Annotated in this window: 48 protein-coding genes and 3 pseudogenes (1 of these 51 cut by a window edge); 36 read left to right on the top strand and 15 right to left on the bottom strand. The window is 70.7% G+C overall.

The features are described 5' to 3' along the window. Positions 1-115, bottom strand: partial view of a sugar transferase gene (locus ACIBBB_RS29895; RefSeq protein ID WP_398987432.1) — the start only. The gene continues 620 nt to the left of window position 1, outside the view; the window shows 115 of its 735 coding nt (coding positions 1-115); the start codon lies at positions 113-115; its stop codon lies off the left edge, out of view. Between the two features lie 254 nt (positions 116-369). Between ACIBBB_RS29895 and dnaK the strand changes: the two genes are divergently transcribed. The 4 genes from dnaK (at position 370) to ACIBBB_RS29875 (ending at position 4665) form a co-directional block, all read left to right on the top strand. Beyond that, positions 370-2235, top strand: a complete 1866-nt coding sequence (gene dnaK, locus ACIBBB_RS29890; RefSeq protein ID WP_398987430.1) for a molecular chaperone DnaK — start codon at positions 370-372, stop codon at positions 2233-2235. Then, the gene (grpE, locus tag ACIBBB_RS29885; protein ID WP_398987427.1) at positions 2232-2912 is read left to right on the top strand and encodes a nucleotide exchange factor GrpE; all 681 of its coding nucleotides are present in this window, start codon (positions 2232-2234) and stop codon (positions 2910-2912) included. The genes dnaK and grpE overlap by 4 nt, the downstream gene beginning before the upstream one ends. A 62-nt stretch (positions 2913-2974) precedes the next feature. After that, positions 2975-4183: a molecular chaperone DnaJ gene (gene dnaJ / locus ACIBBB_RS29880; protein ID WP_398987425.1), complete on the top strand. Its 1209-nt coding sequence runs from the start codon at positions 2975-2977 to the stop codon at positions 4181-4183. A gap of 5 nt (positions 4184-4188) precedes the next feature. Further along, the gene (locus ACIBBB_RS29875) at positions 4189-4665 is read left to right on the top strand and encodes a heat shock protein transcriptional repressor HspR (RefSeq protein ID WP_398987422.1); all 477 of its coding nucleotides are present in this window, start codon (positions 4189-4191) and stop codon (positions 4663-4665) included. Between the two features lie 82 nt (positions 4666-4747). Here the strand turns inward: ACIBBB_RS29875 and ACIBBB_RS29870 are convergent, their stop codons facing one another. Further along, positions 4748-5764 (bottom strand): LuxR C-terminal-related transcriptional regulator, encoded by a 1017-nt coding sequence (locus ACIBBB_RS29870; protein ID WP_398987474.1) that lies wholly within the window; start codon positions 5762-5764, stop codon positions 4748-4750. A 199-nt stretch (positions 5765-5963) separates the two neighbouring features. Beyond that, the gene (locus ACIBBB_RS29865) at positions 5964-6947 is read right to left on the bottom strand and encodes a helix-turn-helix transcriptional regulator (protein ID WP_398987420.1); all 984 of its coding nucleotides are present in this window, start codon (positions 6945-6947) and stop codon (positions 5964-5966) included. Between the two features lie 292 nt (positions 6948-7239). On the opposite strand from ACIBBB_RS29865, the gene ACIBBB_RS29860 reads away from it, so the two are divergent. After that, a complete protein-coding gene (locus ACIBBB_RS29860; protein WP_023539836.1) occupies positions 7240-7560 on the top strand; it encodes a hypothetical protein in 321 nt (106 codons plus the stop codon). A gap of 155 nt (positions 7561-7715) precedes the next feature. Here the strand turns inward: ACIBBB_RS29860 and ACIBBB_RS29855 are convergent, their stop codons facing one another. Then, positions 7716-8120: a pyridoxamine 5'-phosphate oxidase family protein gene (locus ACIBBB_RS29855; RefSeq protein ID WP_398987418.1), complete on the bottom strand. Its 405-nt coding sequence runs from the start codon at positions 8118-8120 to the stop codon at positions 7716-7718. A 169-nt stretch (positions 8121-8289) separates the two neighbouring features. Between ACIBBB_RS29855 and clpB the strand changes: the two are divergent. Then, a pseudogene (gene clpB, locus ACIBBB_RS29850) lies at positions 8290-10872 on the top strand (ATP-dependent chaperone ClpB); the annotation flags it as partial. A 268-nt stretch (positions 10873-11140) separates the two neighbouring features. Further along, the gene (locus ACIBBB_RS29845; RefSeq protein WP_398987416.1) at positions 11141-11725 is read left to right on the top strand and encodes a YbjN domain-containing protein; all 585 of its coding nucleotides are present in this window, start codon (positions 11141-11143) and stop codon (positions 11723-11725) included. Positions 11726-11787: 62 nt separating this feature from the next. Here the strand turns inward: ACIBBB_RS29845 and ACIBBB_RS29840 are convergent, their stop codons facing one another. The 3 genes from ACIBBB_RS29840 to ACIBBB_RS29830 all read right to left on the bottom strand — a co-directional run bounded on the left by ACIBBB_RS29840 (position 11788) and on the right by ACIBBB_RS29830 (position 14977). Further along, complete coding sequence (locus ACIBBB_RS29840) at positions 11788-12951, bottom strand: mannosyltransferase family protein (RefSeq protein ID WP_398987472.1); 1164 nt, start codon at positions 12949-12951, stop codon at positions 11788-11790. Between the two features lie 669 nt (positions 12952-13620). Next, the gene (locus tag ACIBBB_RS29835; protein WP_398987413.1) at positions 13621-14505 is read right to left on the bottom strand and encodes a hypothetical protein; all 885 of its coding nucleotides are present in this window, start codon (positions 14503-14505) and stop codon (positions 13621-13623) included. Between the two features lie 28 nt (positions 14506-14533). After that, the gene (locus tag ACIBBB_RS29830) at positions 14534-14977 is read right to left on the bottom strand and encodes a hypothetical protein (RefSeq protein WP_398987411.1); all 444 of its coding nucleotides are present in this window, start codon (positions 14975-14977) and stop codon (positions 14534-14536) included. A 102-nt stretch (positions 14978-15079) separates the two neighbouring features. Between ACIBBB_RS29830 and ACIBBB_RS29825 the strand changes: the two genes are divergently transcribed. Further along, complete coding sequence (locus tag ACIBBB_RS29825) at positions 15080-18943, top strand: CHAT domain-containing protein (RefSeq protein ID WP_398987409.1); 3864 nt, start codon at positions 15080-15082, stop codon at positions 18941-18943. Positions 18944-18956: 13 nt separating this feature from the next. On the opposite strand, the gene ACIBBB_RS29820 is transcribed toward ACIBBB_RS29825, so the two are convergent. Beyond that, complete coding sequence (locus ACIBBB_RS29820; protein ID WP_398987406.1) at positions 18957-20228, bottom strand: pyridoxal phosphate-dependent aminotransferase; 1272 nt, start codon at positions 20226-20228, stop codon at positions 18957-18959. A 164-nt stretch (positions 20229-20392) separates the two neighbouring features. Between ACIBBB_RS29820 and ACIBBB_RS29815 the strand changes: the two genes are divergently transcribed. The 19 genes and pseudogenes from ACIBBB_RS29815 to ACIBBB_RS29725 all read left to right on the top strand — a co-directional run bounded on the left by ACIBBB_RS29815 (position 20393) and on the right by ACIBBB_RS29725 (position 40374). Then, positions 20393-20674: a hypothetical protein gene (locus ACIBBB_RS29815; protein WP_398987403.1), complete on the top strand. Its 282-nt coding sequence runs from the start codon at positions 20393-20395 to the stop codon at positions 20672-20674. Between the two features lie 544 nt (positions 20675-21218). After that, on the top strand, positions 21219-21737 hold the full coding sequence (locus ACIBBB_RS29810; protein WP_398987400.1) for a DUF2617 family protein: 519 nt from the start codon (positions 21219-21221) through the stop codon (positions 21735-21737). A gap of 118 nt (positions 21738-21855) precedes the next feature. Then, complete coding sequence (locus tag ACIBBB_RS29805; RefSeq protein WP_398987398.1) at positions 21856-23511, top strand: polyamine aminopropyltransferase; 1656 nt, start codon at positions 21856-21858, stop codon at positions 23509-23511. Positions 23512-23588: 77 nt separating this feature from the next. Further along, entirely contained in the window at positions 23589-24752 is a 1164-nt protein-coding gene (locus tag ACIBBB_RS29800; RefSeq protein WP_398987396.1) for an SRPBCC domain-containing protein, read from the top strand. Between the two features lie 35 nt (positions 24753-24787). After that, the gene (locus tag ACIBBB_RS29795; protein WP_398987394.1) at positions 24788-25606 is read left to right on the top strand and encodes an aldose 1-epimerase; all 819 of its coding nucleotides are present in this window, start codon (positions 24788-24790) and stop codon (positions 25604-25606) included. 84 nt (positions 25607-25690) lie between these two features. Then, positions 25691-26236 (top strand): orotate phosphoribosyltransferase, encoded by a 546-nt coding sequence (pyrE, locus tag ACIBBB_RS29790; protein WP_398987392.1) that lies wholly within the window; start codon positions 25691-25693, stop codon positions 26234-26236. 104 nt (positions 26237-26340) lie between these two features. Further along, the gene (gene fbaA / locus ACIBBB_RS29785) at positions 26341-27372 is read left to right on the top strand and encodes a class II fructose-bisphosphate aldolase (protein WP_398987390.1); all 1032 of its coding nucleotides are present in this window, start codon (positions 26341-26343) and stop codon (positions 27370-27372) included. A gap of 99 nt (positions 27373-27471) precedes the next feature. Then, positions 27472-28635, top strand: a complete 1164-nt coding sequence (locus ACIBBB_RS29780) for a MalY/PatB family protein (protein WP_398987388.1) — start codon at positions 27472-27474, stop codon at positions 28633-28635. Positions 28636-28659: 24 nt separating this feature from the next. Beyond that, entirely contained in the window at positions 28660-30168 is a 1509-nt protein-coding gene (locus tag ACIBBB_RS29775; protein ID WP_398987386.1) for an MFS transporter, read from the top strand. Positions 30169-30288: 120 nt separating this feature from the next. Further along, positions 30289-30702 (top strand): DUF3151 domain-containing protein, encoded by a 414-nt coding sequence (locus tag ACIBBB_RS29770; protein WP_398987385.1) that lies wholly within the window; start codon positions 30289-30291, stop codon positions 30700-30702. A gap of 261 nt (positions 30703-30963) precedes the next feature. Then, positions 30964-31794: a DUF3152 domain-containing protein gene (locus tag ACIBBB_RS29765; protein WP_398987384.1), complete on the top strand. Its 831-nt coding sequence runs from the start codon at positions 30964-30966 to the stop codon at positions 31792-31794. Positions 31795-31886: 92 nt separating this feature from the next. Next, positions 31887-32732 carry a tryptophan 2,3-dioxygenase family protein gene (locus ACIBBB_RS29760; protein ID WP_398987382.1) on the top strand — a complete coding sequence of 282 codons (846 nt, stop codon included), beginning with the start codon at positions 31887-31889 and terminating at the stop codon, positions 32730-32732. After that, the gene (gene kynU / locus ACIBBB_RS29755; protein WP_398987380.1) at positions 32725-33942 is read left to right on the top strand and encodes a kynureninase; all 1218 of its coding nucleotides are present in this window, start codon (positions 32725-32727) and stop codon (positions 33940-33942) included. The genes ACIBBB_RS29760 and kynU overlap by 8 nt, the downstream gene beginning before the upstream one ends. A gap of 174 nt (positions 33943-34116) precedes the next feature. Further along, the gene (locus tag ACIBBB_RS29750; RefSeq protein WP_398987378.1) at positions 34117-35376 is read left to right on the top strand and encodes a serine hydrolase domain-containing protein; all 1260 of its coding nucleotides are present in this window, start codon (positions 34117-34119) and stop codon (positions 35374-35376) included. A gap of 161 nt (positions 35377-35537) precedes the next feature. Continuing rightward, positions 35538-36455: an alpha/beta hydrolase gene (locus tag ACIBBB_RS29745; protein ID WP_398987376.1), complete on the top strand. Its 918-nt coding sequence runs from the start codon at positions 35538-35540 to the stop codon at positions 36453-36455. Between the two features lie 113 nt (positions 36456-36568). Beyond that, positions 36569-36688: pseudogene (locus ACIBBB_RS29740) on the top strand (hydroxylase); the annotation flags it as partial. 239 nt (positions 36689-36927) lie between these two features. After that, positions 36928-38286: a sensor histidine kinase gene (locus ACIBBB_RS29735; protein WP_398987374.1), complete on the top strand. Its 1359-nt coding sequence runs from the start codon at positions 36928-36930 to the stop codon at positions 38284-38286. Then, the gene (locus ACIBBB_RS29730) at positions 38283-38942 is read left to right on the top strand and encodes a response regulator (RefSeq protein WP_398987372.1); all 660 of its coding nucleotides are present in this window, start codon (positions 38283-38285) and stop codon (positions 38940-38942) included. The genes ACIBBB_RS29735 and ACIBBB_RS29730 overlap by 4 nt, the downstream gene beginning before the upstream one ends. A gap of 70 nt (positions 38943-39012) precedes the next feature. Then, entirely contained in the window at positions 39013-40374 is a 1362-nt protein-coding gene (locus tag ACIBBB_RS29725; protein ID WP_398987370.1) for a cytochrome P450, read from the top strand. A 117-nt stretch (positions 40375-40491) separates the two neighbouring features. Here ACIBBB_RS29725 and ACIBBB_RS29720 read toward each other — a convergent pair whose 3' ends face one another. Beyond that, positions 40492-42150 (bottom strand): ABC transporter permease, encoded by a 1659-nt coding sequence (locus ACIBBB_RS29720; protein WP_398987368.1) that lies wholly within the window; start codon positions 42148-42150, stop codon positions 40492-40494. After that, entirely contained in the window at positions 42147-43139 is a 993-nt protein-coding gene (locus tag ACIBBB_RS29715) for an ATP-binding cassette domain-containing protein (RefSeq protein WP_398987366.1), read from the bottom strand. The genes ACIBBB_RS29720 and ACIBBB_RS29715 overlap by 4 nt, the downstream gene beginning before the upstream one ends. 131 nt (positions 43140-43270) lie before the next feature. Between ACIBBB_RS29715 and ACIBBB_RS29710 the strand changes: the two genes are divergently transcribed. Continuing rightward, positions 43271-43816 (top strand): GbsR/MarR family transcriptional regulator, encoded by a 546-nt coding sequence (locus ACIBBB_RS29710; RefSeq protein ID WP_398987364.1) that lies wholly within the window; start codon positions 43271-43273, stop codon positions 43814-43816. Between the two features lie 25 nt (positions 43817-43841). On the opposite strand, the gene ACIBBB_RS29705 is transcribed toward ACIBBB_RS29710, so the two are convergent. Further along, positions 43842-44678, bottom strand: coding sequence for a diacylglycerol kinase (locus tag ACIBBB_RS29705; protein ID WP_398987361.1), 837 nt, complete (start codon positions 44676-44678; stop codon positions 43842-43844). 207 nt (positions 44679-44885) lie between these two features. Between ACIBBB_RS29705 and ACIBBB_RS29700 the strand changes: the two genes are divergently transcribed. The 3 genes from ACIBBB_RS29700 to ACIBBB_RS29690 all read left to right on the top strand — a co-directional run bounded on the left by ACIBBB_RS29700 (position 44886) and on the right by ACIBBB_RS29690 (position 48812). After that, positions 44886-46169: an adenylosuccinate synthase gene (locus ACIBBB_RS29700; protein WP_398987359.1), complete on the top strand. Its 1284-nt coding sequence runs from the start codon at positions 44886-44888 to the stop codon at positions 46167-46169. A gap of 172 nt (positions 46170-46341) precedes the next feature. Then, positions 46342-48441 (top strand): PrsW family intramembrane metalloprotease, encoded by a 2100-nt coding sequence (locus ACIBBB_RS29695; protein WP_398987357.1) that lies wholly within the window; start codon positions 46342-46344, stop codon positions 48439-48441. 8 nt (positions 48442-48449) lie between these two features. After that, positions 48450-48812, top strand: a complete 363-nt coding sequence (locus ACIBBB_RS29690) for a hypothetical protein (RefSeq protein ID WP_398987355.1) — start codon at positions 48450-48452, stop codon at positions 48810-48812. A gap of 31 nt (positions 48813-48843) precedes the next feature. Here the strand turns inward: ACIBBB_RS29690 and ACIBBB_RS29685 are convergent, their stop codons facing one another. Continuing rightward, positions 48844-48969 carry a hypothetical protein gene (locus ACIBBB_RS29685; RefSeq protein ID WP_398987352.1) on the bottom strand — a complete coding sequence of 42 codons (126 nt, stop codon included), beginning with the start codon at positions 48967-48969 and terminating at the stop codon, positions 48844-48846. 165 nt (positions 48970-49134) lie between these two features. Here ACIBBB_RS29685 and ACIBBB_RS29680 point away from each other — a divergent pair, with 165 nt between their 5' ends. Then, positions 49135-50931, top strand: a complete 1797-nt coding sequence (locus ACIBBB_RS29680; RefSeq protein ID WP_398987350.1) for a tetratricopeptide repeat protein — start codon at positions 49135-49137, stop codon at positions 50929-50931. Between the two features lies 1 nt (position 50932). Here the strand turns inward: ACIBBB_RS29680 and ACIBBB_RS29675 are convergent, their stop codons facing one another. Then, positions 50933-52471, bottom strand: coding sequence for a PstS family phosphate ABC transporter substrate-binding protein (locus tag ACIBBB_RS29675; protein WP_398987348.1), 1539 nt, complete (start codon positions 52469-52471; stop codon positions 50933-50935). 497 nt (positions 52472-52968) lie between these two features. On the opposite strand from ACIBBB_RS29675, the gene ACIBBB_RS29670 reads away from it, so the two are divergent. Together ACIBBB_RS29670 and ACIBBB_RS29665 are read left to right on the top strand one after the other, a co-directional pair. Then, positions 52969-53688: a hypothetical protein gene (locus ACIBBB_RS29670; RefSeq protein ID WP_398987345.1), complete on the top strand. Its 720-nt coding sequence runs from the start codon at positions 52969-52971 to the stop codon at positions 53686-53688. Positions 53689-53715: 27 nt separating this feature from the next. Continuing rightward, complete coding sequence (locus ACIBBB_RS29665; RefSeq protein ID WP_398987343.1) at positions 53716-54414, top strand: hypothetical protein; 699 nt, start codon at positions 53716-53718, stop codon at positions 54412-54414. Positions 54415-54457: 43 nt separating this feature from the next. Here ACIBBB_RS29665 and ACIBBB_RS29660 read toward each other — a convergent pair whose 3' ends face one another. Beyond that, on the bottom strand, positions 54458-54694 hold the full coding sequence (locus ACIBBB_RS29660; protein ID WP_398987341.1) for a DUF397 domain-containing protein: 237 nt from the start codon (positions 54692-54694) through the stop codon (positions 54458-54460). Further along, on the bottom strand, positions 54691-55527 hold the full coding sequence (locus ACIBBB_RS29655; RefSeq protein ID WP_398987470.1) for a helix-turn-helix domain-containing protein: 837 nt from the start codon (positions 55525-55527) through the stop codon (positions 54691-54693). The genes ACIBBB_RS29660 and ACIBBB_RS29655 overlap by 4 nt, the downstream gene beginning before the upstream one ends. Positions 55528-55682: 155 nt before the next feature. Here ACIBBB_RS29655 and ACIBBB_RS29650 point away from each other — a divergent pair, with 155 nt between their 5' ends. Beyond that, positions 55683-56129: a hypothetical protein gene (locus ACIBBB_RS29650; protein WP_398987339.1), complete on the top strand. Its 447-nt coding sequence runs from the start codon at positions 55683-55685 to the stop codon at positions 56127-56129. 146 nt (positions 56130-56275) lie between these two features. Further along, a pseudogene (locus ACIBBB_RS29645) lies at positions 56276-57671 on the top strand (hypothetical protein); the annotation flags it as partial.

Raw genomic sequence — 57671 nt, 5'->3', positions numbered from 1 at the left:
GGCCCAAGGGGCCCGTGACGTGCTCCAGGGCTGGGCCCTGGGCCGGGCCCGGGGCTTGGTCCGGGACCCGGTCCCCGGCGTGGGCCGCCGGGCCGGGATCCGGGCGCGGAACCATCAGATACCCCCGACCGTTGTGTGTGATTGTGCTCCGCGACATGGCATTTGCGAAGCGGGTGCCGGTCGATCGTGACTCAGTGGGGAAGAGAAGTTCCGAAGGCGCGCGGACCTGCGGGAACCGCGTGGTCCCGGGCGGCGCCCGGAAATGTGGCCGCACGATAGTTGAGTCCCCTCGACTCAGCTCTGTTGACGCCCAAGGATCAGTCGTGCATCCTTGAGCCTGTTCCACTCAAGTCAGCTGGAGGAATCGAAATGGCACGTGCGGTCGGCATCGACCTGGGCACGACTAACTCCGTCGTCAGCGTTCTCGAAGGCGGCGAGCCCACCGTCATCACCAACGCCGAAGGCGCCAGGACCACGCCGTCCGTCGTCGCCTTCGCCAAGAACGGCGAGGTGCTCGTCGGAGAGGTCGCCAAGCGCCAGGCAGTCACGAACGTCGACAGGACCATCCGGTCGGTCAAGCGCCACATGGGCACCGACTGGAAGATCAACCTCGACGGCAAGGACTTCAACCCGCAGCAGATCTCCGCGTTCGTCCTTCAGAAGCTGAAGCGCGACGCCGAGTCCTACCTGGGTGAGAAGGTCGCCGACGCGGTCATCACCGTCCCGGCCTACTTCAACGACTCCGAGCGCCAGGCCACGAAGGAGGCCGGCGAGATCGCGGGCCTCAACGTCCTGCGTATCGTCAACGAGCCCACGGCCGCCGCGCTGGCGTACGGGCTCGACAAGGACGACCAGACGATCCTCGTCTTCGACCTCGGCGGCGGCACCTTCGACGTGTCGCTCCTGGAGATCGGTGACGGCGTCGTCGAGGTGAAGGCCACCAACGGTGACAACCACCTCGGTGGTGACGACTGGGACCAGCGTGTCGTCGACTACCTGGTGAAGCAGTTCGCCAACGGTCACGGCGTGGACCTGGCCAAGGACAAGATGGCTCTCCAGCGTCTCCGCGAGGCCGCGGAGAAGGCGAAGATCGAGCTGTCGTCCTCCACCGAGACCACGATCAACCTGCCGTACATCACGGCGTCCGCCGAGGGCCCGCTGCACCTGGACGAGAAGCTCACGCGCTCCCAGTTCCAGCAGCTGACGGCCGATCTGCTGGAGCGCTGCAAGACCCCGTTCCACAACGTCATCAAGGACGCCGGTATCGCGCTGTCCGAGATCGACCACGTGGTCCTGGTCGGCGGCTCCACGCGTATGCCCGCCGTCGCCGAGATCGTCAAGGAGCTCACCGGCGGCCGTGACGCCAACAAGGGCGTCAACCCCGACGAGGTCGTGGCCATCGGTGCCGCGCTCCAGGCCGGTGTCCTCAAGGGCGAGGTCAAGGACGTCCTGCTGCTCGACGTCACCCCGCTGTCCCTGGGTATCGAGACCAAGGGCGGCATCATGACCAAGCTCATCGAGCGCAACACGACGATCCCGACGAAGCGCTCCGAGATCTTCACGACGGCCGAGGACAACCAGCCGTCGGTGCAGATCCAGGTCTACCAGGGCGAGCGCGAGATCGCGGCGTACAACAAGAAGCTCGGAATGTTCGAGCTGACCGGTCTGCCGCCCGCCCCGCGCGGTGTGCCGCAGATCGAGGTCGCCTTCGACATCGACGCCAACGGCATCATGCACGTGGCCGCGAAGGACCTCGGCACCGGCAAGGAGCAGAAGATGACCGTCACCGGTGGCTCCTCGCTGCCGAAGGACGAGGTCAACCGGATGCGCGAAGAGGCCGAGCAGTACGCGGACGAGGACCACCGCCGTCGCGAGGCCGCCGAGACCCGCAACCAGGCCGAACAGCTCGTGTACCAGACCGAGAAGTTCCTCAAGGACAACGAGGACAAGGTCCCCGGTGACGTGAAGGAAGAGGTCGAGACCTCCATCGGCGAGCTGAAGGAGAAGCTCAAGGGTGAGGACACGGCCGAGATCCGTACGGCCACCGAGAAGGTCGCGGCCGTCTCGCAGAAGCTCGGCCAGGCCATGTACGCGAACGCGCAGGCCGAGGGCGCCGGCAACGACGCCCAGGGCACGGAGCAGGCCGGTCCCGCCGGCGGCTCCGACGGCGCGGACGATGTCGTGGACGCCGAGATCGTCGACGACGAGAAGCCCAAGAAGGACGGTGCCGCGTGACGGAGGAGACTCCGGGCTTCGAGGAGGAGCCCGACGTCCCTTCCGGCGCCACCCCCGAAGACGCCGCGCCGAAGGCCGCCGAGCCGGACTCCGCCAAGGAGCCGGGCCCGGCGGCCCCCCCGGCCGGGGACGTACAGCACGACACCACACAGATCGCCCTGATCGCACAGCTGGACCAGGTCCGTACGGCGCTCGGTGAGCGCACGGCAGACCTCCAGCGGCTTCAGGCCGAGTACCAGAACTACCGCCGCCGGGTCGAGCGGGACCGGGTCACGGTCAAGGAGATCGCCGTCGCGAGCCTTCTGACCGAGCTGCTGCCCGTCCTCGACGACATCGGGCGCGCCCGGGAACACGCCGAGCTGGTGGGCGGGTTCAAGTCGGTGGCGGAATCGTTGGAGACGGTGGCCGCGAAGATGGGCCTCCAGCAGTTCGGCAAGGAGGGCGAGCCCTTCGACCCGACGATCCACGAAGCCCTGATGCACAGCTACGCGCCGGATGTCACCGAGGACACGTGCGTCGCGATCCTGCAGCCTGGGTACCGGTTCGGCGAGCGGACGATCAGGCCCGCCCGCGTCGCCGTGGCGGAGCCCCAGCCGGGGGTCCAGCCCGGGGAGAAGGCATCGAGCGCCGACGAGCCGGACACGGACGAGGAGAGCGGTGGCCCGGACGAGGGCTGACGTGCGGACAAGCGGTGCGGACGGGCAGTACGCATGACGGGCAGTGAGGAGGGACGTCGGGAATGAGTACCAAGGACTTCGTGGAGAAGGACTACTACAAGGTTCTCGGCGTCCCCAAGGACGCCACCGAGGCCGAGATCAAGAAGGCGTACCGCAAACTCGCCCGCGAGTTCCACCCGGACGCCAACAAGGGTGACGTCAAGGCCGAGGAGCGCTTCAAGGAGATCTCCGAGGCCAACGACGTGCTCGGCGACCCCAAGCGGCGCAAGGAGTACGACGAGGCGCGCTCGCTCTTCGGCAACGGCGGCGGCTTCCGGGCCGGCCCCGGGGCCGGTGGCGGCGGTTCCTTCAACTTCGACCTGGGCGACCTCTTCGGAGGCGGCCCCCAGGGCGGTGGCGGAGGGCCCCAGGGCCAGGGCGGCGCCGGCGGCTTCGGCGGCGGGCTCGGGGACGTGTTCGGCGGCCTCTTCAACCGAGGCGGTCCCGGCACGGGGACGCGTACGCAGCCGCGCCGCGGCCAGGACATCGAGTCCGAGGTGACGCTCAGCTTCACCGAGGCGGTCGACGGGGCCACGGTCCCGCTGCGGATGTCGAGCCAGGCGCCCTGCAAGGCGTGTTCGGGCACCGGCGACAAGAACGGCTCGCCGAGGGTCTGCCCGACCTGCGTCGGCACCGGACAGGTCTCGCGCGGCACGGGCGGCGGCTTCTCGCTGACCGATCCGTGCGTGGACTGCAAGGGCCGTGGGCTGATCGCCCAGGACCCCTGCGAGGTCTGCAAGGGCAGCGGCCGTGCCAAGTCCTCGCGGACCATGCAGGTCCGCATCCCGGCGGGCGTCAGCGACAGCCAGCGGATCCGGCTGCGCGGCAAGGGCGCGCCCGGTGAGCGCGGCGGCCCGGCGGGCGACCTGTACGTGGTGGTCCACGTCGGCTCGCACCCGGTCTTCGGCCGCAAGGGCGACAACCTCACCGTCACCGTGCCGGTCACCTTCGTGGAGGCGACACTCGGCGGCGAGGTCAAGGTCCCGACGCTGGGCGGACCACCGGTCACCCTGAAACTGCCCGCGGGCACGCCCAACGGCCGTACGATGCGCGCCCGGGGGAAGGGCGCCGTACGCAAGGACGGCACCCGTGGCGACCTCCTGGTCACCGTCGAGGTGGTCGTCCCCAAGGATCTCGGCGCCGAGGCCCGTGACGCGCTGGAGAGTTACCGGAAGGCGACCGCGGGGGAGAACCCGCGGGACGAGCTGTTCCAGGCAGCGAAGGGAGCGTGACTCCAATGGACGGGGTCGGGCGGCGTCGACCGCACTCATCGTTCAACCCGGCCTTCGAACTGACCGAAGAGTCGCCGGTGTACGTCATCTCGGTGGCGGCCCAGCTGTCGGGTCTGCATCCGCAGACCCTGCGCCAGTACGACCGGTTGGGCCTCGTCTCGCCGGACCGTACGGCGGGCCGCGGCAGGCGCTACTCGGCGCGCGACATCGAACTGCTCCGCCATGTCCAGCAGTTGTCGCAGGACGAGGGCATCAACCTGGCCGGCATCAAGCGCATCATCGAGCTGGAGAACCAGGTCGCGGCGCTACAGGCACGCGTCGCCGAACTGGGCGCGGCGGTGGACGGCGCGGCGGCGGCGATGCGCCAACGCGAGGCCCAGGTCCACGCGTCGTACCGCCGGGACCTGGTGCCGTACCAGGACGTGCAGCAGACGAGCGCGCTGGTGGTGTGGCGGCCGAAGCCGAAGCTGTCGTCGGACTAGAACACAGGACCTGTGGACGAAGGCCCGTTGTCTCCCGGATGTCTCGGGAGGACAACGGGCCTTCCTCGTTGCTCGGCAAGGGCTACTGGGGGAGGCCCCGCACGCCCTCCGGAGGGCTGGGGGTCTCGGGGTCGATCAGGCCCGACTGGACGAGCAGGGCGCCGAGATGGGTGCGGCTGGAGGCGTTGAGGGCCTGCATCAGTTTGGCTATGTGCGAGCGGCAGGTGCGGACGCTGATGCCCATCCGGCGGGCCACGGCCTCGTCGGTGGTTCCTTCGACGAGGAGGCGGGCGATGCTGCGCTGGACCGGGGTCACCGGTGCGTCCGGTGAGATGGTGGGCGGGCGTTCCGTCATGGGGGTGGCCTGGCCCCACAGGACCTCGTAGACCTGCACGAGGTAGGTGATCAGGGCCGGGTGCCGGATCTCCAGGGCCGTGTGGCGGTTGGCGCTGGCGGGGATGAAGGCCACCGCGCGGTCGACGATGATCAGGCGCTCGACGGTCTGCTCGACCGTGCGTACCTCCAGCCGGTCGGCGGGGACCTGCTCCAGGTACTCCTTGATGTGCGGGCTGTAGCGCGCCGGGTGCTGGTACAAGTGCCTCAGGTGGGCGCCGCGTTCGATGGCGGCCAGAGAGCGGGCCAGCCCCGCCATCATGAGTTTGCGCTCCCTGCTGAACCCCGGCTGGACCGTCAGGATCTCCTTCGTCGCCGCGCGGGCGGCCTCGCCGACCTTCGCGTCGATCAGCGCGTGCCCGTCGAGCATGGTGATGGAGAGGCTGGGATCTTCGGCGACGACGGCGCTCAGTGGCGCGAGCGAGTTGACCAGGGAGGTGGTCAGCTGGACGCGTTCGTGGATCTCACGTGTGATGGGCTGGAGGAGACGCGCCAGAGCGGCGGACGGCAGCACCGGGCTCATCCACACGGGGTCCAGAGGGTCGGGATACAGGAGCGCCATGTCGAGGAGGCAGGGCGCAGGCGCCAGTGCGGCGCGAGTGATCCGCCCTCTGCGCAGAGCCTCGGTGTAAAGACCGATCGCCGTCTCGCACAGCTCCCGGTCGCCGTGTGGATGGCGCGTCCGATTCTCTCCGGTTTCGCCTATTTCGGCACCCTCCACTTTCTGCAATGCAGCAAGATGACGGTGGTGCGATTCTAGTCGGTGGAGGAGGGTTGCTGACGGGTAGGAGCGGTCAACTCCCGGACCGTACAGCGGCCGTGACCGCGTCTCCCCCCGGCGTGAGCACGGACGTCATCCCCGTCCGTCCCGCTTGTTCGCCGAAGGCGCGGTGTCTTCGGAAAGCTCAGTGATCGTGGTCCAGAATGCCCGACTGGGCGATGAGGTAGCCGAGTTGGGCCCTGCTGCCGCTGCCGAGCGTGGTGCTCAGTTTGGCGATGTGCGCACGGCAGGTGCGGACGTTCATGCCGAGCCGGCGTGCGATGGCCTCGTCCACGTGGCCGTCGATGAGGAGTTTGGCGATGGAGCGCTGGATGCTGGTGATGCCGTCGATCTCCGGCGCGTACGACAACTGTTCGTCCCAGGGGGTGCCGTGGAGCCAGAACTGCTCGAAGACTCCGACGAGATACTGCACGAGACCCTCGTGGCGGAGTTCCAGGGCGATCCTGCGGTCGCTGCGGGCGGGTACGAAGGCCACTTTGCGGTCGACGATGATGAGGCGCTCGATGATCTCCTCCAGCGTTCGCACCTCCACCCCGTGCGGCGCGACCCGTTCCACGTAGGCGAGCGTGGCGGGGTGATGCCGGGCCGTGTGCTGATACAGGGTCCGCATCTTCACGCCGCTGTCTATCAGTGGGCGGACCCTGCGCAGTGCCTCCTCCTGGGAGCCCGGTTTCCGTCCGCTGCCGGGCTGGACCGTGAGCAGTTCCTCGGTGCACTCCGCCGTTACCCGGTCCAGGGTGGAGTTGATGAGGCTCAGCCCTTCGAGCACGGTGATCGCGTGCGTGGCTGACGGGTCCATGGCGGTGAGCGTCATGAACGGCTCGAAGGTCTCCGCGAGCGACATGGCGAGCTGCCGCCGCTCCTGGATCTCCCGCTCCAGGGGATGCGTGAGCTGATTGAGCGCGATCGACGGGGATACCGGACGGAGCCACTGGGCATCGTCCGGGTCCGGGCGCAGCAGTGCGAGGGCGAGCAGGCAGGGTGCGGCCTCCACCTCCGACCGGGACAGCCGGCCGGAGCGCAGAGCTGCCGCGTAGAGATTTTTGCCGGCTTCGCATAGTTCGCCAGGCCCATGCCTATGTCCGTCAATTCCCTGACTTGACTGCATTTGACACCCCCTCAGGGTCCTGAATTACAGGAACATGATGCCCGTGCTCGCTGGTGGAAGCGTTCGGCGTGGGCCATCGTCTTAGTCGCGGGGGGAGGATAGTGATCAGAATGGGGTGGAGATCGTCCATGAAGAGGATGGCTCGCGCGTTTTGCGTACTTGCTTTTGCGGTGGCCGTGACGGGTTCGCTCGTCGCGGGTGGCACCCCCGCGGCGGACAACGTGTCTGTATCCGCCGTGCAGGCTCTGCCGAGTGATCCCTCCTGGGACAGCGCACCGGTGGACTTGGGCGCATGACTGTCCCGCCGGACGACAGGGTCTTTCGGCGAGAGATGGCTTCGGCCTACCGATCGGGATGGCACTTCATCGATCTCGTCACGGCGATCCCTCACCGTGGTGACTCGTTGATGGTCACCCTGTTCGGCGAGCCCGTGGTCGTCGTCCGCGAGGAGGACGAGGACGTCCGTGCCTACCGGTGTCTGAGGAAGCCTCGGGGGGCGCCGCAGCCCGTGCGCTGCGCGATTCGGTACGACATGATTTTCGTAAATCTTGATCAGCGTGACCACCAGCTGGTCGAACCACAGACCATTTCCGCCACCCCCCGCAGTGCCTGAGCGATTCCCCCGTCGTAGTAGATCGCTCGGGCGCTTCCCCCACACAGCGGCGCCATCGTGGACCTGAAACGCGATGGCGCCGCTGTGCTGCCCGCGTACAGGCCGCCGGCCGCTGTGCCGCGCGCCGCCGGGTGGCGGCGTCCGCGGTGGGCGGGTCATCCTCTGCCGAGCGCGCGGTCGACGGTGATCTCGATGACGATCCGGTCCGGGTTGGGTCCCGGCGTGCGCTCGTAGCGGGCCGCGTAACGGCCTACCGCGTCCGCGACCCGGTCGGCCTCCGTCCGTATCGTCGCGACGCCCTCAAGCGTCGCCCAGCGCCGTCCTTGGACCTGACAGACCGCCACCCGCGCCCCGTTCGGGCCCGCCGCCAGGATGTTGGCGACCTTCGTGGAGTTCTTGCCGGTGATGACACGTGCCAGCCGGGTCTCCGGCTCGTACGTCACGCCCACCGGCACCACATGCGGTGTGCCGTCCGGCCGCAGCGTGGTCAGTGTGGACAGGTGGCGCTCGCGCCAGAAGGCGAGATAGTCGTCGTCGGGATCGCGTACGTCTTGGGCCATGCCGGAAGAATAGGCGCGTAATGGCCTCGGGGACGCGGGTCGGCGGTAGTTGGTCGGTGGAGCCGGATGCGCCTCGTGCGGGCTTGAGTGGAATAGACTCAACTTTGCGTACGTTGGGTGGGTCAGGTTCTTTGGGGACGGACCCTGCGCCGAGGAGGAGAGACCGCACGTGGACGCCGAGCTGACGAACAAGAGCAAGGACGCCATCAACGCCGCCACCGACCGCGCGGTGTCGGCGGGCCATGCCGACCTGACCCCCGCGCACCTGCTGCTCGCGCTGCTCGCGGGCGAGGACAACGAGAACGTCACCGATCTGCTCGTCGCGGTCGACGCCGACCAGGCTGAGGTACGGTCCGGGGCGGAGCGGCTGCTGGCCGAACGGCCCAGCGTGCGAGGCTCCACCGTCGCCCCGCCCGGCCCCGACCGCGCGCTGCTCGCCGTCATCGCCGACGGCGCCAAGCGGGCGAAGAAGCTGGGTGACGAGTACATCTCGACCGAGCATCTGCTCATCGGGATCGCGGCCGAGGGCGGCAAGGCCGGAGACCTGCTGGAGCGGCAGGGTGCCGGCGCGAAGAAGTTGCAGGCCGCGTTCGAGAAGGCAAGGGGAGGACGCCGGGTGACCACACCCGACCCGGAGGGCCAGTACAAGGCCCTGGAGAAGTTCGGCACCGACTTCACGGCCGCCGCGCGCGAGGGCAAGCTCGACCCGGTCATCGGCCGGGACCAGGAGATCCGCCGTGTGGTGCAGGTGCTGTCGCGCCGTACGAAGAACAACCCCGTACTGATCGGCGAGCCAGGCGTCGGCAAGACTGCCGTCGTGGAAGGGCTCGCGCAGCGCATCGTCAAGGGCGACGTGCCGGAGTCCCTGAAGAACAAGAAGCTGGTCTCCCTGGACCTGGGCGCGATGGTCGCGGGCGCCAAGTACCGCGGCGAGTTCGAGGAGCGGCTGAAGACCGTCCTGTCCGAGATCAAGGAGAGCGACGGGCAGATCATCACCTTTATCGACGAGCTGCACACCGTCGTGGGCGCGGGCGCCGGCGGCGACTCCGCCATGGACGCGGGCAACATGCTCAAGCCCATGCTGGCGCGCGGCGAGCTGCGCATGGTCGGCGCGACGACCCTGGACGAGTACCGCGAGCGCATCGAGAAGGACGCCGCGCTGGAGCGGCGCTTCCAGCAGGTGCTGATCGCCGAACCGAACGTCGAGGACACGATCGCGATCCTGCGCGGCCTCAAGGGCCGGTACGAGGCGCACCACAAGGTGCAGATCGCGGACGCGGCGCTGGTCGCCGCCGCCGCGCTCTCCGACCGCTACATCACCTCGCGCTTCCTGCCCGACAAGGCCATCGACCTCGTCGACGAGGCCGCGTCCCGCCTCCGTATGGAGATCGACTCCTCACCCGTCGAGATCGACGAACTCCAGAGGTCGGTCGACCGCCTCCGTATGGAGGAGCTCGCGCTGAAGAACGAGTCGGACGCCGCGTCCAAGCAGCGTCTGGAGAAGCTGCGCCGCGACCTCGCCGACCGCGAGGAGGAGTTGCGCGGGCTCGACGCGCGGTGGCAGAAGGAGAAGCAGGGGCTGAACCGGGTCGGTGAGCTGAAGGAGAAGCTGGACGAGCTGCGCGGACAGGCCGAGCGCGCGCGGCGCGACCAGGACCTCGACACCGCGTCCAAGCTGCTGTACGGCGAGATCCCGGCCGTGGAGCAGGAGTTGGCGGCGGCGGCCGAGGCGGAGCAGGAAGCCGCGAAGGACACCATGGTCAAGGAGGAGGTCGGCGAGGACGAGATCGCCGAAGTCGTCGGGGCGTGGACAGGGATCCCGGCCGGGCGGCTGCTGGAGGGCGAGACGCGCAAGCTCCTCCGTATGGAGGCGGAGCTCGGCCGCCGGCTGATCGGTCAGACCGAGGCCGTCGAGGCGGTGTCGGACGCGGTACGGCGCACCCGCGCGGGCATCGCGGACCCGGACCGGCCCACCGGCTCGTTCCTCTTCCTCGGGCCGACCGGGGTCGGCAAGACCGAACTGGCGAAGGCCCTGGCGGACTTCCTCTTCGACGACGAGCGGGCCATGGTCCGTATCGACATGAGCGAGTACGGCGAGAAGCACTCGGTCGCGCGGCTCGTCGGGGCGCCCCCCGGCTACGTCGGCTACGAGGAGGGCGGCCAGCTCACCGAGGCCGTCCGCCGCAGGCCGTACAGCGTGGTCCTGCTGGACGAGGTCGAGAAGGCGCACCCGGAGGTCTTCGACGTCCTGCTCCAGGTCCTCGACGACGGCCGTCTCACGGACGGCCAGGGGCGGACGGTGGACTTCCGCAACACCATCCTGGTCCTCACCTCGAACCTCGGCAGTCAGTATCTGGTCGACCCGATCCCCTCGGCGGAGACGAAGAAGCAGCAGGTCCTGGAGGCCGTACGGGTCTCGTTCAAGCCGGAGTTCCTGAACCGGCTGGACGATCTCGTGGTCTTCTCGGCGCTCTCCAAGGACGAGCTGGCCCGGATCGCCGACCTTCAGATCGGGCTGCTCGCGAAGCGGCTGGCGGACCGCCGCCTCGCCCTCGACATCACCCCGCAGGCCCTGGCCTGGCTGGCGGACAAGGGCAACGACCCGGCGTACGGCGCGCGGCCGCTGCGCCGGCTGATCCAGACGGCGATCGGCGACCGGCTGGCGAAGGAGATCCTCGCGGGCGAGGTCGTGGACGGCGACACGGTACGGGTGGACCGCGCGGGTGACGGGCTGATCGTGGGGCCGGCGTCGCGTGGGCGGGAGCCGGAGGCCGAGGAGGGGGCGGGCCCGGATGCGGGGGCCGGCGCGGGGGCGCCTTCTTTGGAGAAGACGCCTTAGGGACGCGCGGGTCGGCGCGGGTCCGCGCGGTTCCGGCCGGGCCCGGGGGCCCGTCACCGCAACGGTGGCGGGCCACGCCCGCCTCCCGCCCGATTGTCGACGGGGTGCGGGGTTGCCGCAGGGGGATCGCGGCTAGGGTCGTTGTCAGACAACGGCATGCCTTCCTCAGGAGAATCCAGCGATGACTATCGACCCGTCCTCGATTCCGAACTTCGGGGCTCAGCCCCAACCGCAGGCTGCGGGACCGGCGGGCCCTGTCGTCCCCGACCAGGATCTGGTCAAGCAGCTCCTCGACCAGATGGAGCTGAAGTACGTCGTCGACGACGAGGGTGACCTCGCGGCGCCGTGGGAGGATTTCCGTACGTACTTCATGTTCCGCGGCGAGGACGACCAGCAGGTCTTCTCGGTACGGACGTTCTACGACCGGCCGCACGCCCTTGAGGACAAGCCCAAGATCCTCGACGCGATCGACGACTGGAACCGCCGCACGCTGTGGCCCAAGGTCTACAGCCACGTGCACGAGGAGGAGGACGGCCCCACGACCGTCCGGCTCATCGGCGAGGCCCAGATGCTGATCGGTACCGGCGTCAGCCTGGAGCACTTCGTGTCGTCGACCGTCAGCTGGGTGCGGGCGTCGATCGAGTTCGACAAGTGGCTGGTGGAGACCTTCGGGCTGACGCCGACCGAGGGCAAGCCCGCGGAGGAGACGTCCGCCGGGTCCGCCGATGGCGCTCCCACCGAGCAGAAGCCTGCCGACGAGGCCTGACGGGCCCGCTCCGACGGGCAGCTCTGACGGGGCTCTGACGGGCCGCGCGTGCGGCCTCGGCGCTACAGCGGCACCGGAGCCAGCGTCAGCAGATACGTCCCGTAGCAGCACGACAGCCCGGCGAGGGCCGCGATCACCACGATCGCCGCTCTCGGCCGGGCTTTCACGAGCGCGCACGCGAGCGGGAGCAGCAGGGGGAACGCGGGCAGCAGGAAGCGCGGCTTGGACTCGAAGAAGCCTCCGCCGCCGGCCGTGATCAGCAGCAGTACGCCCGTGTACACGAGTACCGGCAGCGGTGGGCGGCTCTCCCGGTCCACGACGAGCAGCGCGAAGAGCAGTACGGCCGCGCCGACGATGAGCGCGGTCGCGGTGGTGGCCAGTTCGGCGGGGCGCAGGACGATGTCCCGTACGTTTCGCAGGGCGTCGACGCCGAAGTCGAAACGGGACCGCCAGCCGCGCTGTACGGCGAAGTAGCCGGAGAGCGGATCGCCGGTGCGTACGCCCACCCAGAGCAGATAGCCGCCCCAGCCGAGCGGCGCGACGGCGGCCCCGGCCCAGAGCCGCCAGGGCGCGTGCGCGCGGCGCTTCCACAGCTCGTACGCCGCCGCGACGCACACCGCCGCCGCGATGGCGACCCCGTTGGGCCGCGCCAGGCCCGCGAGCGCGGCCAGCGAACCCGCCCACACCCAGCGGCCGGTGAGCACCGCGTACAGGGAGAAGGCGGCGAAGGCGGTGAGCAGCGGTTCCGTGTACGCGATGGAGAACACGACCGAGTGCGGGAGCAGACCCCACAGGAGCACGAGGACGGTCGCGGTGGCCCGGCCGTGCAGGCGCTCGCCGAGCAGATGGATGCCGAAGGCGGCGACCGCGGCGGCGGCCCAGGAGATCAGCAGGGCGGCGGTGCCGCCGCCGATCGGGAGCACGGCGGTGACGGCCCGTACGAGACCGGGGTAGAGCGGGAAGAACGCCAGGTCGCTGTGGACGGCGCCGTCGGTGAAGTGGAGCGTGTGGCCGTAGCCCTGGGCGGCGATCCGCGTGTACCAGGTGGAGTCCCAGCTCTGGGTGAGGAGTTGGCGCGGGGACCGGCCGATGTGCTCGGCCCAGAGGCACAGGACGAGCAGCCCGGTGAGCCGCGCGGCGGCGAACAGCCCGAGGGCGGGGGCCGCGCGGCGCAGGGCGGAGATGAGGCGGGGGGCGCGCGGGGTGGCGACGGGGGTGAAGGTGATGGCCGCTGGGGCTTCGGGTTTCGCGGCGGGTTCGGCGGGTCCGGCGGGTCCGGCGGGTTCGGCGGGTTCGGCGGGTCCGGCGGGTTCGGCGGGTTCGGCGGTGTCGTATGCGTCGACTGTGTCGAGCGTGTCGGCGGACAGGGGGCACCTCCGGGCGCGGGACGGGTCGGACCGACCTTCCGTCGCGGGGGTGGAGCGCGCGACCGGGGTCCGGCCGACCGGGTACGAAGGGGCGCCGTACGGGGGGTACGTGGGGAGGGGCGGCGTGTCGTCGTGACAGGGATGACCGCGAGGGCGCGGGTGTGGTGGGGCCCCGCGGTCGCGTGCGCCGGGGCGCCTGTCGCCCGACGGGCCGACCCGCGGACTCGGCGCCCGCGCCGACCGCCGCAAGCACTGCCCGCCGCCCAGGGCGTGTTGTGCGAGTCCCGTCCGGCTCACGACGCCCGGCACGCACGCTCGCCGCGTTGCCGGGGTCGCCCAAGTACCTGCCTGGGGTCTGTCGTTTGGATCAGGCCGGGCTCGCGGGGTCCGGTGCCGCCGCGTTGTCGTCGGTCGGCATGGCTCCGCCATGCCTCCCCTCCTCCGCCTTGCGATCCACGGCGCCCACCGGGACATCAGCCGCTGCCGCGGCGGGCGCCCCCTGATCCAGCCTGATCCAAACGACAGACCCTAGTCCGCCTTGCGGAAGATCTCCGACATGGTGTCCCCCGTGTCCGGCGAGAGCAGCCCCGTCGCGTCCGGGGGTTCCAGGCCCACCAGCACCGCCAGGTCCCGGGCGTGGACGTCCACCGCCGCTTCCACCAGGGAGGCAAGTGACTCCACCGCCTCCCGGGCGCGGGCGCGGGCCACCAGCGCGCAGCCCAGGGCGATCAGGGCCGCCGGCCACCACCACGCCGCGACGGCGAGGTAGCCGACCGACCAGGCTCCGAGGCGCGCCGCCGTGGCGAGGGCGAGGCGGGCGGACTCGATCTGGCGTTGGGCCGGTTCGGCGAGGATCAGCCAGAGGCGGGGCCAGACGGCGGCGAGGTCGATGCTGTACGCGGCGTAGACCCGCGCGGCTGCCGCCGCGAGCCGGTCGCCGTACCAGGTGGGGCGGCTCGGCGGGACCAGGGCGATACGGTCGCGGGCCCGGGTGAGGCGTTCGATCTCGGCCGCCGGGGTGGCCGGGTCGCGGATCGCGTCGGTCCGTTCGTCGTCGAGGCGCTGCCACGCCGTGTGGCGCTCTCGCTGGAGGCGCCGTCCGAGAGGGAAGCGGCTCTCGCGCAGCCAGAAGCTCTCGACGGCGGTCCCGAGGAACTGGGCGGCCAGCGACAGCGCCGAGGAGACCAACAGGATCGCCGCCACCGCGACCGCCGCCGTGCCCGTACGGTCCAGGACCGGCCGCGCGGTCAGGTCGTCCAGGGCTTCGCGCAGCCGGTCGATGTCGTGCCAGTGGGTATGCCCGAGCGTCGTGCCGGCGGCGACGACTCCCAGGTAGAGCGCGCCGGGCAGCACGAGGAGGTTGAGCCAGCGCTCGGTGAGTTTGGTGCCGAGGGTGACCAGGAGCGGGTTCACCGGCGCGCGCGCCTCGGCGCACTCGCGCTCATGCCGTCGGGTCCCGGCGCAGGCGCTCCTTGCGCATCCGTCCGCCGTTGAGCGCGCACGGCGGCGCCGGCCGCAGGTCCTTGGCCGGTTCGCGACGCGTGCAGAGCACCGTACCGGGACAGAGCGCGACCTTGATCATCGGGTGGACGCCGGGGATCGCCTGACCGGGGTACTGCTGACCCGCCCCTACCCGCAGATGCCCGCCCAGCCCGCGCGCGTCGCCTCCCCGGAGCAGCGCCTCGTCCAACTCCCCGAAAGCCGCGTCGAGTTGGTCGGGGTCCGCGGTGGAGTCGGGGTCGAGCAGGTCTCTGGCCCGCTCGGTGGCCCGCGCGACATCGCTGTCCGTGCGCCACAAGCCGTTCCGCTCCGCCAGCAGCGCGCACAGAGCCGCGATGGAATCGGCGCGTCGACGCTCCTCGTACGCCATGTCTGATGCGGTCATGGCCTCAAGTGTGCCTTGGAGAGGCACGCTTGGCTCGCGGACCAACACAATGAGTCAGTGGCACGGGTGAGTCGTCGGATGTGAGCGGGGACAGGCGTGAGGGTGCGGGGTACGAGCCGGGACGACCTGCTGATCGCGGTGACCGGACGGCTGGAGCGCGCCGTCCAACGGGGCGACGGAGCAATGCTGTTCGGCCCGGAGGCGGACGCCGAGCTGGTGGCGTTGCTGCGCGGATGCGACCTCGGTACGGACATGGACGCCCGGCAGGCGGCCGGTTGGCTCTACTGGGCCCGCTGCGGTGAACTGGGCGAGGGCAAGGGCGCGGAGGAGGGCAGTTGCGCGGGGATGCTGCTGCTTCCGGTCTGGGTGTGTGACCGGCAGGCCGTACCACCGGAGTTGGCGGCGCTCTGGGCCTCGCTGCCCCAGGCGTCCTGGCCGGACCCCGCCGCCGCCGACGGGCCGGAGGTGTGGAGCGGGGTGTGTCTGGCCGCCACGGCCGCCGGTGAGGGCCGTCAGCTGCCGGGGCAACCCCCGGAGATGGCGAAGGCGTTCGAGATGCCGGGCAGTTCCCCCGACATCGTGCGCGCGCAGGCGATCGCCGCGGGCCGGCTCTCGGTGCTCGCCACCGCGTACGACGACCCGGAGCTCGCCGTACGGGTCTCCCGGCTGGCCGACGCGCTGGCCGCCGCCGCGCGAGCCTGGGACGACGACGCTCTGCGGGAGGAGTCGGCACGGCTGGCCGACGAGGTGCTGCGCCTTGAGCGTCGCGCCGTGCGGCTCACCCCGGCCGGCGCCCCGGACCGTCTGACACGGCTCAGCGATCACGGACTGTCGCTGGTCCAGCGGTACGAGCGGACGTCCGACCCGGAGGATCTGGAGGAGGCGATCGGGATCGCCCGCGACGTGCTGGCCCAGACGGGCGACAACCACCCCGACCTCGCCCGCCACCGAGGCATCCTGGCGGGGGCGCTGAGTCTGCGGCTCGACCGGTCGGGCGGCGCCGTCGAGGAGTTCGACGAGGTCGTCGGACTGAGCAGGGAAGCCGTCTCCGGCCACCCGCACGGACCCGGCTCGGCCCTGGCCGAGGTGGCCCTCATGCTCGTCAAGCGGTACGAGCGGACGGCCGAGCTCGCCGACCTGGAGGAGGCCGTCGCCCTGCTGACCCGCTCGCGCCGGGAGGCCTGGACGGATCCGGGCCAACGGGCTCGCGCGGAGAGGCAGTTGGGGCTCGCACTGAGACTGCGCCACGCGCGCCTCGGGGACGTACGCGACCTGGAGGAGGCGAGGCGGCTCCTCGGCGACGAGGGGCCGCGGGGCGCGGACGGAGTGGCCGGTCGTACGGTCCAGCAGCTGGTCAACTCCGCCCTGGAGCTGCGCGGCCGGTACGAACGGGGCCTCGGCGCCCCGGAAGATCTCGTGACCGCCGCGGCGCGGATGCGCGAGGCGCTCGCGATGCTGCCCCCCGGTCACGCGTCCCGGCCCGGCGCGCTGACCAATCTGGGCATGGTCCTGATCTCGCTTCATCAGCGGTCGTCCGACATCGCGGTGCTGACGGAGGCGGTCGACGCGCAGCGCGAGGCCGTGCGCGAGACCCCTGCCGGGCATCATCTGCTCGGCGGGCGGCTGATCAATCTCAGCGCCGCACTGATGCTCCGTCATAACAGGTTGCAGGACTCCACCGATCTGGCGGAAGCGCTGGACTGCCGGCGGCGGGCCGCCTCGCTGCCCGGCGCGTCCGCGTTGAAGCGGGCGGCGATTCTCTCCGCGACGGGAGCCGCGCTGATGCGTACGGCCGACCGGACGCGCGACGCGGTCACCTCCGACCAGGCGGTGGAGCACATCAGAGCGGCGCTGGAGCTGACCGAAGCGACCGATCCGCTTCTGTCGCCTCGGCAGTTGTCACTGTCGCTCATCCTGCTCTCGCGCTTCGGCATCACGCGCCACCGCCGGGATCTGCGCGAAGCGCGCACGGTCATCGAATCGGCGCTCGCCGCACTGCCCGAAGGATCGCCGCAGCGGCCGAACTTCCTGGTGGCGGCCGGCGTTGTCCAGCGGGCCCTCCCGCGCACGGGGTGGTCCCCGGGCGCGCACGAACGGGCGGTCCGGCTGCTGCGGGAGGCCGTCGACGCGACGCCTCCGGAGCATCCGAATCTCACGACACGACTCTCGGCACTGGGCGAACTGCTGGCCGAACGGTACGCACGTACGCGCGCGGTGGACGACCTCAGGCAGGTTGCCGCGGCTTTCCGCGAGGCGGCGCTCGAACCGCAGTGTCCGCCCTCGGAACGGCTGAACGCGGCCCGGCGGTGGGCGCGCGCCGGGCTGGAACTCGGCAGACCCGATCTCGCGCTCAAGGGGTACGTCGTCGCCGTCGACCTGATGCCGGTCCTCTCGGCGCGCCATCTCCTGCGTGACGACCAGGAGTTCAGGCTCGGCGGGACGGTGGGTCTGGGCGCGGAGGCGGCGGCCTGCGCGGTCCGGTGCGGAGAACCGGGGCTCGCCGTAAGGCTGTTGGAGCAGGCACGCGGGGTGCTGCTGGCCCAGGCCTTCGACGCGAACAGCGACTTCACGGAACTGGCGCTCAGAGCACCGCAGTTGGCGGACGAGTTGGTCCGGCTGCGGCAGGGACTCGATGCTTCGACGGACGAGTTGGTGCCGGAGTCGCCGGAGGATTCCCCGTACGGACCGTCCGATCCTGTGGGCCCGGCCAGCGACCAACGGCAGCGGCTGACCACGCGGTGGGACGCGCTGACCGCCCGGATCCGCGCCGAATATCCGGAGTTGCGGCTCTTCCGGTCCGTACGCGACTGGGACGACGCCGAGTTGGCCGCGACAGCCGCACAAGGGCCCGTCGTGCTGGTGCATGTGCCGCCCGCCGACAGTGCCGGCGGCACCGAGGCCCCGGCCGGTGGGGCCCTCCTCGTGACCGGGAAGACCGTCGAGGCCCTGCCGCTGCCGCTGCTCACCGCGCCGGAGGTGACCACTCGCACCGAGCGTTTCCATGACGCGCTCGCCCGGATGAACGCGCCGGGGAGCGGCCACGAGGAGGCGCTGCGGGCCCAGGGCGAGGTGCGGTCCACGCTGGACTGGCTCTGGTCGGCCGTCACCGGCCCCGTCCTCGACCGGCTGCGCCTCGGCGTCCCCCCGGAGGGGGAGGCACTGCCGCGGATCTGGTGGTCGCCGGGCGGGCTGCTCGGCACGCTGCCCCTGCACGCCGCGGCGCCGGACGGCACGGGGCCGGGCGCCCTCGACCGGGTGGTGTCCTCGTACGCCCCCACGCTCCGTACGCTCCACCACGCCCGCACGCGCGCTCCGGCGCGCCCCCGAGTCACCTCCCGCGCCGACATCGCGGACGACTCCTTCCTGATCGTCGCCGTCCCGGAGGCGGACGGGCTTCCCGCGCTCCCCGGTGCGCGCGAGGAGGCCCACTGGCTCGCGCGACGGCTGCCGTACGCCACGGTGCTCGCCGACGGCGCCGCGACCCGCGCGGCGGTCGACGCCCGGCTGCGCGACCACGCGCACGTGCACTTCGCCTGCCACGCCGTCAGCGATCCGCTGCGCCCGTCGAACGGCAGGCTGGTGCTGCACGGGCCGCCCGACGCGTCGCCGACCGTCCGCGACCTCGCCCGGCTGCGCCTTCCCGGTGCCCGCCTGGCCTATCTGTCCGCCTGCGACACCATGCGTATCAGCGCCGAACTCGCCGACGAGTCCGTGCACATCGCGAGCGCCTTCCAGATGGCGGGCTTCTCCCATGTCGTCGGCTCGCTCTGGCCGGTGGACGACATGATCGGGGCCAGGGTCGCCCGCCGGGTCTACGAGCAGCTGGACACCCGGCCCGGCGGGGCGGGCGGCGCGCTCTCCGTCGACGGCACGGCGCGCGCCCTGCACCGCGCGGTGTGCGAGCTGCGCGCCGAGTACCCCCGTACCCCGAGTCTGTGGGCCTGCCAGGTCCACGCGGGACCGTGAGGCCCTTCGCGGCTCACCCCGCGAGCGTCTTCAGCCGGGCCGCCGCGTCCGCCAGTACCTCCGCGCGCTTGCAGAACGCGAACCGTACGAAGGGCGCGCCCTGCTCCCGGTGGTCGTAGAACACCGCGTTCGGTACGGCCACCACACCGCACCGCTCCGGCAGCGCACGGCAGAACGCGAAGCCGTCGCTCTCGCCGAGCGGCCGGATGTCGGTGGTGACGAAGTACGTGCCCGCCGGCCGGTAGACCTCGAACCCGGCCGCCACGAGTCCCGCCGACAGTAGGTCGCGCTTGGCCCGCAGATCGTCGCGCAGGTCGTCGAAGTAGCTGTCCGGCAGCCGCAGCGCCTCGGCGACGGCGTACTGGAAGGGGCCCGCCGAGACGTACGTCAGGAACTGCTTCGCCGACTTGACCGCGGTCACCAGCTCCGGCGTGGCCGTCACCCAGCCGACCTTCCAGCCGGTGAACGAGAACGTCTTGCCCGCGCTGCCGATGGTGACCGTGCGCTCGCGCATCCCCGGGAAGGACGCGACGGGCAGATGTTCGCCGTCGAAGACCAGGTGCTCGTACACCTCGTCGGTGACGACCAGCAGATCCCGCTCGACGGCGAGCGCGGCCACGGCCGCCAGCTCCTCGCGCGTGAGGACGGTGCCGGTCGGGTTGTGCGGGGTGTTGAGGAGGATCAGCCGCGTGCGCGGGGTGACGGCGTCGCGCAGCTCGTCCAGGTCCAGGTGGTACGCCCCGTCGCGGGGCCGCAGCGTGACGGGGACGCGCGTGCCGCCCGCCAGGGCGATGGAGGCGGCGTACGAGTCGTAGTACGGCTCCAGTGCGATCACCTCGTCGCCGGGCTCCACGAGGGCGAGCAGCGACGCGGCGATCGCCTCGGTGGCGCCCGCCGTGACCAGGACCTCGGTGTCGGGGTCGTACGCCAGGCCGTACCGCTTCAGCTGGTGGTCGGCGATCGCGGTGCGCAGCTCCGGGACGCCGGGGCCGGGCGGGTACTGGTTGCCGCGGCCGTCGCGCAGGGCCCGTACCGCCGCCTCCCTGACCTCCTCGGGGCCGTCGGTGTCGGGAAAACCCTGGCCCAGGTTGATCGCGCCGGTCCGGACGGCCAGCGCCGACATCTCGGCGAAGATCGTCGTCCCGAACTCCGCGAGGCGTCGGTTGAGCAGGGGGCGGCGGCGCGCGGGGTCTTCGCTCGCGCCGGATGCCGGGGGAGCCGGGGGAGTCGCGGGACTCGGGGGACTCGGGAGATCCGGGGGATTCGTGGCGGTCATGGCGGCCATCCTGCGCCGAAGCTCTGGACTTGCTCAAGTCTGCTTTGGGTTCGTGAGGCGGGGGGCATTCCCCAGTCACACAAGAAGACGGCACGAAAGCCGATCACTGGCGAAGCCGGTCACGCGATGACGCGGAGGCCTCGCTTCGGGGGAACAGAAAGACGGTGAAGACGATGAACGTTGTGGGTCTGGCCTTCGGGTTTCTCGCACTGTTGGTTGTCGGGTTCCTGTTCGCGATGGGGGCCTATTCGAAGCACCGGCGGGCGCGGAACCGCAATCGCGGTGTCCGGCTCTCCGGCAGCCGCCGATCCGGCGGGGGCGGCGGCGACGGGGGCGGCGGCGGGAGCGGCGGGAGCTGGTACTCCACCGGCGACGGAGGCGGCTCCTCGTCCTGCGGCGGAGGTTCGTCCTCCTGCGGCGGAGGCGGCGGGGGGTGCGGCGGCGGAGGCAGCTGACACGGGGCAGCTGGTCCGTAGCCACTGAAGGTGCCCGGCGGGATGAACTCCCGCCGGGCACCTTCATGTTGATCGCCGGGGTGCTGGTCCCCCGATGGGCCGCCGAGAGGTTGAGCGGTTTGTGGTTGAACAGTTGAACTGTGGCACCCCCGAGGGGATGGAAACCCAGTCAAGTTGGGTAAAAACGCTGTGAGCGCCCCTTACTTCGTGATTCCCTCGCTGTTGAGATTTTCCAGCCCCCGGACCTTGGGCCTCGAACCTCGGACTTTCGCGCGGAGCCGAGTAGACGATCTCCTACTTCCGTCATGCCTCAGTACTCAGCTCGCAATTCCCTCGATCAACTCACAACGCTCAGTTCCCGGTTCTCAGTTCTCCGCTCGTAAGTTCCGACAGTTCACCGTTCACAACTCGCAGCTCACAACTCACCGTTCTCTGTTCTCTGTTCTCTGTTAGCAGATCTCCGATCGCCGATCTCAGATCTCCCCATTCATCCTCCGGGACGCCACCCGGTCCACTTTGCCAAGCGTGTTTGCGGAGCCGACCCATGCTCAGAAGTCTCAATACCACCTACACCGACACCCGTGCCGCGGATCTGGCCTGGGCATTGGGGCGCGAGCCGCTGCCCGCCCTCGCCGTCCTCGATCTCGAACTCACCGGCGCCAAACTCCAGTTACGGCTTCTCGGCGCCTCCCACCAGGTGCTTCTTGAGGAGGCGCAGGGGAGTTGCTCCGAGACGGTGGCCTGTATCCCCGGCAGCAGTACGCCGCTTCCGCTCGGTGTCGCCGAGCGCGTCGGGGCGTGGGAGTACGAATTCGCCGCGCGCGTCGAGACGTTGTCGCAAGGCTCGTTCGCGGGGCGCGCGCAGGAACTGCTCGCGCTGGTCGCCGACCATCCGAACGGACTCGCGGGCACGTTCCCGGGTGAACCGCACGCGTTCACGGCGATGCTCGTGCAGCGGCACGAGGGACAGGTGTCCTGGCGGACCTGGCACGCGTATCCCCAGGAGGGGGCGCTGGTGGTGACCCGGACGCGGGTGGGGGTGAGAGTTCCGGTCGCGCTGTAGCGGCGTCCGGCGTGGGCCGCGGGAGCGGCAGGAATAGGTCAGGGGGAGTTGCGTGAACGCGAGTTACCACTCTTGTGGGTGACAAGCCGCACGCAAGTCGTGACGTAGCGTTACTGGAATGATCGACCAGTCTGTGGTCGCGCCGGCGGAAAGCGCGCCGCGACTGCCCGTCCGACCCAGCGCGGGCCGCTTCCTGATTCTCGCCGTGGTCTTCGTGTGCGCCGCCTGCGGACTGGTGTACGAGCTGGAGCTGGTCGCCCTCGCGACATATCTGATCGGGGATTCCGTCACGCAGGCCTCGGTGGTCCTGTCCCTGATGGTCTTCGCGATGGGCCTCGGGTCGCTGCTCGCCAAGCGGCTGCGCTGCCGGGCGGCGGTCGGATTCGGCCTGGTGGAGGCGGCGCTCGCGCTGCTGGGCGGCTGCTCGGCGATGGTGCTGTACGCGACGTTCGCCTGGATGGGCGAGTCGCGGTACGCGCTGATCGGCTTCTCGCTCTCCATCGGGATCCTCATCGGCGCGGAGATCCCGCTGCTGATGACGCTCATCCAGCGGGTCTCCCGGCAGGACGCGGGCGGGACCGTCGCGGATCTCTTCGCCGCGGACTATGTGGGCGCGCTGGTCGGCGGGCTCGCGTTCCCGTTCCTGCTGCTGCCGTGGTTCGGGCAGCTGACGGGCGCGCTGCTGACCGGCGGGGTGAACGTGGTGGCGGGGGGCGCGCTCGTGCTCTGGGTCTTCGGCCGCGATCTGACGGGGCGCGAGCGGGGGCTGCTGCTGCTCGTGAACGTCCTGGTGCTGACGGTGCTGGGGGTCGCCGCCGTCATGGTGGACGACTTCGAGCGGGCGGCGCGGCGCGCGGTGTACGGGGACGGGGTGCGGGTCGCGGTCCAGACCGACGTCCAGGAAGTGGTGCTCACGGGCGGGCGGGGCGGGCGGGGCGGCCCGCTGAAGCTGTATCTGGACGGGCGGCTGCGGGTCAGCGAGCGCGACGAGTTCCGCTACCACGAGGCGCTGGTGCACCCCGCGATGAGCGGTCGGCACGAGCGGGTGCTGCTCCTGGGCGGCGGCGACGGGCTCGCGGCGCGGGAGGTGCTGCGTTATCCGGACGTCCGTTCGGTCACGCTCGTCGAGCTGGACCCGGGCGTCGCGCGCCTGGCCCGTACGGACCCGGCGCTGGCGGAGCTGAACGGGCACGCGTACGACGACCCTCGGCTCCGGGTGGAGTACGGGGACGCGTTCGCGTGGCTGCGGGGGCGCGGGAGCGGGTCGGCGACGGAGCGGGGGCCGTACGACGTGGTCATCTCGGACCTGCCCAACCCCGGTATCACCCCGAGCGCCAAGCTCTACTCGGAGGAGTTCTACGGGCTCGCCTCCCGGGTTCTCGCCGAGGGCGGGCGGCTGGCCGTGCACGCGGGGCCGCCGGCCGTCCGGCCCCGTACGTACTGGACGGTGGACGCGACGCTGCGGGCGGCCGGTTTCGGGACCAGTCCGTACAGCGCGACGGGGCGGGCGGCCGGCTTCGGGGCGGGGCCGGACCGGGCGCACGACGAGAAGAACGCGGACGAGGGGGAGGCGGCGGGCGCGGGCACGAGGGCGGACTGGGGCTTCGTCCTGGCCGCCGTCGGCCGCCCGCCGGGCGTGCGGCTCCCCCCGGACGCGCCCCGGCTGCGCTCGCTTGCCGCGCCGGTGCTCGAAGCGGGGGTTCTCGGGGCGGAACGTACCCGGTTGCGTGATCTGCCGCCGTCGACGCTGGTGCATCCGCGGTACGCGGGCTGATGGCGCGGGGTCGGCCGATGCAGCCGTTGTGCGCGGAGGGGCGCCTGAGTCGGCGGGGCTGAGTAGGCTCGGATCCCATGGAGCATGAGGTGTTCATTCCGGTTCCGGCTGAGACCCTCCGCGAGGCGCTGAGGGACCACGCCCGTGTCGCGCGCTGCGTCCCCGGCCTCCAGCAGGACGCGGACGGGTCGGCCCGCCCGCTCTCGGGCCGGCTGAAGGTCCGCGTGGGCGGCCACACGATCACATACCGGGGCGCCCTGACGCTCACGGAACGGGCGGGCGGCTTCACGGCGAAGGGCGAGGGCTCGGAGGTACGGGGTACGGGCTCCGCCAAGCTGAACGTCCGCGTCGGACTCACGGAGACGGCGGACGGCACGACGCTCACTTTCACGGCGACGTCGACATCGGAGGGCCGCCTGTCGGAGATCGACGGCCCGACGTCGGAGGCGACGGCCCGAAGGCTCCTGGACCGCTTCGCGGCGGCGCTGACGAAGGGGGACGCGTCTGGGTTGGACGGCGCGGACGCCTCCGGCGGGGCGGCGGGCTCCTCGGCCGGGGCCGTCACGGCGTCGGACGACACGTCTGCCGCCGATTCGGGGGGTGGAGCCGGTGCGGCGGCTGGTAACCGGCCGGATGCCTCCGGTGTCGGCGCTGGTGCCGGTGGTGGGCGGGACGATGACGTGACGGCCCCTGCCGCCGATTCGGGTGGTGGTGAAGGTGCGGCGGCTGCCGGTCGGCCGGCGGAAAGCCGTGGCGTGGACGGGGCTGGGGAGCCGGTCGGCGGGGGTGATCAGGCGGAGCCCGCCGATCGGCCGGCCGGGCCCTCCGGCTCCGGGCAGGACCGAGACGTAACCGCCTCTGGCGACGACGACGGCGACGCCGCTCACGCTGCGGACGCCGCCGACGACGCGCCCGACGCGGACCTTCCCGACCTCACCGATCCCGACCTCGGCGAGCCCGAGGGCTTCGACCCTTCGGTCGGGTTCGGGGCCACCTCCTCCGGGGACGGGGACTTTCTCGTGCCACTCGATCCACCCGCCGAGGCCGCCCATGCGCGGCGGACCATGATCGGGCGGAGTGCCGAGGAGGTCGACCACGCGCCGCCGCGTGGGCGTTACGCGCCCGAGCAGGCACCCGAATCCGGGGGCGCCGGGGCCGCGCTCCGGTGGGTGGCGCCCGCCGCCGCGCTCGCCATCGCGGGGGCCGTCGTCGTAGGGCGCGCGCTGCGGCGCAGGCGTTGAGCCGTACGTCTCGTCCCGCCGGTTAGGGTCATGGCGTGAGTACGGAAACGGACCAGAAGCGCGAGATCCGACTGGCGGCCGGCGACGCCGAGTTGACCATCCATCCGGCGAACGGCTGCCGCGTCGCGAGCCTGCGCGTCGGCGGTACGGAACTGCTGCGGCAGGGCGACCGTTACGGCTGCTTCCCGATGGTGCCCTGGTGCGGGCGGGTCGAACGAGGGCAGTTCGGCAACGGCGGCATCACCCACCAACTGCCGCTCAACTCCCCGCCGCACGCCATCCACGGCACCGGCCGCGACACCTCCTGGCGCACCGCGCGCAAGGGTGACACCGAGGCGGCGTTCACGTACGAGCTGGCCGACCCCTGGCCGTACACCGGTCGCGTCACCCAGCTCTTCGAGCTCACCGGCGACTCCCTCACGCTCACGCTCGGCGTCGAGACGTACGACGACTCCTTCCCCGCGCAGGCGGGCTGGCACCCGTGGTTCCTGCGTCACCTGGACGGCGGTACGGCCGACGAGGACGCCGTACGCCTCGACTTCTCGCCCGCCTGGCAGGAGGAGCGCGGCGAGGACCATCTGCCGACCGGCCGCCGTATCGAGCCGCGGCCCGGCCCGTGGGACGACTGCTTCGGGATGCCCGACGGCGTGGAGGCGACGCTGACCTGGCCGGGGCGGCTCGAACTGAAGGTGACCAGTACCGCCGAATGGGCCGTCGTCTACGACGAGCAGGCCGAGGCCGTCTGCGTGGAGCCGCAGACCGGTCCGCCGAACGGGCTGAACACCCTGCCACGTCTGGTCACGCCCATCGACCCCCTGGAGATCCGGACGACCTGGAGCTGGCGCCGGCTCTGAGAGAGCTCCCGGAACGAGGCCCGGACAAGGCCACCCGACAAGGCTCCCGGCGGGGCCCTCGCGCCCCGCCGTAAGCTCAGGGCCATGACTGACGTACGTGCTGAGCTGCTCCAGCAGATCAAGGACAAGGCCGTCGTGCACGGCAAAGTGACCCTGTCGTCCGGCATCGAGGCCGACTGGTACATCGATCTGCGCCGCATCACCCTGGACGGGCGGGCCGCGCCGCTGGTCGGGCAGGTCATGCTCGACACCGCCGCTGCCGCCGGTCTGGACTACGACTGCGTGGGCGGGCTGACGCTCGGCGCGGACCCCGTCGCGACCTCGATGCTGCACGCGTCCGCGGCGCGCGGCGCGAGCCTGGACGCGTTCGTCGTACGCAAGCAGGGCAAGGCCCACGGGATGCAGCGCCGTATCGAGGGCACGGACGTGAAGGGCCGCCGCTGTCTGGTCGTGGAGGACGTGTCGACGACCGGCGGTTCGCCGCTGACCGCCGTCGAGGCCGTGCGTGAGGCGGGCGGCGAGGTCGTCGCCGTCGCGGTGATCGTCGACCGGGGGGCCGCCGGGGCCGTGGAGGCCGCGGGGCTGCGTTACGTCAGCGCGTACACCCTGCCCGACCTCGGCCTGGCCTGAGCCTCACCGTACGGACAAGAGTCTGGAAAGATGAGGGCGACGATGACGTCGCCCCCAGGTCAGGGACAAAGCACCTCAACCCGCACATCACAAGGAGCGGCCCGATGCCCATCGCAACCCCCGAGGTCTACGCCGAGATGCTCGACCGGGCGAAGGCAGGCAAGTTCGCCTACCCGGCCATCAACGTGACCTCGTCCCAGACTCTGCACGCCGCGCTGCGTGGCTTCGCGGAGGCCGAGAGCGACGGCATCATCCAGATGTCCACCGGTGGTGCGGAGTTCCTCGGCGGTCAGTACAACAAGGACATGGTGACGGGCGCGGTCGCGCTCGCGGAGTTCGCGCACATCGTGGCCGCCAAGTACGACGTCACGGTCGCGCTGCACACCGACCACTGCCCCAAGGACAAGCTGGACACCTACGTGCGTCCGCTTCTCGCGGTCTCCGTCGAGCGGGTCAAGGCCGGTCGGAACCCGCTCTTCCAGTCGCACATGTGGGACGGCTCCGCCGAGACCCTCGCCGACAACCTCACCATCGGTGAGGAGCTGCTCGCGCAGGCCGCCGCCGCGAAGATCATCCTTGAGGTCGAGATCACCCCGACCGGCGGCGAGGAGGACGGTGTCACGCACGAGATCAACGACTCCCTCTACACGACCGTCGACGACGCGCTGCGCACCGCGGAGGCCCTGGGCCTGGGCGACAAGGGCCGTTACCTGCTGGCCGCGTCCTTCGGCAACGTGCACGGTGTCTACAAGCCGGGCAATGTCGTGCTCCGTCCCGAGCTGCTGAAGGACCTTCAGGAGGGCGTGGCCGCGAAGTACGGCAAGCCCGCGGGCAGCCAGCCGTTCGACTTCGTCTTCCACGGCGGCTCCGGTTCCTCGGCCGAGGAGATCGCGACGGCGCTGGAGAACGGCGTCGTGAAGATGAACCTCGACACCGACACGCAGTACGCCTTCACGCGGCCGGTCGCCGACCACATGTTCCGGAACTACGACGGTGTGCTGAAGGTCGACGGCGAGGTCGGCTCCAAGAAGACGTACGACCCGCGCACCTGGGGCAAGGTGGCCGAGGCGGGCATGGCCAAGCGCGTGACCGAGGCGTGCGGCGCGCTGCGCTCGGCGGGCACCAAGCTCAAGTAGGCGACCGCCGCCACCGTACGCGGCGGGCCCGGCACCTCCTGGGGTGCCGGGCCCGTGTGCTGCCCGGCCACCCGGCCGCCCGTTTTGAGGAGGACCCCTGTGGGCTACGACTTCGACACCCCCGTGGACCGCCGGGGCACCTGGAGCGTCCAGTGGGACGGCGTGGCCGACCGCTTCGGCGTGGACGGGCTGCTCCCCTTCACCATCTCCGACATGGACTTCGCCTGCGCGCCCGAGGTGCTCACCGCGCTTCAGGCGCGCCTCGCGCACGGGGTGCTGGGCTACACGGACTGGCGCCACGAGGACTTCCTGTCGGCGCTGCGGCACTGGTTCACCACCCGCTACGACACCGAGCTGGACACCGACCAGGTCGTGTACGCGCCGTCCGTGCTCAACCAGGTGTCGCAGCTGCTGCGGATGTGGACCGCCCCCGGCGACGGCGTGGTCGTCCACACCCCAACGTACGACGGCTTCCGCAAGGCGGTCACCGGGCTCGGCCGCGAGCTGCGCGGGGTGCCGGTGGGCGATCCGGCGGCGCTGGAACGGGAGCTGGCGCGGGCGAGAAGCCGGGTGCTGATCCTGTGCTCGCCGCACAATCCGACGGGCCGGGTGTGGACGGAGGGCGAGCTGACCGAGTTCGCGAAGCTCGCGGCGGCGTACGGCGTGGCGGTGATCAGCGACGAGATCCACGCCGACTTCGTCCACCCCGAATTCGTCCCGGCGGGCCGTCGGCATCTGCCGTGGACCCGGTTCGCCGCGGGCCGGTGGGCGGTCGTCACGTCGGCGTCGAAGGCCTTCAACTTCCCTGCGCTCAGCGGCTCGTACGGCATCATCGGCGACCCGGACGACCACGCGGAGTTCATGCGCCGGATGCTGACGGCCGAAGGCCTCGCCTCGCCCGCCGTCCTCGCGCTGACGGCCCACATCACCGCGTACCGCGAGGGCGCGCCCTGGCTGGACGCGCTCAACACCTATGTCGCGTCCAACCTCCGCATGCTCGCCACCCGCCTCGAAGCGGCCTTCCCCCAACTCGCCTGGCGCCCGCCGGAGGCCGGTTACCTCGCCTGGATCGACCTGCGGCCACTGGGCGTGGACGACGACGAGCTCCAGCGCGAGCTGATCGAGCGCGAGAAGGTGGCGATCATGCCGGGCACGACGTACGGCCCCGAGGGCTTCGTCCGCCTCAACGTCGGCTGCCCGCGGGCCAAGGCGGAACGGGGCACGGACGCGTTGATTCGTGCGCTCCGCCGGCTCGCCACGTAGCCCCCGGGCGGGGATGATCCACCTATGGATATCAGGCTGGGCACGGCCGCCGGCCGGTGGATCGTGTTGACCACCGTGCTCGGTTCCACCATGGCGCTGCTCGACTCGACCGTCGTCAATGTCGCCCTGCCGCACATCGGTGACGACCTCGACGCGGACCTGGCCGACCTTCAGTGGACGGTCAACGCGTACATGCTCACGCTCGCCGCGCTGATCCTGCTCGGGGGATCGCTCGGGGACCGGTACGGGCGGCGGCGGATCTTTGTGCTGGGGATCGTGTGGTTCGCTGTCGGGTCGCTCATGTGCGGTCTCGCGCCCACCGCCGAGGTGCTGATCGTCGCGCGCGCGTTGCAGGGGGTGGGCGGTGCGCTGCTGGTGCCCGGGTCGCTCGCGCTGATCCAGGCCAGTTTCCATCCGGACGACCGGGCGCGGGCGGTGGGGCTGTGGTCGGGGCTCGGGGGTGTCGGCGCCGCGATCGGGCCGTTCGTGGGCGGGTGGCTGGTGGACGGGCCCGGCTGGCGGTGGGTGTTTCTGCTGAACGTGCCGCTGGCCGCGCTCTGTGCGCCGGTGGCTCTGCGGCACGTACCGGAGTCGAAGGACCCGGTCGCGCGCGGCCGGTTCGACGTCACCGGCGCGGTGCTGGGCGCCGTCGCGCTGGGGCTGGTGACGTACGCGCTGATCGCGAAGGTGTGGTGGTCCGGGATCGCGGGTGTGCTGGTGGGCGTGGCGTTCGTGGCGCTGGAGCGGCGGCGGCCCGATCCGATGCTGCCCCCGTCGATCTTCGCCTCGCGGCAGTTCACGTCGGTCAATCTGGTGACGCTGTGCGTGTACGCGGCGTTCGGCGGTTTCTTCTTCCTGGCGACTTTGCAGCTCCAGGTCGTCGCGGGTTACTCGGCGCTCGGCGCCGGGACCGCGCTGCTGCCGACGACCGTGCTGATGCTGCTGTTCTCGGCCAGGTCGGGCGAGCTGGGCGCGAAGATCGGACCGCGCATCCCCCTCACGGTGGGGCCGCTGCTCTGCGCCGCCGGGCTGCTGCTGTTGCTGCGGGTGGGCGGCGGCGCGGACGCCTCCTACGTACGTGACGTACTGCCCGCGCTGGTGGTGATGGGACTCGGCATGGTGACGCTGGTCGCGCCGCTGACCGCGACGGTCCTGGCGTCCGTGGACAGCTCGCGTGCCGGACTCGCCAGCGGCATCAACAACGCCGCCGCGCGCGCCGCGGGTCTGCTCGCGGTGGCCGCGCTGCCCCTGCTGGCGGGCGCGGGGCCGGAGGTGTACCGGTCGGCGACGCAGTTCGACGCGGCGTTCCACCGGGCGATGCCCCTGTGCGCGGGGATCCTGGTGGTGGCGTCGCTGATCGCCTGGACCACCGTGCGTACGCCCAAGGCCGAGGACAAGACGGCCGAGGCCGCCCCCAGCCTGCCCCAATGCAAGGTGAACTGCGGGCTCTCGGCGCCGCCGCTGGAGCCCACCGCGGTACGGAAGGGGAAGGGCGGGGCAGCGGGAGGAGAGGCGTCCGCGGCGGACGTGTGAGGCCGGTGTGCCGGGGGTGCCGGGAGCTTGTCTCCCGGTTCGGGCCATGGGTCGGCGATTGCCTGTGGCAAACCCGCACCACGGCCACGGAATCCGACGCGACCTGGGACACTCGGAGGCATGGCCATCCACAAAGACCTTCTTGGGGGACCGCCCCCCACGCACCTGCCCGACGACCCCGAGCCGCGAGAGCTTCTCGCGAACGGGACGGCGCCAGCCGACGTCGCGGCGAAGTACCCGACCTCGTCGCTCGCGTGGGCCCAGCTCGCCGACGACGCGTTCGAGAACGGCCGGGTCGTCGAGTCGTACGCGTACGCCCGTACCGGCTACCACCGTGGCCTCGACTCCCTGCGCCGCAGCGGCTGGAAGGGGCACGGCCCGGTGCCGTGGGAGCACGAGCCGAACCGTGGCTTCCTGCGCGCCCTGCACGCCCTGGCCCGCGCCGCGCAGGCGATCGGCGAGCAGGAGGAGTACGAGCGCTGCTCGGTCTTCCTGCGGGACTCCTCGGCGGTGGCGGCCGACACCCTCGGCTGAGGGCGCTCGTTCCCCCTTGCGAAGGGTGACGCCGCTCTCGTGCGGCGTTCCTCTCGTACGGCGTCGCGCTCGTGCGGCGTCGCGTGACCTCGCCTGACGTCGAGTTTGTCCGTAACACAGCGAATCGCCGCAGGTCCGTGGCCGTCCGAAAGGCTACGGACCCGTGGCGCGCGGTCGATACGATCGCACACGCCATCGAATCCGGTACGAGGCCCCGGCACCCTCTCCCCGACGCCGGCCGAAGCAGGGGAGAAGTCCGTCTTGGGCAAGCGTGTCCTGGCCCGCCGCCGTCCGATCGCCCGCGCCGTACTCATCGGCGTGTGTCTGACCGCCGTCTTCGTCGGTGGCGGCGCGGCCCTCGCCGGCTGGCCGGAGAGCGGTCCCACGGCCGATGCGGCGGCCGAGGACCCGGCCGGGGACGCCGAATCCGGGGCACGGGAGCCCGCGACGGCTCCCGGGGGCTCGAACGTCGCCCCCGCCCCCAGCCCCAGCGCCTCCCCCGGTGCGGCACGCCGTATCCCGGTCCCCGACGACGGCCCCGGCACCTTCACCACCGCCCGGTCCGCCGGTTCGCCGGTCGGCTCCGGCGACACGGTCCGCCGCTACAAGGTCCAGGTCGAGAAGGGCATCGAACTCTCCGAGCGGCAGGCCGCCGTCGAGATCGAGACAATCCTGGCGCACCCCCGGGGCTGGACCTCCGACGGCCGTAACTCCTTCCAGCTCGTCGGCTCGGGCCCCTCCGACTTCGACGTGAAGATAGCGACGCCGGGCACGGTGGACCGGATCTGCGGCGCCGCCGGACTGCTCACGCGCGGCGAGGTGAACTGCACCGTCGGCCGCACCGTCGTGGTGAACCTCAAGCGCTGGGTGCGGGGCTCCGAGCAGTTCGACGGCCCGGTGACCGAGTACCGCGCGCTGATCATCAATCACGAGGTCGGCCACCGCCTCGGCCGGGGCCATGTCACCTGCGGCGGCGAGGGCGAACCCGCGCCGGCGATGATGCAGCAGATCAAGGGCCTGCACGGCTGCGTCGCGAACGCATGGCCGTACACGGAGAACGGGACCTACATCACAGGCCCGGCGGTGCCGTGAAGTCGGGATTATGATGCGAACAGGGGACCGGAGCTCCGATGCCGATTGGAAGGGGCGGACCGCTACCCGGTAGCAATATCGAGGAGACAGAGATGTCGCAGCCCCCCGATGCCTCCGGAGCCGGTTCGGATGCCCCGAACCTCGACTTCGCGGGTACGACCCCGTACGAGGACTACGTCCAGGCGGACGTCCTCACCCATCTCCAGCACCCGGTGTCCGACGACCCGGGCGAGATGGTCTTCCTGGTGACCACCCAGGTGATGGAGCTGTGGTTCACCGTCATCGTCCACGAGTGGGAGACCGCGTCGCGCGCGCTGCGCGAGGACCGGGTGCCGGTCGCGGTCGACGCGCTCAAGCGGTCGGTGCGCGAGTTCGAGGCGCTGAACGCGTCGTGGACGCCACTGAGCCAGCTGACACCCGTGCAGTTCAACTCGTACCGCAGCGCGCTCGGTGACGGCTCCGGCTTCCAGTCGGCGATGTACCGACGGATGGAGTTCCTGCTCGGCGAGAAGTCGGCGTCCATGCTCGTACCGCACCGGGGCGCGCCGCGTGTGCACGCCGAGCTGGAGAAGGCGCTTCAGGAGCCGAGCCTGTACGACGAGGTGCTCAGCCTGCTGGCCCGGCGCGGGCTGCCGGTGCCGGTGTCGGCGCTGAACCGCGACCTCACACAGAAGTACGAGCCGTCCTCGGCGGTCGAGGAGATCTGGGCCGGGATCTACGCGGAGCCCGACCAGAACGGTGAAGTCCTCAGGCTGGGCGAGGCGTTGACGGATGTCGCCGAGCTGGTGTGGCGCTGGCGCAACGACCATCTCGTGGCGACGCGGCGCGCGATGGGCTCCAAGACCGGGACGGGCGGCTCCGCCGGTGTCGCGTGGCTGGAGAAGCGCGCCCAGAAGAACGTGTTCCCGGAGCTGTGGACGGCGCGCAGCCATGTCTGAGTCGTCTCTGGCTTCAGAAGCGCTGGTGAAGCGTGCCGCCGAGCTGGACGCCTCCGACGAACTGGCCGCGCGGCGCGAGCTGTTCGTCCTGGACGACGAGACCGTCTATCTGGACGGCAACTCGCTCGGCGCGCTGCCCCGCCATGTGCCCGAGAGGGTCCAGGACGTCGTCACCCGGCAGTGGGGCGAGCTGCGTATCCGCTCCTGGACCGAGGGCGGCTGGTGGATCGCGCCCGAGCGGATAGGCGACCGGATCGCGCCGCTGGTCGGCGCGGGGCCCGGCCGGATCGTGGTCGGCGACTCCACAAGTGTCAACGTCTTCAAGGCGGTTGTGGCCGCCGCGCGTATCGCGGACGAGCGCCGGGACGAGATCCTGGTCGACGCGGCGACCTTCCCGACCGACGGGTACATCGCGGAGTCGGCCGCGCGGATGACCGGCAAGCGACTGGTGCCGGTGGCCGTGGGCGAGTTGACGGGTGCGCTCGGGCCGCGTACGGCCGCCGCGCTCGTCAACCACGTCGACTTCCGTACGGGCCGGCTCCACGATCTGCCCGGCATCACGGCGGCGCTGCACGACGCGGGCGCGCTGGCGATCTGGGACGTGTGCCACAGCGCGGGAGCGCTGCCGGTCGGGCTGGACGCGCACGGGGTCGACCTGGCGATCGGCTGTACGTACAAGTACCTGAACGGCGGGCCGGGTTCACCGGCCTTCCTGTACGTCGCCGAGCGCCACCAAGAGGCGTTCGACTCCCCGCTGCCGGGCTGGACCTCGCACGTGGACCCGTTCGGGATGACGCCCGACTACGCGGCCGCTGACGGCGCGACGCGTGGCCGGGTGGGCACGCCGGACATCCTCTCCATGCTGGCGCTGGAAGCGGCGCTCGACGTGTGGGAGGGCGTCTCGCTCGATGTTCTGCGGGCGAAGAGCCTGGCGCTGACGGACTTCTTCCTCCGGTGCGTGGAGGCGTACGCACCGGCGGGGCGGGTCGGTTCGCTGACTCCGGCGGCGCACGCGGAGCGCGGCAGCCAGGTCGCGCTGCGCTGCGCGGAGGCGCCCGCGGTGATGGCGGAGCTGATCGCCCGCGGGGTGGTCGGGGACCTGCGGCGGCCGGACGTGCTGCGGTTCGGCTTCACCCCGCTGTACGTGGGCTTCCGCGACGCGGAGCGGGCGGCGCGGGTGCTGGGGGATGTCCTGCGGGACGTGAGCTGAGGCGGGTGCGCCGAGGCAGGCGCGATGACAGCGGCGGGGCGGGGGAGCCTCCGTGCCTCGCCGCTGTGTCGCGTGCGGCCGAGGAGCCCCATCCGCCGCCTGGGGGTATCCCCACCGCCCGGATGGGTGCCTCCGCCATGGGATCTCGGCGGCCGATCCAACAGGCTGTCGGCCATGAGTACTTACGCGAAAACCTCACGCCGTTCGCGCCTGCCCGTGGTCACCGCGCTCGTCACCGCCGCCGTCTGCGCCGTGTCCCTCGGGGTCTCCGCCGGGCCCGCGCCCGCGCACGGGACCGAAGGCGGTGGCCGGGACTCATCGGGCGCCGCGCTGTCGCAGAAGCGGTTGCAGCGTGAGGTGGACCGCACGCTGCGGGAGGCCGGGTACGTGGGCATCTCCGTACAAGTGCGTGACGGGCAGCGCCGTACGTACGCCGTCGCCGGGGAGGCCGAGGTGGGCACCGGGCGGCGGGTGTCGCACGCGGCCGACTTCCGGGCGGCGAGCGTCACCAAGACGTTCGTGTCGACGGTCGTCCTCCAACTCGCCGCCGAGGGGCGGCTGTCGCTGGACGACACCGTGGAGGACCGGCTGCCCGGTGTCGTGGCGGGGAACGGCAACGACGGCGGCCGGATCACGGTGCGTCATCTGCTCCAGCACACCAGCGGGATCCACAACTACGACTTCACCGAGGACACCGGCGAGACGGCCGAGGACTTCGAGCGGACCAGATTCGACCACCACGACCCGGAGGAGTCCGTGGCCGCGGCGATGAGGCACGAGCCGGACTTCGAGCCCGCCGAGCCGAACGACCCGGAGCCGGACTGGAGTTACTCGAACACGGGCTACATGCTCGCCGGGATGATCATCGAGAAGGTCACGGGCAAGTCCTGGGACACGGAGATCCGCGACCGTATCGTCCGCCCGCTGGGGCTGACGCAGACGTACGCCCCCGGTGACGACCCGAGTCTCAAGGGGCCGTACACGCACGCGTATCAGCGGTTCCCGGGGTCCGCCGGCTGGACGGACACGAGTGTCCGCAACATGTCGTGGGCATCGGCCGCCGGGGAGCTGATCACCGGTGAGCGCGACCTGGACCGCTTTCTGACGGCCCTTCAGCGCGGCAGGCTGCTGCCGCCGCTCCAGATGGCCGAGCTGCGGAAGACCGTGCCCGCGGGCGCGGAGTTCCAGGCGATCTTTCCCGGGCTGCACTACGGGCTCGGCGTGATGCGGCAGCCACTGAGCTGCGGTGGGTACCGCTGGGGGCACGGCGGCGATCTGGAGGGGCAGACCGTGCGGACAGCGGTCAGTGAGAACGGTCAGCGGTCGGTGGTCGTCAACGCGACCGGGAAGAAGGCGGACGACGAGTCGCTGTTCGCTGCGGAGAAGGCCGTCCAGGCGCTGCTCGACCGTGCGATCTGCGGCGGCGAACGGTGACGCGGCGACGGTCGTCAGGGGGGCGCCGACGCGCGGCGACGGAGTACGGCGGCGGTGGGGCCGTCGGCGGTGGGACGGGGCCGTAAACCTATGGCGTGGATGCTGGTAGCGTCCCCGCTGATCAGGTCAATTCGGCTCTCTCATCGAAAGGTTGGCGCAGCATGACGGATTCCGCCGCCCGTGGCTCCGCCGATGTCGCTGCGGTCGCCCGTGACCTCGCCGAGTTCGAGGCGATGCTGTCGCGTCCGAGGGTGGAGCCGGACGTCGTCTCGGCGTACGGGGAGCACCCTGATCAGGTGGTCGACTTCTACGCGCCGCGTGGCGGGCGCGAGGGTGTGCCGCTGGTGGTCGTGGTGCACGGCGGGGCGTGGCGGGCGCCGTACGACCGGTCGCATCTGACGCCGTTCGCAGGCTTCCTGGCCGGTCGGGGGTTCGCCGTGGCCAATGTGGAGTACCGGCGGGGGAGCGCGGACGAGGCTCTTGGCGCGGCGGCCGAGGCCGGCGGGTCCGAGCCGGTCGCCGGGCGGTGGCCCGAGACCTTCGACGACATCGCCGCCGTGATGGACGCGCTGCCCGCGCTCGTCGCCGACGCGCTCCCGCAGGCCGACCCGCGCCGGATCGTGGTCACCGGGCACTCCGCCGGTGGCCACCTCGCGCTCTGGGCGGCGGCGCGGCATGTGCTGCCCGTGGGGTCGCCGTGGCGGCTGGACGCGCCCCCGCTGCTGCGCGGGGTCGTCGCGATCGCGCCCATCGCGGACTTCACCTCCGCCGTCGAGCTGGCTGTGTGCGGCGGAGCCGTCGTACAACTCCTCGGCGGAGAGCTGGAGTTGAAGGCGCGCAGGGACAATGCGGACCCGTCGGTGCTGCTGCCCACCGGGATCGCCACCGCCATCGTGCACGGCCGGGAGGACATCGTCGTGCCGCAGGCCGTCGCCGAGGCGTACGTCGACGCCGCGGCCAAGGCCGGCGAGATGGTCGGCATCACGCTCCTGGAGGACGTCGGGCACTATCCGCCGGTCGACCCGGGCGCCGACGCCTGCGCGGTCGTGGCCGAGGAACTGGCGCAGCTCGCGTACTGACGGTGGCGGGGTTCTTCTCCACAGGGAAGGCTTGCGGACAGAAGCTGACCGCAAGCCCTCCTACGTTCGGTGCGTGACCAACGACGCGAACGTAAACCTTGTGACAGGCGCGACCGGCACAGACCGGACCCGAGATCGTCGAGCTGGCGGCCAAGGCCGGAGTGCGCCGGACAACCGTGCTCAACGGCGGGGGCGAGACCCCGCTCCAGGACGCCGTCAAGGCGGGCGGCGGCGCGCATGGCATCGCGTGGCGTGCGGCCGGGCAGCCCGAGCACGCGGATGTGTTCCGGCGCACCGCGTAGGCGGCGCTCCTCACGCACCTGCTTTTTCGCGCACGTAGGTCGCTCACGCGGGGTGTTTGGGCGACCGCGTGTAGCTCTGGGGGGTGTGCATGTAGTACTTGGGAGGGACGGGAAAGGATCCCTATCACAGGTGACGACCGGTGCCTGTCCCTCCCCTTACCTTTGAAAACGTGACCAAGACAGAGACGAAGACCGCGACCGGGAAAGCCCGGAGCCCCGAGTTCCGAGCGGCCGCGGGCCTGATCGGGAGCCTGCGGCAGGATCTTTTCACCGACGCCTTCGCCTACCGGCCGCTGCCGCGTATGGGGACGGACGGCGTGATCACGCGCCGGCTGCCGGAGCGGCTGCGGGAGTACGCGGGATGGTTCCCGCACTTCGCGATCGCCGGGTGCGCGCTGTTCGCGCTGGTCGTCGGGACGGCCAACGGCACGGGGGTGGACCTGATAACGGTGGTGCCGCTCCTGCTGGTTCTCGTCAGGCCCGTCGCCGCCTGGTGGCTCGCTCTCGTGGTCACCGCGATCACGGGGGTATCGGCCTCCTACTACGCCGACTGGCCTTGGACGCCGTCCGCCTTCGCCTCGTATCTGGCCGTGATGACGATCGTCGCGATACGGACGAACCCTCGCACCGCCGGCTGGATGTGGGTGCTCACGCTGGCGTACTCGATGTTTGTCGAGACGCTCTTCGGCGGCGGGTACATGTACAGCTCCACCACCGCGCCCATGCTCTTCGTCTCCGCGCTGACCCTGCTGGCCGTCTCCGCGCTGCACATCCGCCGTGACGCGAAGAAGGAGGTGGCGGTGCAGCTCAGTGTGAACGCGGTCGAGCGCAGCCGGCGCACTCTTCTCGAAGAGCGCACCACCATCGCCCGCGAGCTGCACGACGTCGTCGCGCACCATATGTCGGTCGTCGCCATCCAGGCGGAGGCGGCGCCCTACCGGGTGGAGAATCCGCCGCCCGAGCTGGAGAAGGCCTTCGCCACCATCCGGGAGAACGCCGTCGCCGCGCTGACCGAGCTGCGCCGGGTGCTCGGAGTCGTACGGGCCGAGGACTACGACGCCCCCGACGCGCCGCAGCCGACGCTCGCCGACCTCGAAGGGCTGCTCTCCAACGTCCGGGAGGCCGGCCTGTCTGTGGAGAAGGCGGTCACCGGAGCGGTACGGGAGCTGCCGCAGGGCGTCGAGCTGTCGGCGTACCGCATCATCCAGGAAGCGCTCAGCAACGCTCTGCGGCACGCGCCGGGGGCGACGGCGAAGGTGGAGGTCTCGTATGTACTCGGCGGGCTCGGCCTGCGGATAGTCAATACGCCGCCGCAGGGTCTGGTGAAGCCTTCGCCGGGGGCCGGCCACGGCATAACGGGGATGCGGGAGCGGGTGACGATGCTGAACGGTGAGATGACGGCGAGGCTGCTGCCGGACGGTGGCTACGAGGTCGCGGCGTACATACCGGTCGCCGCCCAGGACGACGAGGACGAACCCGCGGACGCGGGCGCGGGACCGGCGACGAAGGCTGATGGGGAGCGGTCATGACGATCCGCGTGCTGATCGTCGACGACCAGGTGATGGTCCGCGAGGGCTTCTCGGTCCTGCTGAACGCGATGCCGGACATCGAGGTCGTCGGTGAGGCGGTGAACGGCCGTGAGGCCGTCACACAGGTCGCGGCCCTCCGGCCGGACGTGGTCCTGATGGACATCCGGATGCCGGAGCTGAACGGCATCGAGGCGACGCGCGAGATCGTGGCGGCGGACGCAGACGCGAAGGTGCTCGTGCTGACGACGTTCGACCTGGACGAGTATGTGTACCAGGCGCTGAGGGCGGGGGCCTCCGGCTTTCTGCTCAAGGACGCGTCGGCGCGCCAACTGGCCGACGGCGTAAGGGTGGTGGCGTCCGGCGAGGCGCTCCTCGCACCCACGGTGACGCGTCGGCTGATCACGGAGTTCTCCAAGCTGGCCGAGTCCCCGCGCCAGCCCGCGCTGGCACAGATGGGGGAGCTCACGGAGCGCGAGACCGAGGTGCTGGTGCTGATCGCGCAGGGGCTGTCGAACGCGGAGATCGCCGGTCATCTCGTCGTCGCCGAGTCCACGATCAAGACGCATGTGAGCCGCATCCTGGTGAAGCTGGGGCTGCGTGACCGTACGCAGGCGGCGGTGTTCGCCTACGAGGCGAGGCTCGTCACTCCCGGGTGAGCGGGGGGTGTGAGGAAGGACAGGGGGTGAACGCGTGCGTTCGAGCGGTCCGGGTCAGTAGGTTGCGCGCATGGCAGAGTCCCCGCCCGACCCCGCACCCGCCCCCGAGCCGCAGGCGCCGTCCCACGTGTCGTCGCACTCCACGTTCCACGCGCCGTCCCAGCCCGTGGCCACGTCTCCTTCCCCGTCCCCGCCCAGATCGGCGTCCACATCGGCGTCCGCGCCGCCGTCCCAGTCCTTCGACCCGTGGTCGCTCGACTTCGTCGCCGACCCGTATCCCGCCTACGCGGAGCTGCGTGAGCGGGGCCGACTGCACTACTTCGAGCCGTCGCGGCAGTGGCTGGTGCCGTACTACTCGGACGTTTCGGCCCTGCTGCGGGACCGGCGGCTGGGGCGGACGTATCTGCACCGCTTCACGCACGAGGAGTTCGGCCGTACGCCGACGCCCGAGGCGCACGAGCCGTTCCACATCCTCAACGGCAGCGGGCTGCTCGACCTGGAGGCACCGGACCACACGAGGATCCGGCGCCTGATCTCGAAGGCGTTCACGCCTCGTACGGTCGAGGCGCTCGCGCCGACCGTACGGCGGCTCGCGGCCGAGCTGGTGGGCGGGCTGTGCGCGGCGGGCGGCGGGGATCTGCTCGCCGAGGTGGCGGAGCCGCTGCCGGTCGCCGTCATCGCCGAGATGCTGGGAGTCCCGGCGGCGGACCGGCCGCTGTTGCGGCCCTGGTCGGCCGACATGTGCGCGATGTACGAGCTGAATCCGACGGAGGACGCGGCGCGGCGGGCGGTCCGGTCGTCGATCGAATTCACCGACTACCTGCGGGAGTTGATCGCCGACCGGCGGGCGGCGCCCGGCGCCGATCTGCTCTCGGCGATGATCGCGGCGCAGGACGCGGGGGACCGGCTGAGCGAGCAGGAGATGGTCTCCACCTGCGCGCTGCTGCTCAACGCGGGGCACGAGGCGACGGTCAACAGCACCGTCAACGGGTGGTGGACGCTGTTCCGGCACCCCGAACAGCTCGCGGCCCTGCGGTCCGGCGAGGCGTCGCTCTCCACAGCTGTGGAGGAACTGCTGCGGTACGACACGCCGCTCCAGATGTTCGAGCGGTGGGTGCTCGACGACATGGAGATCGACGGCACAGTCGTGCCACGCGGTGCCGAACTCGCGCTCCTCTTCGGCTCCGCCAACCGCGACCCGTCGCGCTTCGAGCGGCCGGACAGCGTCGATCTCACCCGTGCCGACAATCCGCATGTGACGTTCGGCGCGGGGATCCACTACTGCCTGGGGGCGGCCCTCGGGCGGCTCGAACTGAGCGCGTCGTTCGGTGAGTTGCTGCGGCAGGCACCGGAACTCCGGCTCGTCGCCGAGCCGGAGTGGAAGCCGGGATATGTGATCCGGGGAGTGAAGGAGCTGCTGGTGGAGGTGTGACGCCCTCCCCGGTGGGGGCGCCACACCGCGGTCGCCGGGCGGGCCCGGACGCGGGCGCGGACGCGGGAGCGGTCCGTCACGTGCCGCACGCGCGCCCGTCGTGCGCCCGCCCCACCGTCACTTGGTCTCCAGATCCCGGCGGCGGAAGCCCGCGAGCCCCAGCCGGATCAGCCCGGCCGCGACGGCGGTGAGGACGAGCATGGGGGTCCAGCTCATCTCGGCGGCCGGGAGCTGTGGCACGTGCCCGAAGGGCGACAGGTTGTTCATCCAGTCCGGGAACTGGAGGATCGACCCGAGATACCCGACCAGGAACGCGTACACGGGCACGATCCAGGCCGCCGCTCCGGCCCGGGGATACCAGCCGAAGAGCGCCACGGCCACGCCGACGGTCACCCAGAGCGCGGGCGCGTACGCCAGGGCGGCGCCGATCAGTTGGAGGACGAGGCCGCCGTCCCCGACCGAAGCGGCGCCCGAGATGCCGAAGCCCAGCCCGGCCACGAGCAGCAGCGCCGTACCACCGGCGAGCGCGACGGCGACGTGGCTGCCCACCCAGCGGTCACGGGAGAGACCGGTGGCCAGCAGAGGTTCGGCGCGGCCCGCGCTCTCCTCGGCGCGCGGCCGGAGCGCGGCCATCACCACGTACACCGCGGCGACCACGGCGATGACCACCATCACCATCGAGGCGAACGACTCGGCGACGGACGCGCCACCGATCTTCGCCAGCGCCTCCTGAACCGGATCGATGTCCTTCAGCATGTCGGCGGCCTCGCCGAGGATGGAGCCGTACATCACGCCCATCACGAACAGCCCCGCGCCGAAGCCCAGCAGGGTCGCCCGGTGCAGCCGCAGCGCGAAGCCGAGCGGGCGCGTGAGCCCGTCGGAGGCCGTACGCCGGCCGAGCCGGGCGGAGCGCAGGCCCGCGCCCACGTCCCGCCGGGTGCTCAGGACGAAGCCGGCGGCGGCGGTCAGCGCGGCGAGTGCCAGGCAGAGCAGCAGTGGCCACCACCGGTTGTCGACGAAGACGTACGTCCGCTGGGCCCAGCCGATGGGGGACAGCCAGGACAGCGCGTCGTTGCCCACGTCGCCGGAGGCGCGCAGTACGTAGGCGACGCCGATCGCGGCGAGTGCCATGCCGGAGGCGCCGCGCGTATGGGCGGTGATCTGCGCGGTGATCGCGGCGACGCCGGCGAAGACGAGACCGATGGCGGCGTTCGTGAGCCCGTACAGCAGCGCCCCGCCGGTGGTGATCCCGTCGATGCCCGCCGACAGGATGCTCAGCGCGAGCAGGGCGGCGAGCGCCAGGTTGGCGACGGCGGCGAGGATCAGCGCGGACGCGAGTTGCGCGTGGTGACCGACGACGGTGGAGCGCACGAGTTCGGCGCGGCCGGTCTCCTCCTCGTTGCGGGTGTGCCTGGTGATGATCAGGACGCTCATGAGGCCGACCAGGACGCCCATGAAGCCGAGCAGTTGGTGGCCCATCATCGAGCCGATGTTGTAGTCGTCGAGGTAGTGGCGCGGACCGGTCATGGCGAGCGCGGCGGGGCTGTCCATGGAGCTGACGGCCGTGGCGCGTTCCGCGGCGGTGGAGTACAGGGTCTTGAACTCGGTCACCGAGGACATCGTGCCGAGGGTGAGGGCGACCACCCAGACGGGGATACGGACGCGGTCCCGGCGCAGACCGAAGCGGACCAGGGTCCCGGTGCCGGCGAGGGCGCCGGATCCCGTCCGGGCGACGGCGGGGGCGCGCCCGGCCGCGGGCGCGGTGACGGTGGTCATCGGGCAACCCCACGGGAGCCGCTCGTGTCGGCGGCGGCCGGGAGGTCTCCGTCGGCCGGGGGGTCTTCGGCGTCGTCCGCGCCGACGGAGTGGCCGTTGGCGGCCAGTTCGTCGCCGTAGTGACGCAGCATCAGCTCTTCGAGGGTCGGCGGGTGGCTGACCAGACTGCGGATGCCGAATCCGCCGAGCGTACGGATCGCGGCGTCGAGGTGCGCGCCGTCGACGGCGAAGTGCACCCTGCGGTCGGTCAGCCGCACCCCGTGGATGCCGGGCATGGCGTCGAGCCCGGTGGCGGGGCGCTCGGTCTCGGCCTCCACCGTCGTACGGGTCAGGTGCCGCATCTCGCTGAGCGTGCCGGACTGCACGTTCTTCCCGAGCCGGATGATGCTCACGCGGTCACAGAGCTTCTCGACCTGGGCCAGGATGTGGCTGGAGAGCAGTACCGTCTTGCCGGCTTCCTTCGCCTGCATGATGACGTCCTGGAAGACGACCTCCATGAGCGGGTCGAGACCGGCCGTGGGCTCGTCCAGGAGCAGCAGTTCGGCGTTGGAGGCGAGCGCGGCGACGATGGCGACCTTCTGCCGGTTGCCCTTGGAGTAGGCCCGGCCCTTCTTGGTGGGGTCGAGGTCGAAGCGTTCGATCAGCTCGTCCCGGCGCTGCCGGTCCAGTCCGCCGCGCAGCTTGGAAAGCAGGTCGATGGCCTCGCCGCCGGTGAGGTTCGGCCACAGTTCGACGTCACCGGGTACGTAGGCGAGCCGCCGGTGCAGGGCGACGGCGTCCTTCCACGGGTCCTTGCCGAGCAGCTGGGCGGCGCCGGAGTCGGCGCGCAGGAGCCCGAGCAGGACGCGGATGGTGGTCGACTTGCCGGCACCGTTGGGGCCGAGGAAGCCGTGGACCTCACCGGAGTCGACGGCGAGGTCGAGGCCGTCCAGTGCGTGCGTCCGACCGAACGACTTGTGCAGTTCGGCGACGGTGATTGCCTTCGTCATGATTGTGAACGTACGCTTCCTTCAGAAATTTGTGAAGTTAAGGAAGCGTATAAATGGGCTCGGTAGACTTGTGTCAGGCGTTGACGGGATCGGGGCGCCAGGCACACAGAGACAGAGACTGAGGTCAGCGCATGAGTGAGCGGCGGCGGGACGACGGCCGTGACGGAGGCGACGTTCGCGTTCACGGTGGCGGGCGCGAGGACGAGTCCGCCGCCGTGTCGGAGTTCGTCGAGCGCTTCGCGGCCCAGCTCGTCGAGGCGGGGATGACGCGGATGCCGGCCAGGGTCTTCGCGGCGCTGCTCTCCTCCGAGCACGGCGTCATGAGTTCCGCCGAGCTCGGCGAGCAACTGAAGGTCAGCCCGGCGGCCGTGTCCGGCGCGATCCGCTATCTCTCCCAGGTCAACATGGTCATCCGCGAACGCGAGCCGGGCTCGCGGCGCGAGCGCTACCGGGTACAGGGCAACCAGTGGTACGAGGCGCTGACGAACCGCGACGCCATGCTGCGGCGGTGGCGGGACACCATGCGGGAGGGGGTCGACCACTTCGGTCTCGATACGCCCCAGGGGCGCAGGATCAACGAGACGATGGAGTTCTTCCGGTTCCTGGAGAACGAGCTCGGGTCGCTGATGGACCGCTGGACGAAGCACAAGGCGGAACAGCTCGGCAAAGGCCACTGAGAGGCCGGCCCGCGTCAGGTCCGGGTCAGGCGTCCGCCGGCAGCGTCAGCCCCCACGCCCCCGCCCGCAGCGTCCAGGTGCGCGTGCGCACGGGCCCCGTCACCGCCGCGTCCGCCCGATAGCGGAAGTCGGCGCCCGAGACCGTCACCGACAGGGCGCTCGCGGTGATCAGCTCGGCCGAGGCGCTCGTACGGATCACGATCTCCGCCCGGCCGGCCACCGACCGTACGGTCACCGCCTCGACCGGCTCGTCCAGATCGCTCAGCACCACGCCGTCCGCCTCCACCCGCAGCCGGTGCGTGTGTACGGCGAGCACCTGCGGTACGGGCTTGACCAGCGTCCGGACCAGGGACCGGCAGGTGTGCCAGACGGACGAGCCGCCCGCCCCGCCGGCGCGGCCGTCCGCCGTCTGTGGCGGCGCCGGGATCCGCAGATCCCCCAGCACCACGCCGTCGCTGTCGTCGACGAGCAGATCCTGCCGCCGTACGACCCCGTCGAGCACCGCCCGCGCCGCCGCGACCGCGCCCGTGGGCACGCCGAGCGAGCGCGCCAGGTCGACCGCCACCCCGACCGGCACCAGCGACAGCGCGCCCGCGGCCAGGTCGCGCTCCCGGTGCAGCAGGGCGACGGTCCGCAGCAGGGCGTGGTCGTCGCCGATCACCACCGGCCGCCGCGAGCCTCTGCGGGCCAGTACCCGCGCGAAGTCGGCGGGGCCGTCGGGCAGGCAGATCTTCGCCGTCGCACCCGCGCTCAACACGTCCTTCGCGATGCGGACTGATTCGCCGTCGGTCCGGCGGGCGACCGGGTCGATGACCACCAGAAGCTGCTGGGCACCGTTCTCGGCGGGCTCTGGAGCCGACACCTCGGTCCTTCCTCGGGTAGCATCTTTGTGCAAGAGCCCCTTGCGCTATTGCGCCAGGGGCTTGGTCTATTCCGGGGCAACCGGTTCGACGGCTCAGGCTTCGTCGTACAGCGTCGTACTGCTTCGTGCGAGTTATCGCACGCGTGCGTCCTGCGTATGTGCGTCCCCTGGCCTTGGACATGCCCCGCCCGGAAGGGGTGTACGCCTGTGCCCGCACTTGTGCTGCTCGGTGCTCAGTGGGGTGACGAAGGCAAGGGAAAGGCCACCGACCTGCTCGGTGGATCCGTGGACTATGTGGTGCGCTACCAGGGCGGCAACAACGCCGGCCACACGGTCGTCGTCGGCGACCAGAAATACGCGCTGCATCTCCTCCCTTCCGGAATCCTCTCGCCTGACTGCACGCCGGTGATCGGCAACGGCGTTGTCATCGACCCGGCCGTCCTGCTCTCCGAGCTGAGTGGGCTGAACGACCGGGGCGTCGACACGTCGAAGTTGCTGATCAGCGGGAACGCCCATCTGATCACGTCGTACCACACCACGATGGACAAGGTGACGGAACGGTTCCTCGGCTCCCGGAAGATCGGTACGACGGGCCGCGGCATCGGTCCGACGTACGCCGACAAGATCAACCGGGTCGGTATCCGGGTCCAGGACCTGTACGACGAGTCGATCCTCATCCAGAAGGTCGACGCGGCGCTGGACTTCAAGAACCAGATCCTCGCCAAGCTCTACAACCGGCGCGCCATAGAGGCCGGGAAGATCGTGGAGGAGTTGCTGGTCTTCGCGGACAAGCTGCGTCCGTACGTCAGCGACACGACGCTCGTCCTCAACGACGCGATCGACGCCGGAAAGGTCGTCCTCTTCGAGGGCGGCCAGGGCACGCTCCTGGACGTCGACCACGGCACGTATCCCTTCGTGACCTCGTCCAACCCGACGGCGGGCGGCGCCTGTACGGGCTCCGGCGTGGGCCCGACGAAGATCAGCCGGGTGATCGGCATCCTCAAGGCGTACACGACCCGCGTCGGCGCGGGCCCGTTCCCGACGGAACTGCTGGACGAGGACGGCGAGGCCCTGCGGCGCATCGGCGGCGAACGGGGCGTCACGACGGGCCGCGACCGCCGCTGCGGCTGGTTCGACGCGGTGATCGCCCGCTACGCGACCCGGGTCAACGGCCTGACGGACTTCTTCCTCACCAAGCTGGACGTGCTCACCGGCTGGGAGCGGATCCCGGTCTGCGTGGCGTACGAGATCGACGGCAAGCGCGTCGAGGAACTCCCGTACAGCCAGAGCGACTTCCACCACGCGACACCGATCTACGAGTACCTGCCGGGCTGGACGGAGGACATCAGCAAGGCGAAGACGTTCGACGACCTCCCGAAGAACGCGCAGGACTACGTGAAGGCGCTGGAGGAAATGTCCGGAGCCCCGATCTCCGCGATCGGAGTGGGCCCGGGCCGCACGGAAACGATCCAGATCAACTCGTTCCTGTAGCCCCCGGCCCGACCCTTGGCCCCGCCCCGGCGGCACGACAGCTGCCGGGGCGGAGCCATGTCTGTATGTGATCACTCGGCCTCAATTCCGTGACCATGAGGCCCCAGTGTGAATATCATGAGGTTCGCATTAGTGAATCTGACTCTGGGCGGGGGCCTCTTTGACGGTACTGATGGTGTCCGCAGCCGTCTGGGGCGTACTGCAGCTCTTCGTCCTCTCCCTGCTCACGCGCTCGGTCCGGCTGTCCACGGTGCTGCTCGCGATCGTGGTCGGCGTCTACGGATGCGGAGTGGTGACCGCGCTGCTTCAACTCGCGTACACCCGTCTCTACTCGGACTGGTCGGGGCAGCCGCTGACCCAAGTGGTGAGCAGTACGAGTTACACCGTCGCGCCGTGGCTGGAGGAACTCGTCAAGGTCTCCCCGCTGTTGCTCGCCGGGTTGAGTCTCAAGGTGCGCAGGCAATGGGGGATGACCGACTTCGTCCTGCTGGGTGGGGCCCTCGGTGCCGGTTTCGGCCTGCTGGAGGCCGTACTCCGGTTCGGTCTGGACTCGGACCGCGCGATACCCCATGCCCGCGGTGGCTGGGTTGTCCCGGACAGCATCTTCCCGCCGTACGTGCCCGGTCCGGAGCAGGTGTTCGGAGCCTGGCTGCCCGCGCCGTTCGGCGAGGCGGCGGTGGTCGGCCCGCCGGTCGCGGGAACGTTCAACCACTTGGTGTGGACGGCGGCTGCCGGGCTGGGAGTTGGCCTGCTGTTCCGCTGCCGTGGCTGGGCGCGGCTTTCGGCGGTGGTGCCGGTGGCGTTCGCTGTGGGGCACCACTCGGTGAACAACTACGTCGCGCGGGAACGCGGGGAGGACGCCAGGCAGTGGCTGGACGTGCTGGACGCGAAGGCGTGGGCCGTGCCGGTGGTATGTCTGCTGGTGGCGATCGTGGTGGACCTGCGGGTCCTCCACCGGGGCAAACGCACCGTGCCGGGGGTGCTGCTCGCGACGGAACGTGATGACGGAGACAGCGTGGCCGCGCTGCTCCGCTACTTCACCTGGAGTTTCTCCTGGCGGCGGTCGTGGCGGCGGATTCCGTGGAGCGCGCTGGTCGTGCTCCGGTACGTCGGCCTGCGCCGGGCGCTGCTGTACGCCGAAGCCCTCGCGCGGCCCGGCGAGACCGAGCCGCTGCGCGGGGCGGTCGCGGACGCCACCGCTCGTATGGACGCGTCGGACCATCAAGGCGCTTGGCGACCCGAAGAGATACGGGCCCGGCTCGCGCCGACCGGGCGCCGAGTCTCGGGGCGCACGTGGCTGCTGCTCGTGCCCTGCGTGCTGATGCTCCCCGCGGTGCTCTTCCTCGGGGTGGGTTCATTCACCTCCACGGCCGGGCTACAGGACTTCTTCACCACTGGCAGCGGCCCGGACATTTTGATGGGTTTCGCTATCGCCGCCCTCGTGTGGATCGCCTGGCAGCTGATCCGCCTGTTCCGCACCGCCCGCGCGGCAGCGGCCCAGCCCGTCGGTGAACGGCTGGCCGCCCACCGATTCCGCCTCGGCACCGCGCTTGGATCGGCCACCGCCGGAGTGCTTCTTCTGTACAAGGGACTCGGCGAAGCGGGGCCGGGCGGCGAGGCGATCACCACCTTCCACCTACTCGACGCGCTCGATACCTTCCTGGTCTACCTCGGCTTCGCGCTGCTCCTGCTCTCACTGCTGGCCTTGTTCCCGCCGGGCGGACTCGCGCTCGCGGGCGCGGGCGTGGGGGCGGCCGCCACGGCCGGCGGCGCGATGACGGCGGGGGCGGCTCTCAACGCGGCACTTCTCGGGACGGCGGGGGTCGTCCTCATGGCGGTGAGCGCCGACGGTGTCGAGGGAAGCAGTAGCGACAAGGGAGGCGAGAAGAAAAACGAAGGGGAGATCGATGAATCGGAGAAGGTATTCAGTCCGAAGGAGCGGAAAGTTGCGGAACTCCTGAAATCCGAGGGCAGGAAAGTCAAGGCTCAGATGGAGTCGACGGAGGAGGGCGTACGTAGAGCTGACGCCGCTGTCGACGGCGTACAGACAGAATTCAAGAGCCTTTCTCCGGGGGCGAAAGCAAGTACAGTGAAGAATCAACTCAACAGTGCGAAGGGGCAGGCGAGAGATGCCATCATCGACAGCAGAGGCAGCGGGCTCAGTGAGGACGCAGCCAGGGAAGGCATGGGCAATTTCCTGCGCAACAACCCACCCGGACGCATGAATCGCATCAGGATCGTGGGCGACGGCTTCGACATAACCTGGCCATAAGGAGCACCATGAGTTCTTACCACTGCATCTTCATTCAACCTGGTCATCCTGTGGCCAAGGTGGTGGAGGACATTTCCTCCGCGTGCGGAGCGCGCCTCGTTCCATGCTCGGGATCCATTGACTACTGCGCATCGGTGAGCCATGCCGCCATTGATTTCGAACAGTCCCACGAGTACGAGGACGACCTCGGGATCCCGTTCCAGTCGTACGAGTCGGTGATCACGATTCGCGACTTCGACCGGGACATGGAACGCCAGGGGCTCACCGCCGCACGGATCTTTCGGAACCTGGTCGTTCTGGGGACCTATTCGCTGGTGCTCGTCTTCGACCTTCAACGGGTGCTGGACTCCGCAAGCGCGCGGCAGGGTTGAACGCGGGCGGTGAAGATCGGTCGTGGGGCCTTTACTTGTCGTCGTCCTCGTCGTTGTTTTCGCGGCGGCGGCGGGTGCGCGTGGCTTCGAGGGCAGCGGTGAGGAGTACGTCGACAATCGTGAGCAGGTCGGCGGCGGTGGAGAGGGTGTCCTGCATGGTGTGCCTTCCGTCAGGCCGCAGTGGTGCGGCGGCTGTTGGAGGCAGACGGTGACGGTGAGTTGACTTGTCCGGACCCCCCGGGCCGGACAACGCAGGTAGGTTCCGGACGGAGGGGTAATTGTCCGGGACGAGCCGGACGGAAGACGGCGGGGGACATCGCTGGTGGCTGGAGAGAACAAGTCGGCCGGCAGGCCGTGGAAGCCGATCGTGGCGCCGAATCAGCACGCCGCCGAACTGGCCGCGTTACTGCGCCGCGCGGTCGACGACAGCGGTCTGACCCTCGCCGCGCTGGCGCCGCGCGTGAGCATGTCGAAGTCGCAGATCGGGGTGTACCTCGGCGGCAAGATCCCCACCCGGGCCTTCGTCGTCGCCGTCGTGGACACCACCGTTCCCCCCGTCCTGCGTGAGCGACGGCGCACCGAGGCTCTGGCTCTTCTCCACGCGGCGAACAACCCGCCCCAGGTCCCTCGCCAGAGCCGCCCCTCAGGTGCGCCGGTGATCACCGCTGCGGAGTTGGAGGTCCTGCGCACCCAGCAGGTCGAGACCCTGGAGCGGCTGACCCGGGCCCTGGAGCAGAAGACCGACCTCCAGACCGCGGCCACCAACTCCCAGAAACTCGTCCACGCCCTGCTCCTGATGATCTACCAGCTGGAACGACGGATCACGGTCCTTACGACGGAACGCGACGAACTGCGCCACCATCGTGTCGAGCCCCGCGCCCTCGCCGACATCCAGACCAGGCTTGAGCGCGCCGAGAAACAGGAGCAGAGGGCCCGGGAAGAACTCACCCGCGCCGAGACCAAGCAGCGCCAGGCCGAGGAGCTGGCCGCCCGGGTGCGGGCCGAACTCGACGCCCTCACCGACACCCTCGACCGCCTCCACAACCCGGAGGAAACCGCCCCCGAACCCGCCCTCCCCGCACGATCCGGCTCCGAGGACGAAGTCCGCGCGGTGTCACCGGACCCGGAGGGCGACGACATCGAGGCCGCCCTCGCCCGCGTCACCGCCGTGAACGACGCGGACGCGGATGCCCTCGACCGCATCACGACGGAACTCGACGACGTTCCCGGCCTCGTGACGGTGACGGTGCCCGTGACCCTTGTCCCGGACAACCCGCCCACCAGCACCGTCGCACCGGACAACCTCACGCTGGACCAGTTGCGCAAAGCCATCGCGGAAGCGACGAGAAACGACGACGCGCCCGCCGCCCGCGACGCCTTCACCCAACTCGTCGCCGACCGGATCCGGGTCCTGGGCGCCGACCACCTCGACGTCCTCGCCTCCCGCCACAGCCTGGCCCGGTGGACCGGCAAGGCCGGTGACGCGGCCGGCGCCCGCGAGGCATTCGCCGAGCTGGCCGCCGACGCCGTCCGGGTGCTCGGCCGCCACCACCTCGACGCTTTCGCCCCGCGGCACAACCTGGCCTACTGGACGGGGAAGGCGGGCGACGCGGTCGGCGCCCGTGACGCCTTCACCGAGCTCGTCGCCGACGCCTTCGGGATGCTCGGCCCCGACCACCCCCACACCCTCGCCTCGCGGCACAACCTGGCCTACTGGACCGGGAAGGCCGGTGACGCGGTCGGCGCCCGCGACGCCTTCACCGCGCTCGTCGCCGACCAGACCCGCCTCCTGGGCGCCGACCACCCCGGCACCCTCACCTCCCGTCACGAACAGGCAGGCTGGACCGGCGAGTCCGGCGACGCGGCCGGCGCGCGCGACATGTACGTCGAGGTGGTCGAAGACTTCCTCCGGCTGCTGGGCCCGGACCACCCCGACACCCTGACCGCGCGCCACCAACTGGCGCTGTGGTCCGGCGAGGCGGGCGATCCCGTCGGCGCGCGCGATGCCTTTACCGCGCTCCTCGCCCACACCATCCGGGTGCTCGGCCCCGACCACCCCAACACCTCCGCCTCACGCTACGAACGCGCACTGTGGACCAGCGAGGCGGCGAATTCCTGAGCTACTGCTCCGCGCAGATCTTCAGGGCCTCCGGCCGCCCGCACGGCAGGTGGCCCTCCTCGCGGACCACGTCCTGGCCGCCCGTGCGGATCAGGTAGTTGAGGAAGCTGGACGCCAGGGAGTCGGGGGCCGGGCGGCCGTAGGTGTAGCCGTACTCGATCTCCCGGTACGGGTAGTCGCTCTCCGCGATGTCGTCCACCGAAGGCGGCTGCCCGTCCAGTGACAGGCGGTGCAGGCCGTCCACGTTCGTGCTGGAACGCAGTTCGCTGTAGCCGATCGCGCCCCGCACATCCTTCACGGTGTTGAGCACCTGCCCCGTCTTGTCGAGTTCGCAGCGGAACGTCCGCTGCGCCGGGTCGACCTCCTGGCGGCAGTCGTCGACCGTCTGGACCTTCTGCCTCTCCTCGTCGCCCAAGAGGATCTTGCGCTCGAAGATGTCACGGGTGCCCGACCCGTCGGCGCGGCTGATGAGTTTGATGGGCAGGTCCGGGCCGGGTTTGCCGTCGCTGCCGCGGACCTGGTTCCAGTTCTTCACGTTGCCGCGGTAGATGTCCTGTACGTCTTTGGTGGTGAGCCCCTTGAACGGCACGTCGTCGTGGACCACCAGCGCGAACACGGAGACCGCGACGCGGTGCTCCTCCAGGTCCGGGAACCCCACGGGTTTCGGTCCGTCGGAGAGGGCGACGACGGCCTTCGAGGCGTCGTTGTCCAGGTCACGGATCCCTTCCAGGCTGCCGTTGGGGTCCACCTCGATGTCCGAGTCGGGGCAGTCCTCCTCGTACGCCGTCGCCAGCTTCTCTGCCACGGGCGCGAACGCCGTCGATCCGGTGACGGTCAGCCTGCCCGTCTCGCAGCCCAGCGGGGTTGTGTCGGCGTCACCGCGCAGCATGATGATCGAGGAGAGCGCGATCAGGCAGACCGTCAGCAGGACGGTGATGAGCCGTGCCTGGCGGCTGAACTTGGGCGGTGCCTCGTCGGGGGTGATCGCCCGGTTCACGGCCACCTGCCCTCCGGAGAGCCCGCCGCTGACCTTGACCTCGTCCCCCACCCTGCCGCCGGTCAGCAGCACCAGCAGCTTGAAGTGCTCGCCCTTGTTGAGCGGCACCTTCGGGACGGTGAGCTGGCTGCCCGAGCGGCGAAAGCCCCTCGCGGGCGTGAAGTTGTCCATCAGATCGGGATAGTCCGACGGAATCGTGACAGCGACGGCCTTGATCCTCCGGTCGGTGAACCGGACGGTCAGACCGTGGACGTTGGGTGACGTGTAGTCCCCGGCCGAGATGGGCTGCGAGCCGTCGTTCTCCAGGCGCAGCAGTACGAGCGTCGCGTCCGCCATGTCGGGGTCGTCGTCGAACAGTCCCAGACGTACGTTCGTCTGGCCGGAGAGGGCGTCGTTGCCGATGGCCGTGTCCATCTGTACGCGGTAGCCGATCCGCTTGCTGTGCGGCACCCGGCGCTCGTACCAGACCTGCCCGGCGGAGGTCAGCACACCGAGCACCATGGCCAGGATCGCAAAGACGTTCTCCCCGCTGAACCACTCCATGATCTGTCGCCCCCCGGCACTCTCCGACCCCGTGAGGTGACGGTAGGTGGGGATCCGGCGAACAGCAGTACGGCGAAGAGGTTTGATGACGGATATTCACGAGCCGTTCCCCGCACGGCATTTGATGTTCAGCGAGGGCTGGAGAAGTTCACGAAGGCGGGGTGTTCTCGGGGGTCCCGGCCGCCGGCCCGGCGCTGCCCCGGCGGTGCCCAGCCGGTGCACGGTTTCGCGATCTTCGCAGGAGCGCCACACGGGGTTCGCACGGTCTCCGGCAGGACCCGTTAGGTTGTTGGGCGCTCGATCCTGAGTGCGAAATTGAGACAGGTCGTCGGTTTCCAGGCGGCACAGTCAGCACAGGAAGATCGCGGATGGACTACTGCACTACGTGCCGTCGGACGCTCAACGGGGTTTTCGTGTGCCCCGGTTGTGGTGCTTACGCCCCCGACATCGCACCCTCCGGCTCACAGCTCCACCTCACTCCCACGACCGTCGCGGTGATGTCCGAGATCTCGCACACGCGAGAGATCCCGCACACACGGGAGTTCGACGCGTTCCCGGGGTTCGCCGACCCGGCCGTGGACCTGGCCGTGGACGCGGACGCTCCGGTCGGCCCCGCGACCCGCTCGGCGACCGGCCGCGCCGCCCGTCGGCGTCGGCTGGCGGACTGGAAGAAGCAGCGGCGCCGAGCGGTGGTGGCGTCGACGGTCGCGCTCGTCGGCGGTGGTCTGACCCTCGCGTTCATGCCGTCGTCCCGGCCCTCCGCCAGCCAGGCCCAGGCGTCCACGACGCCGGAACCGGTCACGGCTCCGTCCACCTCGTCGGCGGGCTCCGTCGACACCGGCTCGGAGCCGGAGGCCGAGCGGTCCCGTACGCACGATCCGAAGCACGTCGAGCGCGGAACGGGCCGTCCTTCCAAGGACTCCAAGGACTCCAACTCGCCGGGGAGCGCGACCGCGATCACGCCGGTGGACGCGCCGGCGAAGCGCACGACCTCGCCGCAGACGACGACCCCGGACGGCACGCGTCCCACGGAGGACACGCAGGCCCAGCCTGAGTCGCCCCAGGCGCCCGACTCGCCGCCGCCCACGGCGGAAACGCCCACCCAGCAGCCGAACAAGCCCACCCAACCCGCACCCCCGCCCCCACCCCCGAGCGCCGAGGAGCCGACGGACGACCCGGGGCTCTGCGTGCTCGTCCTCTGCGTCGACCTCGACTGAACGAACCGGCCTGCCGACTTGGTTGTAGTGGCGCTGGTCCTTCGCGTCGGCGGAGTCGTTCTCTTCGTCGTCTCGCAGGCGCGCCGTGCGCGGGCAGAGGGGCTTCTACGCGAAGCGGCGACTCTGTACGAGGCGGCGGTCAGGTCCGAGGACGACCTGCGCGCGGAGTTGGAGTCCACGGACGTCAACCGGCAGGACTCCGAGGGGGATTCGGCCCTGCACATGGCGTACTACTCGGGCCAGGCCGAGGCCGTCGCCCGCCTCAAGGCACTCGGCGCGGATGAGTACGTGCGCAACAACGAGGGCTTGACCCCCGAGGAGATGCGAGACGTCGCGGCGACCGAGGCGCTGCTGGAGCGGACGACGGCTTGCATGACCCTCAGCCACTGGATCGACGAGGCGCGGGGCCGGGTGCTGTACGACGAGCTGAGAGCGTGCTCACCACGTATCTACAACCCCGCGCTCGTCCGGCTGTTCATGAGGGAGCGGCATCGCCAGCGGCTGGTATGCCTCGCGGTGAAGGTGGGGATCCCCGATTCGAAGGAGCGGCTGGCGCTGATCCTGGGGATCCACTTCGCCGGAAGGGAAGGGCGGGGCATCGCCAACATCTTCCTGAACTCCGGCTCCCACGAACTTGCGGATGCTGCCAGGCGGTGGGCGCTGAGGAATGGGTACGACATCCACTCCCGCGTCTCCGGCACCGTCGCACGCTGGGGAGAGTTCTGAAGCGGATGGTCGCGGACCTCGCCCAAGTCCTCGGTGGCTATGGCTATTCGGCCCAGCTGAGGAACGTCGTCCAGGCTGTCGGGGCGACCGTGAAGGTGGGGCCCTCGTGGACCTTCGAGTCGCGGACGTGGACGGCGTGGGGGCATGTGGCCACCTCGACGCAGTTCCCGCCGCCGCTGTCGCTGTAGCTCGACTTGTGCCAGTCGAAGGCGATCTCGACGCACTCGCCGCCACTGGGGTTGCTGTAGCTCGATTTGAACCACCGCAAGGTGCTTGTCATTCCAGTTCTCCTGCCAACCGCTCGATGAGGCCCAGCGATTCACGAGCACCCAGGGCCTGTGATCGGATTTTCGCATAGCGCTGGGTGTAGGTGCTCGCCTTTGTTAGGTCGGAGATGAGTAGGCATTCCTCCTGCGGCTCCAGATAGACCAGGCGGTCGTGTTCTGGAGTCTCCACCAGGGTCATATCGCCGTAAGCGCCTGCGTACTCACCGCCCAAGCTGCAGTCCAGCGGCAGCACCTGAAGCGTCACGTTACGACGCTTCCCGCACTCCGCCAAGTCCGAAAGCTGGTCACGCATGACCTCCTGGCTCCCGATCGTGCGGCGCAGCATCGACTCCTCAAGGATCACCTCGATCAATGCCACCGGCTTCCTCTCCAGTAGCGCCTTCCGCGCAATCCTGGCCTCGACCAGCTCCTCCACCCGCTCCTCCGGGAGCGGCGGATAGCCGCCGCCGATCAGGGCTCGCGCGTACGCCTCCGTCTGGAACAGGCCGTGCACCACCAGCGTCGCGTACAGACACAGGCCCACCGCCTTCTGCTCCAGCAGCACGTAGTTCTTGAACTGGGCCGGGTACTTGTCCAGCCGTACGTACTCCCGGGCCTGCTCGAAGATGCCGAGCTCGTCGCCCAGCACCCGTCCCAGCGCCACCAGCATCTGGTCGCTCGCGGGCTGCGCGCAGGTCTCCATCGCGCTGATCGCCGCCGCCGAGAAGCCCGTTTCGATGCCGACTTGTTCCTGCGTCATCCCCTTTTGCAGGCGCATCATGCGGGCGATGTGTGCCACCAGCCGTGTGGTGTTTCCCGCCGTCACCTTGTTTTCCGCTCGCGCCATTGCGATCACCGTTTCGACTTGACCGGACTCAACCGGTCACAACTGGACTGGACTGAAATCGACCTCACGTAACGTGAGTTCTTGCAGGTCAACCGGCTCCCGACGGCTCACGCCGTGTTATGGAAACGCTAGCGCCGACTACGCAGAATGTCCGCGTGAATACACAGAATCACCGCCCATGTGTCGACTGGGTCCCCAAGACCGGATTCCAACTCCGAAAAGCCGGGGTGAGATTCGACGCCGTACGCGTCGACGGGGCCGAGGGGCGTCGGCTCGCCGACATGATGGACTCGATCACGGCGGGCGATCCCGGCCCGATCGCCACCGAGTCGAACGGGTGCCGGGCGGTGTACTTCTACCTCCCGGCCGGGAGCACCGCGAACCGGGTCTGGGCGCCCGGGGTGACGCGGTTCAACTCCGCGAGCGGCAGCGTGAGTTACGTACCGGTGCCGGCGCTCGACGGTGAGACGTGGCCGCTGTTCTGGTACTGCCCGCCCGCCCACTCCGAGCGCTTCGTCCATCCCGCGATCCTGCGCAACGCGGCAGCCGCGCTGTTCGGGCATCCGATGTCCTTCGGGGCCGGGGAGGGGGAGAGCCGCTGAGTTGCGACGCGGGCCCGGTCTGGGCCCCGGGGTGGGTCCGTGGACCCTTCGGAATGGGTCTCGCGCGTCCGTACTGTGCGGACAGACGCGCCACGGCTGGACGCCTGGGCCGGACATCTGAAGCAAGTTGTTGGAAGGGTTTCCCCGTGTTGGACTCACAGGGCCTGGCATTCCAGGCCGGCACCCCCACGCACCGCTGGGAATTGCCGAGATCACTTGCCGCCACCCGGGTACTTCTCTACCTGATGTTCACGCTCACTCTGCTGGGCGGCATCGGCGTGCTGACCTCGCTGCTGGAACTCGGCAGCCACATCACGCCGACGCTCACTCTTGCCGCGCTCTACGCGATGGTGCCGGGTGTCGCCGCCGCAATCCTGGCGCGGCGTCTGTGGACCGGTGGGAAAGTCGTCTGGTTCGCGTTGATCGGTCTCCAGGCGTGGCTGCTGGTCGGCAGCGTCGTCAATCTGTACGCGGGCTCGGCGCGCGGGGTCAGTCAACTGCTGCTGCCGGGTGTGCTGTTGGCGTTGGCGAGTGTGGGCGCCAGCCGGGCCTGGTTCGAACTGCCGTCGGAACAGCGTGCTGTACGACCGCGTTGGACGCGCGAGCGGCTGCGTCGGGCGATCCCGTCGATTCCGCACATGATCGGGTGGCGCCGGAGCCGCGGTCAGTCGACGGTCGAGTACGCGGGCATGGTCGGTGTGGTCGCCCTGATCATCGGCGCGCTTCTTCTCACCGGCGTGGGACCCCAGATCGCGAACGGCCTCCAGACCGCGGTCTGCAACATCCTCGGCGGCGACTGCGAGAGCGACACGGTCGCCGGGGGCGGCGGCGAGTCGGGCGGTGGTGAGTCCGACGGCGGCGGGGACAACGGTGGCGGCGACAACGGGGGCGGCGACAACGGCGGGGAGTCCGACGGGGGCGGGGACAACGGTGGCGGCGACAACGGCGGGGAGTCCGACGGGGGCGGGAACGACGGCGGCGGCGACAACGGCGGTGGCGACGACGGCGGTGGGGACAACGGCGGAGAGTCCGACGGTGGCGGGGACAACGGCGGTGGCGACAACGGCGGGGAGTCCGACGGGGGCAGCGACAACGGCGGCGGGGACGACGGGGGCAGCGACAACGGTGGCGGGGACAACGGCGGCGGCGACAACGGCGGCGGGAACGACGGCGGTGGGGACAACGGGGGCGGCGACAACGGCGGCGGGGACGACGGGGGCGGCGACAACGGTGGCGGGGACAACGGCGGCGGCGACAACGGCGGTGGCGACAACGGCGGTGGCGACAACGGCGGTGGCGACAACGGCGGGGAGTCCGACGGGGGCGGCGACAACGGTGGCGGGGACGACGGGGGCGGCGACAACGGTGGCGGGGACAACGGTGGCGGGGATAACGGTGGCGGGAACGACGGTGGCGGGGATAACGGTGGCGGGAACGACGGTGGCGGCGACAACGGTGGCGGGAACGACGGTGGCGGGGATAACGGTGGCGGGAACGACGGTGGCGGCGACAACGGTGGCGGGGACGACGGCGGTTCGGACG

Source organism: Streptomyces sp. NPDC051217, assembly GCF_044455465.1.
Classification (GTDB): Bacteria; Actinomycetota; Actinomycetes; order Streptomycetales; family Streptomycetaceae; genus Streptomyces.
The sequence above is the reverse complement of the archived record's forward strand: the minus strand, read 5'-3'. Positions and strand labels throughout refer to the sequence as shown.

Excerpts from the sequence above, each read along its gene's own strand:
- dnaK (WP_398987430.1), top strand. The coding sequence starts at position 370 with ATGGCACGTGCGGTCGGCATCGACCTGGGCACGACTAACTCCGTCGTC.
- dnaJ (WP_398987425.1), top strand. The coding sequence starts at position 2,975 with ATGAGTACCAAGGACTTCGTGGAGAAGGACTACTACAAGGTTCTCGGC.
- ACIBBB_RS29875 (WP_398987422.1), top strand. The coding sequence starts at position 4,189 with ATGGACGGGGTCGGGCGGCGTCGACCGCACTCATCGTTCAACCCGGCC.
- ACIBBB_RS29865 (WP_398987420.1), bottom strand. The coding sequence starts at position 6,947 with ATGCAGTCAAGTCAGGGAATTGACGGACATAGGCATGGGCCTGGCGAA.
- ACIBBB_RS29860 (WP_023539836.1), top strand. The coding sequence starts at position 7,240 with ATGACTGTCCCGCCGGACGACAGGGTCTTTCGGCGAGAGATGGCTTCG.
- ACIBBB_RS29855 (WP_398987418.1), bottom strand. The coding sequence starts at position 8,120 with ATGGCCCAAGACGTACGCGATCCCGACGACGACTATCTCGCCTTCTGG.
- ACIBBB_RS29845 (WP_398987416.1), top strand. The coding sequence starts at position 11,141 with ATGACTATCGACCCGTCCTCGATTCCGAACTTCGGGGCTCAGCCCCAA.
- ACIBBB_RS29830 (WP_398987411.1), bottom strand. The coding sequence starts at position 14,977 with ATGACCGCATCAGACATGGCGTACGAGGAGCGTCGACGCGCCGATTCC.
- ACIBBB_RS29820 (WP_398987406.1), bottom strand. The coding sequence starts at position 20,228 with ATGGCCGCCATGACCGCCACGAATCCCCCGGATCTCCCGAGTCCCCCG.
- ACIBBB_RS29815 (WP_398987403.1), top strand. The coding sequence starts at position 20,393 with ATGAACGTTGTGGGTCTGGCCTTCGGGTTTCTCGCACTGTTGGTTGTC.
- ACIBBB_RS29810 (WP_398987400.1), top strand. The coding sequence starts at position 21,219 with ATGCTCAGAAGTCTCAATACCACCTACACCGACACCCGTGCCGCGGAT.
- ACIBBB_RS29805 (WP_398987398.1), top strand. The coding sequence starts at position 21,856 with ATGATCGACCAGTCTGTGGTCGCGCCGGCGGAAAGCGCGCCGCGACTG.
- ACIBBB_RS29800 (WP_398987396.1), top strand. The coding sequence starts at position 23,589 with ATGGAGCATGAGGTGTTCATTCCGGTTCCGGCTGAGACCCTCCGCGAG.
- pyrE (WP_398987392.1), top strand. The coding sequence starts at position 25,691 with ATGACTGACGTACGTGCTGAGCTGCTCCAGCAGATCAAGGACAAGGCC.
- fbaA (WP_398987390.1), top strand. The coding sequence starts at position 26,341 with ATGCCCATCGCAACCCCCGAGGTCTACGCCGAGATGCTCGACCGGGCG.
- ACIBBB_RS29775 (WP_398987386.1), top strand. The coding sequence starts at position 28,660 with ATGGATATCAGGCTGGGCACGGCCGCCGGCCGGTGGATCGTGTTGACC.
- ACIBBB_RS29770 (WP_398987385.1), top strand. The coding sequence starts at position 30,289 with ATGGCCATCCACAAAGACCTTCTTGGGGGACCGCCCCCCACGCACCTG.
- ACIBBB_RS29760 (WP_398987382.1), top strand. The coding sequence starts at position 31,887 with ATGTCGCAGCCCCCCGATGCCTCCGGAGCCGGTTCGGATGCCCCGAAC.
- kynU (WP_398987380.1), top strand. The coding sequence starts at position 32,725 with ATGTCTGAGTCGTCTCTGGCTTCAGAAGCGCTGGTGAAGCGTGCCGCC.
- ACIBBB_RS29750 (WP_398987378.1), top strand. The coding sequence starts at position 34,117 with ATGAGTACTTACGCGAAAACCTCACGCCGTTCGCGCCTGCCCGTGGTC.
- ACIBBB_RS29745 (WP_398987376.1), top strand. The coding sequence starts at position 35,538 with ATGACGGATTCCGCCGCCCGTGGCTCCGCCGATGTCGCTGCGGTCGCC.
- ACIBBB_RS29730 (WP_398987372.1), top strand. The coding sequence starts at position 38,283 with ATGACGATCCGCGTGCTGATCGTCGACGACCAGGTGATGGTCCGCGAG.
- ACIBBB_RS29725 (WP_398987370.1), top strand. The coding sequence starts at position 39,013 with ATGGCAGAGTCCCCGCCCGACCCCGCACCCGCCCCCGAGCCGCAGGCG.
- ACIBBB_RS29720 (WP_398987368.1), bottom strand. The coding sequence starts at position 42,150 with ATGACCACCGTCACCGCGCCCGCGGCCGGGCGCGCCCCCGCCGTCGCC.
- ACIBBB_RS29715 (WP_398987366.1), bottom strand. The coding sequence starts at position 43,139 with ATGACGAAGGCAATCACCGTCGCCGAACTGCACAAGTCGTTCGGTCGG.
- ACIBBB_RS29710 (WP_398987364.1), top strand. The coding sequence starts at position 43,271 with ATGAGTGAGCGGCGGCGGGACGACGGCCGTGACGGAGGCGACGTTCGC.
- ACIBBB_RS29695 (WP_398987357.1), top strand. The coding sequence starts at position 46,342 with ATGGTGTCCGCAGCCGTCTGGGGCGTACTGCAGCTCTTCGTCCTCTCC.
- ACIBBB_RS29690 (WP_398987355.1), top strand. The coding sequence starts at position 48,450 with ATGAGTTCTTACCACTGCATCTTCATTCAACCTGGTCATCCTGTGGCC.
- ACIBBB_RS29685 (WP_398987352.1), bottom strand. The coding sequence starts at position 48,969 with ATGCAGGACACCCTCTCCACCGCCGCCGACCTGCTCACGATTGTCGAC.
- ACIBBB_RS29675 (WP_398987348.1), bottom strand. The coding sequence starts at position 52,471 with ATGGAGTGGTTCAGCGGGGAGAACGTCTTTGCGATCCTGGCCATGGTG.
- ACIBBB_RS29670 (WP_398987345.1), top strand. The coding sequence starts at position 52,969 with ATGTCCGAGATCTCGCACACGCGAGAGATCCCGCACACACGGGAGTTC.
- ACIBBB_RS29660 (WP_398987341.1), bottom strand. The coding sequence starts at position 54,694 with ATGACAAGCACCTTGCGGTGGTTCAAATCGAGCTACAGCAACCCCAGT.
- ACIBBB_RS29655 (WP_398987470.1), bottom strand. The coding sequence starts at position 55,527 with ATGGCGCGAGCGGAAAACAAGGTGACGGCGGGAAACACCACACGGCTG.